Annotated in this window: 44 protein-coding genes and 1 pseudogene (1 of these 45 only partly in view); 21 read left to right on the plus strand and 24 right to left on the minus strand. The window is 63.9% G+C overall.

The features are described 5' to 3' along the window. From PAN31108_RS18270 to ybgC, 8 genes are all read right to left on the minus strand, one after another. Window positions 1-71, minus strand: partial view of a YeeE/YedE family protein gene (locus PAN31108_RS18270; RefSeq protein WP_150670237.1) — the 5' portion only. The gene continues 1,045 nt to the left of window position 1, outside the view; only the first 71 of its 1,116 coding nucleotides appear in the window; it begins with the start codon at window positions 69-71; its stop codon lies off the left edge, out of view. Window positions 72-392: 321 nt separating this feature from the next. Beyond that, a complete protein-coding gene (gene ybgF / locus PAN31108_RS18275) occupies window positions 393-1,136 on the minus strand; it encodes a tol-pal system protein YbgF (RefSeq protein ID WP_246184033.1) in 744 nt (247 codons plus the stop codon). A gap of 10 nt (window positions 1,137-1,146) precedes the next feature. Then, the gene (locus PAN31108_RS18280; protein WP_150670238.1) at window positions 1,147-1,647 is read right to left on the minus strand and encodes an OmpA family protein; all 501 of its coding nucleotides are present in this window, start codon (window positions 1,645-1,647) and stop codon (window positions 1,147-1,149) included. Window positions 1,648-1,677: 30 nt separating this feature from the next. Further along, window positions 1,678-2,970 carry a Tol-Pal system beta propeller repeat protein TolB gene (gene tolB, locus PAN31108_RS18285; protein WP_150670239.1) on the minus strand — a complete coding sequence of 431 codons (1,293 nt, stop codon included), beginning with the start codon at window positions 2,968-2,970 and terminating at the stop codon, window positions 1,678-1,680. A gap of 101 nt (window positions 2,971-3,071) precedes the next feature. Continuing rightward, on the minus strand, window positions 3,072-4,118 hold the full coding sequence (gene tolA, locus PAN31108_RS18290; protein WP_150670240.1) for a cell envelope integrity protein TolA: 1,047 nt from the start codon (window positions 4,116-4,118) through the stop codon (window positions 3,072-3,074). Next, complete coding sequence (gene tolR / locus PAN31108_RS18295) at window positions 4,115-4,549, minus strand: protein TolR (RefSeq protein WP_046291400.1); 435 nt, start codon at window positions 4,547-4,549, stop codon at window positions 4,115-4,117. Before tolR ends, tolA begins: the two co-directional genes overlap by 4 nt. A gap of 21 nt (window positions 4,550-4,570) precedes the next feature. Further along, on the minus strand, window positions 4,571-5,245 hold the full coding sequence (tolQ, locus tag PAN31108_RS18300) for a protein TolQ (protein ID WP_044455157.1): 675 nt from the start codon (window positions 5,243-5,245) through the stop codon (window positions 4,571-4,573). Between the two features lie 39 nt (window positions 5,246-5,284). After that, window positions 5,285-5,767 (minus strand): tol-pal system-associated acyl-CoA thioesterase, encoded by a 483-nt coding sequence (gene ybgC, locus PAN31108_RS18305; protein ID WP_150670241.1) that lies wholly within the window; start codon window positions 5,765-5,767, stop codon window positions 5,285-5,287. 286 nt (window positions 5,768-6,053) lie between these two features. On the opposite strand from ybgC, the gene PAN31108_RS18310 reads away from it, so the two are divergent. Both PAN31108_RS18310 and PAN31108_RS18315 read left to right on the plus strand, forming a co-directional pair. Further along, the gene (locus tag PAN31108_RS18310; protein ID WP_150670242.1) at window positions 6,054-6,971 is read left to right on the plus strand and encodes an NAD(P)-dependent oxidoreductase; all 918 of its coding nucleotides are present in this window, start codon (window positions 6,054-6,056) and stop codon (window positions 6,969-6,971) included. Window positions 6,972-7,284: 313 nt separating this feature from the next. After that, window positions 7,285-8,043 carry an IclR family transcriptional regulator gene (locus tag PAN31108_RS18315; RefSeq protein ID WP_150670243.1) on the plus strand — a complete coding sequence of 253 codons (759 nt, stop codon included), beginning with the start codon at window positions 7,285-7,287 and terminating at the stop codon, window positions 8,041-8,043. 39 nt (window positions 8,044-8,082) lie between these two features. Here the strand turns inward: PAN31108_RS18315 and PAN31108_RS18320 are convergent, their stop codons facing one another. From PAN31108_RS18320 to PAN31108_RS18340, 5 genes are all read right to left on the minus strand, one after another. Further along, a complete protein-coding gene (locus PAN31108_RS18320) occupies window positions 8,083-8,754 on the minus strand; it encodes an SRPBCC family protein (RefSeq protein WP_150670244.1) in 672 nt (223 codons plus the stop codon). After that, window positions 8,723-9,253 (minus strand): glycine cleavage system transcriptional repressor, encoded by a 531-nt coding sequence (locus tag PAN31108_RS18325; protein WP_150670245.1) that lies wholly within the window; start codon window positions 9,251-9,253, stop codon window positions 8,723-8,725. The genes PAN31108_RS18320 and PAN31108_RS18325 overlap by 32 nt, the downstream gene beginning before the upstream one ends. A 286-nt stretch (window positions 9,254-9,539) precedes the next feature. After that, window positions 9,540-10,202, minus strand: a complete 663-nt coding sequence (locus PAN31108_RS18330) for a phosphoribosyltransferase (protein ID WP_150670246.1) — start codon at window positions 10,200-10,202, stop codon at window positions 9,540-9,542. A 302-nt stretch (window positions 10,203-10,504) separates the two neighbouring features. Beyond that, the gene (locus tag PAN31108_RS18335; RefSeq protein ID WP_150670247.1) at window positions 10,505-11,266 is read right to left on the minus strand and encodes a sulfite exporter TauE/SafE family protein; all 762 of its coding nucleotides are present in this window, start codon (window positions 11,264-11,266) and stop codon (window positions 10,505-10,507) included. 109 nt (window positions 11,267-11,375) lie between these two features. Further along, the gene (locus PAN31108_RS18340) at window positions 11,376-12,107 is read right to left on the minus strand and encodes a phosphatase PAP2 family protein (RefSeq protein ID WP_150670248.1); all 732 of its coding nucleotides are present in this window, start codon (window positions 12,105-12,107) and stop codon (window positions 11,376-11,378) included. Between the two features lie 388 nt (window positions 12,108-12,495). Between PAN31108_RS18340 and PAN31108_RS18345 the strand changes: the two genes are divergently transcribed. From PAN31108_RS18345 to PAN31108_RS18375, 9 genes are all read left to right on the plus strand, one after another. Beyond that, a complete protein-coding gene (locus PAN31108_RS18345; RefSeq protein WP_150670249.1) occupies window positions 12,496-14,139 on the plus strand; it encodes a restriction endonuclease in 1,644 nt (547 codons plus the stop codon). A gap of 79 nt (window positions 14,140-14,218) precedes the next feature. Continuing rightward, window positions 14,219-14,767, plus strand: coding sequence for a YjjA family protein (locus PAN31108_RS18350; protein ID WP_150670250.1), 549 nt, complete (start codon window positions 14,219-14,221; stop codon window positions 14,765-14,767). A gap of 215 nt (window positions 14,768-14,982) precedes the next feature. After that, on the plus strand, window positions 14,983-15,627 hold the full coding sequence (locus PAN31108_RS18355) for an FMN-binding negative transcriptional regulator (RefSeq protein ID WP_150670251.1): 645 nt from the start codon (window positions 14,983-14,985) through the stop codon (window positions 15,625-15,627). Window positions 15,628-15,845: 218 nt separating this feature from the next. Beyond that, complete coding sequence (locus tag PAN31108_RS26435) at window positions 15,846-16,004, plus strand: hypothetical protein (protein WP_174995043.1); 159 nt, start codon at window positions 15,846-15,848, stop codon at window positions 16,002-16,004. 51 nt (window positions 16,005-16,055) lie between these two features. Further along, window positions 16,056-17,015: a DNA/RNA non-specific endonuclease gene (locus PAN31108_RS18360; protein WP_246184034.1), complete on the plus strand. Its 960-nt coding sequence runs from the start codon at window positions 16,056-16,058 to the stop codon at window positions 17,013-17,015. 98 nt (window positions 17,016-17,113) lie between these two features. Beyond that, window positions 17,114-17,413 carry a hypothetical protein gene (locus PAN31108_RS18365; protein ID WP_174995044.1) on the plus strand — a complete coding sequence of 100 codons (300 nt, stop codon included), beginning with the start codon at window positions 17,114-17,116 and terminating at the stop codon, window positions 17,411-17,413. A 1,231-nt stretch (window positions 17,414-18,644) separates the two neighbouring features. Then, window positions 18,645-18,812 (plus strand): hypothetical protein, encoded by a 168-nt coding sequence (locus PAN31108_RS26440; protein ID WP_157112269.1) that lies wholly within the window; start codon window positions 18,645-18,647, stop codon window positions 18,810-18,812. After that, complete coding sequence (locus PAN31108_RS18370) at window positions 18,797-19,168, plus strand: hypothetical protein (protein WP_150670252.1); 372 nt, start codon at window positions 18,797-18,799, stop codon at window positions 19,166-19,168. The genes PAN31108_RS26440 and PAN31108_RS18370 overlap by 16 nt, the downstream gene beginning before the upstream one ends. Before the next feature lie 201 nt (window positions 19,169-19,369). Beyond that, window positions 19,370-20,830 (plus strand): M20 family metallopeptidase, encoded by a 1,461-nt coding sequence (locus PAN31108_RS18375; protein ID WP_150670253.1) that lies wholly within the window; start codon window positions 19,370-19,372, stop codon window positions 20,828-20,830. Window positions 20,831-20,974: 144 nt separating this feature from the next. Here PAN31108_RS18375 and PAN31108_RS18380 read toward each other — a convergent pair whose 3' ends face one another. From PAN31108_RS18380 to PAN31108_RS18405, 6 genes are all read right to left on the minus strand, one after another. After that, window positions 20,975-22,228, minus strand: coding sequence for a hydantoinase/carbamoylase family amidase (locus PAN31108_RS18380; RefSeq protein ID WP_150670254.1), 1,254 nt, complete (start codon window positions 22,226-22,228; stop codon window positions 20,975-20,977). Between the two features lie 154 nt (window positions 22,229-22,382). Continuing rightward, the gene (locus PAN31108_RS18385; RefSeq protein WP_150670255.1) at window positions 22,383-23,333 is read right to left on the minus strand and encodes a dihydroorotate dehydrogenase; all 951 of its coding nucleotides are present in this window, start codon (window positions 23,331-23,333) and stop codon (window positions 22,383-22,385) included. Continuing rightward, entirely contained in the window at window positions 23,326-24,276 is a 951-nt protein-coding gene (locus PAN31108_RS18390; RefSeq protein ID WP_150670256.1) for a dihydroorotate dehydrogenase electron transfer subunit, read from the minus strand. Before PAN31108_RS18390 ends, PAN31108_RS18385 begins: the two co-directional genes overlap by 8 nt. Window positions 24,277-24,317: 41 nt before the next feature. Beyond that, a complete protein-coding gene (locus tag PAN31108_RS18395; RefSeq protein WP_150670257.1) occupies window positions 24,318-25,586 on the minus strand; it encodes an MFS transporter in 1,269 nt (422 codons plus the stop codon). Between the two features lie 116 nt (window positions 25,587-25,702). Further along, on the minus strand, window positions 25,703-26,026 hold the full coding sequence (locus PAN31108_RS18400; RefSeq protein WP_150670258.1) for a hypothetical protein: 324 nt from the start codon (window positions 26,024-26,026) through the stop codon (window positions 25,703-25,705). Between the two features lie 203 nt (window positions 26,027-26,229). After that, entirely contained in the window at window positions 26,230-27,285 is a 1,056-nt protein-coding gene (locus PAN31108_RS18405; RefSeq protein ID WP_150670259.1) for a porin, read from the minus strand. A gap of 432 nt (window positions 27,286-27,717) precedes the next feature. Between PAN31108_RS18405 and PAN31108_RS18410 the strand changes: the two genes are divergently transcribed. The 5 genes from PAN31108_RS18410 to PAN31108_RS18430 all read left to right on the plus strand — a co-directional run bounded on the left by PAN31108_RS18410 (window position 27,718) and on the right by PAN31108_RS18430 (window position 34,792). Continuing rightward, entirely contained in the window at window positions 27,718-28,632 is a 915-nt protein-coding gene (locus PAN31108_RS18410) for a helix-turn-helix domain-containing protein (RefSeq protein ID WP_150670260.1), read from the plus strand. Window positions 28,633-28,813: 181 nt separating this feature from the next. After that, a complete protein-coding gene (locus tag PAN31108_RS18415) occupies window positions 28,814-30,328 on the plus strand; it encodes a hypothetical protein (RefSeq protein ID WP_150670261.1) in 1,515 nt (504 codons plus the stop codon). Between the two features lie 544 nt (window positions 30,329-30,872). Beyond that, complete coding sequence (locus PAN31108_RS18420) at window positions 30,873-31,595, plus strand: gluconate 2-dehydrogenase subunit 3 family protein (RefSeq protein ID WP_150670262.1); 723 nt, start codon at window positions 30,873-30,875, stop codon at window positions 31,593-31,595. A gap of 3 nt (window positions 31,596-31,598) precedes the next feature. Beyond that, window positions 31,599-33,374: a GMC family oxidoreductase gene (locus PAN31108_RS18425; protein ID WP_150670263.1), complete on the plus strand. Its 1,776-nt coding sequence runs from the start codon at window positions 31,599-31,601 to the stop codon at window positions 33,372-33,374. An 11-nt stretch (window positions 33,375-33,385) separates the two neighbouring features. Next, entirely contained in the window at window positions 33,386-34,792 is a 1,407-nt protein-coding gene (locus tag PAN31108_RS18430) for a cytochrome c (RefSeq protein ID WP_370819687.1), read from the plus strand. A 246-nt stretch (window positions 34,793-35,038) separates the two neighbouring features. On the opposite strand, the gene PAN31108_RS18435 is transcribed toward PAN31108_RS18430, so the two are convergent. Together PAN31108_RS18435 and PAN31108_RS18440 are read right to left on the minus strand one after the other, a co-directional pair. Then, window positions 35,039-36,346: an MFS transporter gene (locus PAN31108_RS18435; protein ID WP_150670264.1), complete on the minus strand. Its 1,308-nt coding sequence runs from the start codon at window positions 36,344-36,346 to the stop codon at window positions 35,039-35,041. Window positions 36,347-36,425: 79 nt separating this feature from the next. Then, complete coding sequence (locus tag PAN31108_RS18440; protein ID WP_150670265.1) at window positions 36,426-37,325, minus strand: LysR substrate-binding domain-containing protein; 900 nt, start codon at window positions 37,323-37,325, stop codon at window positions 36,426-36,428. Between the two features lie 359 nt (window positions 37,326-37,684). On the opposite strand from PAN31108_RS18440, the gene PAN31108_RS18445 reads away from it, so the two are divergent. Together PAN31108_RS18445 and PAN31108_RS18450 are read left to right on the plus strand one after the other, a co-directional pair. Further along, a complete protein-coding gene (locus tag PAN31108_RS18445) occupies window positions 37,685-38,284 on the plus strand; it encodes a LysE family translocator (RefSeq protein WP_217426332.1) in 600 nt (199 codons plus the stop codon). A 105-nt stretch (window positions 38,285-38,389) separates the two neighbouring features. Then, window positions 38,390-39,481 (plus strand): linear amide C-N hydrolase, encoded by a 1,092-nt coding sequence (locus tag PAN31108_RS18450; RefSeq protein WP_150670267.1) that lies wholly within the window; start codon window positions 38,390-38,392, stop codon window positions 39,479-39,481. Window positions 39,482-39,504: 23 nt separating this feature from the next. On the opposite strand, the gene PAN31108_RS18455 is transcribed toward PAN31108_RS18450, so the two are convergent. The 3 genes from PAN31108_RS18455 to PAN31108_RS18465 are packed head-to-tail and all read right to left on the minus strand — an operon-like array spanning window position 39,505 to window position 41,714. Further along, window positions 39,505-40,188 carry a Rossmann-fold NAD(P)-binding domain-containing protein gene (locus PAN31108_RS18455; protein ID WP_150670268.1) on the minus strand — a complete coding sequence of 228 codons (684 nt, stop codon included), beginning with the start codon at window positions 40,186-40,188 and terminating at the stop codon, window positions 39,505-39,507. A 60-nt stretch (window positions 40,189-40,248) separates the two neighbouring features. Next, the gene (locus tag PAN31108_RS18460; protein ID WP_150670269.1) at window positions 40,249-41,094 is read right to left on the minus strand and encodes an SDR family NAD(P)-dependent oxidoreductase; all 846 of its coding nucleotides are present in this window, start codon (window positions 41,092-41,094) and stop codon (window positions 40,249-40,251) included. 50 nt (window positions 41,095-41,144) lie between these two features. Then, the gene (locus tag PAN31108_RS18465; protein WP_150670270.1) at window positions 41,145-41,714 is read right to left on the minus strand and encodes a TetR/AcrR family transcriptional regulator; all 570 of its coding nucleotides are present in this window, start codon (window positions 41,712-41,714) and stop codon (window positions 41,145-41,147) included. 240 nt (window positions 41,715-41,954) lie between these two features. Here PAN31108_RS18465 and PAN31108_RS18470 point away from each other — a divergent pair. The 3 genes and pseudogenes from PAN31108_RS18470 to PAN31108_RS18480 form a co-directional block, all read left to right on the plus strand. Further along, a pseudogene (locus PAN31108_RS18470) lies at window positions 41,955-42,320 on the plus strand (YkvA family protein); the annotation flags it as partial. 190 nt (window positions 42,321-42,510) lie between these two features. Further along, window positions 42,511-42,960, plus strand: a complete 450-nt coding sequence (locus PAN31108_RS18475; protein ID WP_150670271.1) for a hypothetical protein — start codon at window positions 42,511-42,513, stop codon at window positions 42,958-42,960. Between the two features lie 84 nt (window positions 42,961-43,044). Next, the coding region (locus tag PAN31108_RS18480) for a transposase (RefSeq protein ID WP_150670272.1) at window positions 43,045-43,217 on the plus strand (173 nt) is incomplete at its 3' end.

Genomic DNA, 43,217 nt, shown 5'->3' on the forward strand with positions numbered 1-43,217 from the left:
AACACAAAGGCCAGGCCGAAGGTAAGCCACACGACAGTGTGGGAGAGGGCGGAGAGATCGACGTCGGTCATGAGGCGAGAAGACGATAGCGGCCTTGTCCGGCCGTTCGATGCATTGACGCCGGCCACGGGGCGCAGCCAGCTTTGTTGTTATCAGACGTGCCGCGCAGCCAGCGCACGATCACATCGCGGGTACGGTCGCCATGCCGTGCCGGCACCTGACGGCCCGCACGCATCCCCTGAGACGCCGCGCCTCGAACGTTTGGAAAGTCCGTATTCTACGCGAGGTCGCACCGGTGACCAGAAACGACAACGCCGCCCAAAGGCGGCGTTGTTCGTTTGACGAGTCACCTCATACGGAAGATCGGTTCGCACAACCTCCCGCAGGGCGTATTACTTCAGCTTGGCCGCGCGCTTCTTGGCCTCCGCTGCCGATTCGCTGTCCGGATACTTGGCCACCAAATCCAGCAACGTTTTCTTCGCTGCCGCAGTCTGCCCGGATTCCGCCTGGTTGCTGGCGATCGCCAACATGGCCTCGGCGGCCTTCGGGCTCGTCGGGTACTTCGTCACGATCCCTTGCAGCGTCGCGGTCGACCCCTTCAGATCCTTGTTGGCGTACTGCGCATTACCAAGCCAGAACTGCGCTTCGGGTTGATACGGGCTGGCGGGATACTTCGCCGTAAAGGTCCGGAAATCCGTTTGCGCACCTTTGTAGTCGCCGTTGCGGAATTTCGTCAGCGCGGCGTCAAAGACATCTTTTTCGCCCGGTTGGACGGTGCCTGTGACACCGCCGACGGTCATCTGCTGCGGTTCGAATTTCTTCAGACGGCCATCGAGGTCCGTGTAGAAATCCTTCTGACTCTGTTGCAGGTTCGCAAGCTGGTTTTTCAGATCTTCGTTCTGGCCGCGCTGGTCGGCCAGGTCACGTTGCAACTGCTGGATCTGGTTGTTCAAATCCAGCACGTTGCGCGTGAGCCCCTCGATCCGCAGCTTGTCCGAATCCAGACGGCTGCGGATGTCGAGGATCGCTTTGCGCGCCTCGTCGTCGTCGAACAATCCGGCATGCGCGAGCGGGCTAAGCACGGTAGTGCCGAGCGTCACCGCGCAGATCATGTTTTTAATCAAACGAGACGTCATGACGATTCAATCAATAAGCCAGGTCGACGCGACGGTCTTGGGCCCAGGTGGCTTCGTCGGTGCCCGTAGCCTTTTCCTTGCCCAGCGACACGGCTTCCATCTGGCTCGTGTTGGCGCCCAGAGCCGTCATGGTCTTCAGCACGGCTTCAGCGCGCTTCTGGCCCAGTGCCAGGTTGTACTCGCTCGTACCGCGCGGGTCGGTGTTGCCCTGGAGCAGCACGTGACGCTGCGAATACTTGCCCAGGAACTGCGCGTGCGCCTGGAGCAGCGGGTTGTATTGCTGATCGACGCTGTACGAGTCGAAGCCGAAATACACGCTGCGCTTGGCGAGCGGGCCGTTCGGGTTGTTCAGTTCGTCAGCCGAAGCGTCGACGGGGGCGACGGCGCGGGCGTCGGTCGTGGTCTGACCCTTGTTGGCGTTGGCCTGGTCGTCGAGCTTCACACCCGACGAGCAAGCGGCCAGAGCGGCCAGCGAGGAGATGGCGAGGATATTACGAAGCAGGGAACTCATGTGAGCCTCCGAGTGATGTTGCTGTTGATGTTATTGCATGAAAGGGCCCCAGGAGGGTTCGCGAACTTCCCCCCCTCGAACCTGAAGAATCTGCCGGGTTTGCCCGTCCACCGAGACTGCCGCGAGCACCTTTCGGCCCCCCGACTGCGTTGCATAAAGAATGTACTTGCCGTTTGCGGCAAAACTCGGTGACTCGTCGTGGCTGGTGTCGGTCAGAGCCGTAACATCGCCAGTACTCATATCCTGCACGCACAGCTTGAATCCGCCACCCTGACGCGCGATGAACGCGAGCAACTTGCCGTCGGGACTGATTCGCGGGCTGACGTTGTAACTCCCCTTGAAAGTGACGCGCTGTGCGCCGCCTTCACTCTCGCCACCGGCCGGCATTTTGTAGATCTGCGGACCACCGCCACGATCGCTCGTGAAGAAAATCCATTTGCCGTCCGGCGAATACTGCGGTTCGGTGTCGATCGCGCCACTGCGCGACAGACGCTTGAGGCCACCGCCATTGGCGCTGACCTGATAGATCTGGGTATTGCCGTCGCGCGAGAGCGCCACGGCCAGCTTGCTGCCGTCCGGCGACCACGCGGGCGCCGAGTTGTTGCCCTTCTCGTTGGCGAGCACCGCGCGGCGACCGCTCGGCAGGTCGTGGATGTACACGACCGGCTTGCGCTTTTCGAACGAGACGTACGCCACCTTGGTGCCGTCCGGCGACCAGGCTGGCGAGATGATCGGCTCGCGGCTGTTGAGCGCCACACGGGCGTCCTGACCGTCCGAATCCGAAATCTGCAACTGGTAGTTCGGGCCGTTATGCAGCACGTACGACAAACGCGTGGCGAACACGCCCCGGTCGCCCAGCAGCTTCTGATAAATGTAATCGGCGATCCGATGCGCCGTCAGGCGCAAATTCGCCTGCGACGAGGTGAGGGCCAGCCCACCCAGCGGTTGACCGTTCACGGCGTCGTAAAGACGGAAGCTGACCTGGAAGTTGCCGTTACCCTGCGGAACGATCGTGCCGGAGACGAACGCATTCGCACCCTTGGCGCGCCACGTGCCGAGATCGACCGAATCGTCCACGCCGACGGTGGCGCCGCCCGTATCGATCTGGTTGAAACGGCCGCTGTTGCTCAGGTCCGCCTTCACGACGGACACGACGTCCGTCGGCGCGGTGCCTTTGAAATTCGACACGGCGATCGGGTAGCGGTTGGAGCCGACACCCGTGATGTCGACGGTCAGCGGTGTCTGCGCATGGGCGATCGTGCAAGCCGCGGTGAGCCAGGTGGCCACCAGCGCACGCCATGCATATTGACTGGAGATTCGCATGCGTTCGATTGGTCAGTTACGCGGTGCAAGGGGCATTTTTACCACATTCGAATGAAAATGGACCTGCATCGCTCGGTTTTCGTTCCCGTTTGACAACACACTCAACCTTTCGGGCTGAAGCGCAGGTTGACGCTCGGGGGGGCTTTGCCGTTCGTGTCGCGCGGCAACGGATCGGATTTGGTGATGGCGGCCTGCACGGCGGCGTCCCAGGCGGGATTGCCGCTGGACTTGACCAACTGCATCGACAGTACGCTGCCATCCGGTGCCAGACGCACTGCAACGACGGCCGTGGGGTTGCCCTCCGTGTCGCCGCCATACGCGATATTCGGCTTGACCTTGGCGCGCACCCGGTCGGCGTAGCCCGCCGATGCCGTGCCGCCGGCGCCCGAGCCGGTACCGCCTGCCTGCGAGCCCAGACCGTTGCCGGTCGCGCCCGGAGTGCCACCTGCCATGCCGCGCAACGAGGCCAGACGGTCGGCGCGCGCCGCGTCCGCTGCCTTCTGCGCAGCCGCTTCCTTCGCGGCCTTGGCCTTGGCCGCCTTGTCTTCCGCAGCCTTCTTCTCGGCGTCTGCCTTCTTCTGCGCTTCCGCCAGTTGCTGCTGCTTGAGCTGTTCGGCCTTTTTGGCCTCTTCTTCCTTCTGACGCTTCTGTTCGTCAGCCTTCTTCTGATCGGCCAGCTTCTGCTGGCGGGCTGCCTCGTCCGCTGCCTTCTTGCGCGCCAGTTCGGCCGCTGCCTGCTGCTCGGCGAGCTGCTTTTGCTTGAGGGCTTCCTGTCGCGCCTTTTCCTGCTGCGCTTCGAGCAGACGTGCCTGCTCCGCCGCCTGTTGCTCCTGCTTGCGCTTCTTCTGCTGCAAGGCGATGTCGGCGTCCTCGGCCGGCGGCGTGGGCGCAGCCACGGCCGGCGGCGCCGGGGTGGGCGGCGGCGTCACGACCGGCGGGGTCGGCTCGGCCAACTCGGTAGGCGTCCACAGTTCCGCTTCGGAACCGGCGGGCGAACTGTTCTGCCAGCGCATGCCGTAAAAGAGCAGCGCGAACAGCAGCGCATGCATGAGCAGCGCGAGGAGGAAAGCCCGCCCCGTGCCGCGCTCGCTATTGCGGGGACCGATGGGGCGATCGGGACGGCCCTGACGGGCGACGGTGCGACTCATTTCTGCTTGACGAGCAGGCCCACGCGCTTCACGCCCTGAGCCTTGAGATCGGACATCACGTTCATGACGATTTCGTATCGCACCGATTTATCGGCGGCGATCACGACCGGCTGATCCGGATTCGCTGCCTGACGGCCTTGCAGGAAACCCGTCAGGTCGCCTGCGCTCATGCGCTGCTCGATGGTGTTTTCACCGTCCTTGTAGCGCACCAGCATGCGATTGTCCGCTTCGATATTGACGACCACCGGCGGCGTCTGCTGCTGCGGGCTCGCGTTGGCGACGCTCGGCAGATTGACGATCGACGGCGCGACCAGCGGGGCGGCCACCATGAAGATGACGAGCAGCACCAGCATCACGTCGATGTACGGTACGACGTTGATGTCCGCCATGGCGCGACGGCCGCGGCGAGCGTTGCGCATAGAACCTGCCATGTCTCGGCGCTCCCGGAATGCTTAGTGAATCTGCCGTTGCAGGATGTTGGAGAATTCTTCGATGAAGCTTTCGAAGCGGATCGACAGCCGGTCGATGTCGGTCGCGAAGCGGTTGTAGGCAACCACGGCAGGGATAGCGGCGAACAGACCGATGGCCGTGGCCACCAGCGCTTCCGCAATGCCCGGCGCCACATTGGCGAGCGTGGCTTGTTGCACGTTCGAGAGGCCGCGGAAAGCGTTCATGATACCCCACACCGTGCCGAACAGACCAATGTACGGGCTGACCGAGCCGACCGACGCGAGGAACGGCAGATTGGCTTCGAGCGCGTCCATTTCACGTTGATAGCAAGCGCGCATGGCGCGGCGTGCGCCATCCAGGATCGCGTGCGGATCGTTCAGACCTTTTTCGCTCGCCTTGATGTATTCGCGCATGCCCGACTCGAAGATGCGTTCGAGCGAGCCTGTCTGGTGACGATTGTTCAGCGCGCTCTGATACAACGCCTGAAGATCGCCGCCCGACCAGAAATCACGCTCGAAGCGCTCGGTCTGGGTGCGGGCGCGGCGGATCGCGAAGATCTTGCGGAAGATGTGCGTCCACGAAAGCAGCGAGAGCAGCAGCAGCAGGCCCATGACTGCCTGGGCGAGCACGCTGGCATGCATGACCAGCGAAATGATGGAAAGGTCTTGATCGGGCATGGTGTGGTTATTGACTGACCGGAATTTTTATCCCTGGCTTCAGGCGGCCGCCGCAGGGGCAGACGCTTGCGTCAGGGTTTTGGCTGCTGTTGCAGCCGATTGCATGGCGAGCCTGACGTGCGGCGGAATTTTGCCGGGGCGCAACGTATCGACAGCCACGCAGCCGATTTTGATGCTGCTGCGCGCCAACAGTTCGCTCGAACCGTCGGCTGCGTCGCGCCAGGCTTCCTGATGGAAGTCGATGGAGGCCCCGCCGATGCGCTCGATACGACTCTTGATCACGACAAGATCGTCGAGCCGGGCAGGGCTCAGGTAATCGAGTGCCGTGGCGCGCACAATAAACATCATTCCGGTATTGCGGGCCAGTTCGAGTTGCTCGATGCCAAGCGAACGGAGCCACTCGGTTCGGGCCCGTTCGAAGAATTTTATGTAGTTGGCGTAGAAGACGACGCCCCCGGCGTCCGTGTCCTCGTAGTAAACGCGAATTGACCAACTGGTATCAAAATCAGCCATGCCGCGCATTGTATCGGAACGGAGCGGTAACGCCAGTCACGGAAACACAATTTTTCAAACCGGCGGGGATATGGTTTGTTTACGGGCGATTATTGAAAACGGGTCGATGCACCAAGCTGGGGCCTGATGCCCGGAATCCCCCGTATGGCGGGGTTTGCGCTGGCGTGCGAAGGGGCCCCCTCTCTATAATGAGGGCTCGCAAGCCCCCTGTATTTCAGAAGAGACCGCCGAGTGCGTACGAGGTACCGCGTACCCTCCGGTCGCACACCATGCATCCACCTGCGAGGCCCCTGAATTGACTTCCCCCACAACGCAAACTCCCGCGCCTGCTCCCCTTCGCGTCGCCTTCCTCGGTCTCGGCGTGATGGGCTACCCGATGGCGGGGCACCTGCAACGCGCCGGTCACACGGTCACGGTTTATAACCGGACGGCCGCCAAGGCCCAGCAATGGGCCACGGAATATGGCGGTTCGGCGGCGGCTACGCCCTTTGACGCCGTGCGCGATGCCGACATCGTCGCCGCCTGCGTGGGCAACGACGACGACTTGCGCAGTGTCGTGCTCGGTGAGCAGGGCGCCTTTGCCGGCATGAAGCCCGACGCGGTTTTCGTCGACCACACCACTGCCTCGGCCGACGTGGCGCGAGAACTTTACGCCATCGCCCGCGAGACGGGCCTGCACTTTGTCGACGCCCCCGTCTCGGGCGGGGAAGCCGGCGCCAGGAACGGTGTGCTCACCATCATGTGCGGCGGCGACGCGCCGGCGTTCGAGCGCGTGGCCCCGACGCTGGGCGCCTATGGACGTGCCGTCACCCGGATCGGCGAGGCGGGCGCAGGCCAACTGGCCAAGATGGTCAACCAGATTTGCATCGCCGGTCTGGTGCAGGGGTTGTCGGAAGCGATCAATTTCGGCCAGCGCGCCGGACTCGACATGCCGCTGGTGCTCGACGTCATCAACAAGGGCGCAGCCGCAAGCTGGCAAATGGACAACCGGGGTCGGACCATGATCGACGGCAAGTTCGATTACGGGTTCGCCGTCGACTGGATGCGCAAGGATCTGGGGCTGTGTCTGGCCGAAGCGCAGCGCAATGGCGTTTCGCTGCCGGTCACGGCGCTCGTCGACCAGTTTTATGGCGACGTCCAGGCGCTGGGTGGTTCGCGTTGGGATACATCGAGTCTGATTCACCGTCTGCGGGTGCTGTCGGGCAAAGCATAAGACGGTATCGACTGGAAGTCTCGAAGACGGGCGCACGGAGGGCGGCGGCGAGCCGAATCCGTCCGCCCGTCCTCATTTGCGCGCAAGAGGTATCGAATATTCGGAATCTCTCCGGGTTTGTCTGCAATCGTCGGAATGGACGATTGGCACTAGAATGCGGAAAACGGGACGTCGCGGTGCAGTGGCGCGGCGGCACGGCGACGTGGCAGCTTGGGAGCGGGCTGGGGCGGTGGCGTGTCGAAGCAGGACTTTTGGGAGACCGCCGTGATTGATAACGATTCAAAACGCAACTCGAACCCGAGACCCAACCGACATGAGCAATCAGTCGAACGCCGCGGCCGTCCGCGCATTTCGCATTCTGGAAATTCTTAGCGCCTCAGGCGCGCCGATGACACTCGCGGAGATCGTCGCCGCGATCGGTCTGCCAAAGCAAACCGTGCATCGCATTCTCAAGCAGTTGGAAGCCGCGTGGCTCGTCACGCGAGAGGCCGGCAGTCGTCACTACGAGCCGTCGTCGCGAGTGAGGGCCATGGCCGTCAATGCCCTGATGCATGCGGGTCCCGCCGCTGCGCGTCACGCCATCCTCCAGCAACTGGTCGATAAGCTCGGTGAGACCTGCAACCTGTCGATGCTCTCGGGCGACGACCTCGTTTATCTCGACCGTGTGGAGACCGACTGGTCGCGGCAACTCAAACTGTCGCCCGGATCGCGCGTGCCGCTGCACTGCACGGCCAGCGGCAAGTTGCTGCTCGCGTTTTTGCCCAGAGCGCGACGCGAGAAGCTGATCGCCCACTTGCCGTTGCGTCCACGTGCGGAGAACACGATCACCGATCTGGAAGATTTGCGCGAGGAACTGGGCGAGACACGCAAGCGTCGCGTGGGGATGAATAACGAAGAGCACGTGCCGGGCATGATCGCCGTGGCCGTGCCGGTGATGCTCGACCGCAATCGCGCGTGTGCCGCCATTGCGGTGCAGGCGAGCGCGCAGCATTGCACGCTCGACACGCTCATGACTTTCCTGCCCGACCTTCGCGCCGCCGCCGAGACGATGGCAGCGACCTTCAACGAGTAACGGGCCCTGACGCAGATACGGAAAGGCTTGAGGCCGTAGTTACCGCGCCGGCGTTGCACTGGCTGAACCGCCGGGGCCGGCGGTCGCGTCCGCTGGAGGCATGGCCGGTGTCGGGGTTGCCGGGGGGATCGATGGTATGGCCGGCGCCAGCGTCTCGAAGATCTGTTCGAGCTGCTTCGCCCCTTGCGCGGACTCCGCGCGCACGCGCGGTCCGATGAAAATCGGATCGAGGATCAGGAACAGCAGATTCGGCGTGCGGTAAATGAAATCGCGCTCGAAGCGGGTGCCGGCGCCGTCCGGCGTCAGCTTGTAGCGCACCTCGCCCGACGCTCGCCGGTTCATCTCGGCTTCGATACGCCATTCGAACGGGGGCTTCGCCTCGACCACCTTCCAGTGAAGAATGCCGTGACGGCCCGCGAGCCGGAACTCTTCGGCCACTTCTTCCCCGAGCCGCAGCGGATGATCGGTCGTGCCTTGCACGGCCAGCGACGCCGGATGCCACTTCGGCCAGTTGGCCGGTGTGGTGGCGTAGTCGTAGACGGCCTGCGGCGGTGCGCGCAACGTGGCCACGCTCACAACGTGGGTCTTGCGCTCGAACGGCAGCGGCAGCAGCGAGAGCAGGGCGACGATCGCCACCGCGCCGAGCAGAATCAGGAAGGCTCGCTTCATCGGTGCGCGCTCACGCACCGGCAGGCGAATCGAGTTCGACATCGACCATCAGGTCGTCGGCAAGGCTTTCAAGAATTTCCCGCAGCGACTCGGTGCTCACGCTCGCCGGCACATGCAGCCGTGCCGTCGCGCGAAACAGCGTACCGCCCGACATCGATCCTTCGACGCATTCGGTCGCGAGTTCGTCGATGGAGATGCCGCGGGCGAAGAGGACGTGCGAGATTTCCTTCACGATGCCCGGATGGTCCTGTCCGACGAGATCGAGCTGAAGCGTGCGTGCCGCCGGATCGCTGGCGGCGCTTTGCGCGCGGGTGACGGAGATTTGCAGGCCGTGCGTTTCCAGTCCGTGCATGGCCTGGGTAAGCGCTTCGGCCCGATCGTCGGGGACTTGCAGATGGATGATGCCGGCGAACTGGCCGGCGAGGTTGGCAAGGCGGCTTTCGAGCCAGTTGGCGCCGGCGGCGGTTGCGCGATCGGCAATCGCATTGACCAGACCCGGGCGATCCGGGCCGATCACGTTGAGAATCAGGGACGTCGTCATCACAGGCTCCATCGAAACTGAGGGGGCAAGAGGCGGCGCAGGCTGCGCGTTCGTTCCTCGGTGCGGTCCGCTACGTGCAGCAGGCTCCAGTGTAGTGCAATCGCAGGGTGGGCCGCTACGGCGGGCAACGGCCGGTGTGTCTCGCGTGGTCTGCGCAATGTTGGGCGCCATCCAGGCGCAATGTCTTGGGGCGATGTTCGGCGTAATGACCGACGTAATAGCCTGTGCAGTGGCCTGTGCAGTAACCCGCGTAGTCACCAGCGCGCGCGAGCCCGTCGACCACGCCTCAGGGACGCGCCGCCGCCATTGCGAGCAGCGCGATGACGGTGGCGTCGTCCGTCTGGACGAAATCGTTGTACGCCACGCTCACCGCGTAAAACGGCTGGGGTGTCTCGAGGCAGACGACGGCGTCGGCGAGGGGGCTCAGGTGTGCGACGGCCTCGCGCGCGCCGACCGGCGCGCAGGCGACGAGCGGCGTTGCCCCCAGACGCCGCATCGCCCGCAACGCCGCTGTCATGGTCGCGCCGGTCGCGATGCCGTCGTCGACCACTACGACCGCTCGCCCCGCCACCTGCGGAGCGCCGCGCCCCGGTGTGTAGGCCTGACGCCGCTGCTGGATCAACGCTCGCTGCCGGGCGCTTTCATGCGAGAGATACGTACCGGTCGCGCCGAGTGACAGCGCGTGATCCGCAAGGAAGATGCCGCCGAACTCGTCGACTGCACCGACCGCGAGTTCGGCCTGATGCGGCGCGCGCAGCTTGTGCGCGAGCAGGACGTCGAGCGTGCCGTTCAACTGACGCGCGATCGGCAGGGCCACCGGCACACCGCCGCGCGGAATGGCGAGCACCAGGGGTGGGGCGCAGCGTGCGAGCACTTCATGCGTCGCGAGCACTTCCGCCAGCGCACTGCCTGCGGCGGCACGATCGAGAAACGAGGCAACGGCAGACATGGCGAGGGGGCGGGGGCAAACCCGGCGGGTGGGTTGGCGGGTGCGTCGGAGAAAGGCGCTGCAAAGCGCTCTGACGCAATTGCCATCCTAACGCCGCATCCTGATGCTCGTTTGCGTCGATTGCGTCGATTGTGTCGGTTCGGCCTGCGGCGCTTGCGTCACCGGGCCAACGACATCACCACGCCACCTGCGGCAACGGCGTCACCCGCGCCGTCGCGCCACCCTGATGGCGCGCCCGTGCCCGTCAACTTGCCCGCAACTTGCCCGCAACTCGACCGTTAACGCGCCGGTCAACGCACCCGTCAACGCGCGAGCAGTTCCGGCACGGTCCCGACGAGCAGCGTGACCCCGGAGCAGGCCAGCAGGGCGAGCACCATGCGGCGGAAGGCGTGATCGGAGAGGAACTGGTAGGCCCAGGCCCCTGCGAGTGTCGGCAGGACCATGGACGGCACGGCAATCGCGAACCCATGCAGTGTCTGCGTCGTGATCACGCCATGCACGGCATAGAGCGTGATGGTGAGCGTGTGCATCACGATGAAGAAGATCTGCATGACGGCGCGCTGCATGTCCTTGTCCCAGCCGCGCAGCGTGCACCACAGCGTGGGCACGACACCGACGAGGCCGCCGATGCCCCCCATCACGCCGCCGACGAACCCGACGACGCCGTCTGCCGCCGGTCCGCCATGCTGAATGCGCGGCAGCCGTGCGGCGAGCAACAGGATCGAGCAGTAGACGACAAGGATCGCGCCGATACCCGCGCGAAACCACACGGGGTCGAGGTAGCGCAGGATCCACACGCCGACGGGGACACCGAGCAGACCGCACAGCACGAACGGCGCGAGCCGGCCGAGCGGCACCGCACGACGCGCTGTCCGCAATCCCAGGAGCTGGCCGATGAGAGAGCAGAACGCCGCGAGCGGACCTGCCAGCGTGGGCGGTAGCGACCATGCCCAGAAGGACAGGGCCACCAGACTGAAAGCGAAACCCGAGAGGCCTTGCACGAAGCCGGCGACGCAGGCGCCGACAATCAGGGGGATGAGATGAAGCGAGGGATCGACGGTCATGGTTTTTTGTTTTCCGCCGACATTATGCGTCGATCCCGTTGCGAGATGAACGGGTCGCATTGTCGGCGGTGTCGATCGCGCCTGCCCGGCGCGCTGTGCTGTGGTGCGCTTATGCGTTGTGGCCGGACTGCCAGCACTGCCAGGCGGCCACGAACAGCGTGCCGACCGTGATGCCGAGGGCGGCCCCCGCCAGCGCGTCGCTCGTCCAGTGATAGGCGGAGGCGATCTGGCCGAACGCCGTGAGTGCAATAGCGATCGCGCAAGGCACGCGCAGCGCGCGATGACGCAATGCGAGCACGCTGGTGAACGCAAGCATCACGGTGAGGTGTCCCGACGGGAACGACGCGTAGGCGTAGTCGTTGGCGAAGAATTTGAACTCGAAAACGCCGTCGCGCAGGTACGACGGATTGTCGTTGATCCACGTGGCGGGCCAACTGCGCCCGAATACGTATTTCAGCGCCTGTTTGGCCAGACTGCTCACGCCGATGGCGCCGGCCGCGAGCCACAGCGAGACCGCCCACGAGGGCAGCTTGCGACGCCAGAACAGTACCGCACCGATAATCAGAAAGGCCGGCCACGCCAGCACGAACAGCGGCGCGGGCAGTTCCGCGAGGTGCTGAATCCAGGGCGTGCCTTGCGTGTGCGCGTGGGCAAAGTCCACGACCGGCCGGTCAATCCAGGGGATCGCCGCCAGGGCGAGCAGCAGGCAGCCCAGCGCGCTCCACAATGCGGTACGCAGACACGCGGGGGAGCTCGCGGCGCTCGGGGAGTCTGGGGATTTCGGGGAGTTCAGGGATTTCGGGGCGTTCGCCGGTACGGCGTTCTGATCGAGTTCAGTCATGACGCGATTGCAGGAAAAAAGAGAATCGACTTGCGATGATACGGCGTCATGGTAGTCGTCATTTGCGCTTGGCGGAGGCTCCTGTCCCAGCTTCGGGACATCCACGCGGCGTTGAGGGAGGTTCGACTGGCGAACTTATCGTGCCGCTTGCCGAACCCGGTCCCTCCCGCAACCCCGAGGCGCCCCCGGTTCCCCATCCAGCGGATCCTGCCCCACGCGCCATGGCGATTTGATGACGGTTGCAGACATGGCGTCGCGTGGCGTTGTCGCGTCGATATGCCCGGATGTCTTGAGAATCAAAGATTTTTTTGCGGCAAGGCGGGGCAACGTCCTACAATCGTCCCCTACGTATATAGCGGTTAGCAGTTCGCTGGAAAAAACAATATCAATGTTGCATGCGGGGGCAGTAGTGAACCGGGGATTCGAGAGCATCATCGATCGGCTGGCGCGCGAGTTCTGGCGCGCCGCGCACACGCGAGAGCAGCAGCATGCGCAGTCGCAGGCGCGTTCGCTGGCAGAGGTCCGGGCATTGGATCAGGCGCACCGCGCCTGGGAAGACGCCCCCGCCGGCGACGCGGCGGCGAGCGAGCGCCTGCATCTGGCGTGGCGTCAGGCCGAAGCCGCTGCGCAGGGCGCCCGCGCGAAGTTCGAAGTCGCGCGGCTGGAGCGTTTGCTGGCCGATGGCCTGGCTCGCGACCTGCGTATCCCGCCGGCGGATCTGCGCGCGCGCAACACGCCGCCGGTGCTCGATACACGGCATCTGCCGAAAATTCTGCCCAAACCCGAGTGGGAAACGTTTGCGCCGGAGAAGCCGGGACGTCTGGCGCTGGCGATGCCGGGGGCGTCGGGCCGTTACGAGCAGGCTGTCGCCAAGGCGCGTAGCGAGTTCGTGCATGCGGAGCGCGAGTACGAAGCGTCGAAGATTCGCCGCACGCAAGGGTCGATGATTCTTCAGATTGCGCAGCAAAAAGCGACGGAAGCCGCCCGGGCCGAGAGCGCACGTCATAACGCCGCCGTGGCCGACTTCGAGGGCGCGCTTTTGCGCGGCGAAGCGGCCGCCGTGACCGGCTATGCGCGTATCGTGCTCAGCCGCAGCCCGTATCCCGAAGCGTTCACGCAGACGCTCGCCGCACATTACGTCGAGCCTCACAAACTGTTGGCCATCGGTTACGACGTCCCGACGCTCGACGCCGCCGTGCCCGTCGCGTTCGACTATCACTACAACGCCGCAGAGGCCGTCATGCAGGGCGTGCCCGCGGGCGACGCGTTGCGCGCCCACGTCTATGCCAATGCGTTGCGTCAGATCGTGTTGCGCTCGTTGCACGAGTTGTTCGCGGCGGACCCGCTGCGTCACGTGAACGCTGTCGTCTTAAACGCGTATGCCAGTCATGGCGATGAGCGAATCTGCCTGGCCAGCGTGCACGTGACGCGCGCCGAGTTCGCGGCTCTCGTGCTGACGGAGGGGGAGGCGGCGACGCATCTGGCGGCGCTGGGCGCACGCGTGTCGGCGCGTCCGGAAGCGTTGCAGGCGGTGGTCCCGGTTGCCGGGGTCGATATGACGCAGGTCGTCACGGACGCCGACGTCGCCGTCGATCGCCGCTTCAATCTGATGACGCTCACCGACAAGGATTTCACGCAGGTGATGTTCCACCTGCTGCGCTCGCACGGCTTCGAAGGCCCGCCGCTGGTGGCGGGAGAGCAGGACGGCATGCTGACGTGCCGCGCATGGGACCCGCATCCGATTTTCGGTGGCGATGTCGTCGTCCACATCTTCCGGGTGATGGATCGCGCGGCACGGCTGGAAATCGCGGCAGCCCGCGCCATGCTCGCGGAGATGCAGCAGATCGGCGCAGCGCGCGGCATGCTGATTACGACCGGCGAGTTCGACGAGGGCGTCGAGGAGTTTGCGCGAGACCGTCGGATCGAGTTGCTTTCGGGGCACCATCTCGTCTTCCTGCTCAAGGAAAATGCGGGCGTCGACGCCAGCGTCGTCGTGCCGGACGCGATCGATACGGCTGCCGTCCTGTTTTGAGTCGCGCTGGGGGGTGTCATGTGCGGCCTGCTATAGTGGGCCGATCTGACCCCATGTCCCGCTCATCACGGAGGATCACATGTCCCGACGCCTGGCATGCACGGCACGCAACGCTCACTCGACCCGCAACGGTTTGCCGCTATGGGTCAGGACAAGCGCCAGACTCGGGACATTGAGTCTCGTGCTGATGGCGGCGCTCGGCGCGCCGTTGCAGGCGCACGCACAGCTCGATCTGCTCAGGAACGCCATCGGCGGGGGCAATGCCGGCGGCGGCAACAGCACAGGGGGATCTGGCGGAATCGGTGGCATCGGTGACCTTGCATCGGCAGGGTCGCTCACGTCGAGCAGCATCGGCAATGCCACCGGCGTGCTCCAGTTCTGCATCAAGAACAACTATCTGGGCGGTGCGAATCTCAACACCGCGACCGACGTGAAGGACAAGCTGCTCGGCAAGATCGGCACCCAGTCGGGGTCGGCGGCAGCCAGCCCCGGGTATCTCGACGGCGCCAAGGGGCTGTTGTCGTCGCCGGACGGCAAGACCGTCGACCTGAACGGCGGCGGCCTCAAGGAACAGCTCACGCGAAAGGTCTGCGACAAGGTGCTCGATCAGGCCAAGTCTTTTCTCTGACCTTTGCGCTGACCTTCGCTCCGAACGTTGCGCTGCCCCATCCCTTGATGCCGAGGGAGCGGGCCGTGAGTGCGGTCCGCCGCTCGGGTCGTCCGGCGGCGTGCGTTGCGCTCGTGGCATCAAAAAAATAACGCACTTTGGGTCTTTTCCCGGAGCCACGCGCGGGCGTACGCTACGCGGCATTTCTCACCTGCCGCCTTTGTCCGGAGTCATCGATGTACCAGCCCGCCGCCTTTACCGAAGATCGTCCCGAAGTCCTGCACGATCTCATTCGTACGCATCCGCTCGGGTTGCTCGTGAGCGCCGGCTCGCAGGGGCTGATCGCGGATTCGATCCCGTTCCTGATGTATGCGGACGAAGGGGAGTTCGGTACGCTGCGCGGTCATCTGGCGCGCGCGAACCCGCACGGAGCGGCGTTGCGCGACGCCGACGACTGCCTGATTGCATTCACTGGTGCGCAGGGTTACATCACGCCGTCGTGGTATGCGGCCAAGGCCGAGCACGGCAAGGTCGTGCCGACCTGGAACTACGCCGCCGTGCACGCCTGGGGCAAGCCGCGCGTGATCGACGATGCCGCCTGGCTGCGACGCCTCGTTGGCGATCTCACACAATCGCAGGAGCAGGGGCGTCAGGCCCCTTGGGCGGTGGAGGACGCGCCGGAAGACTACGTCAACAGCATGTTGCGCGCTATCGTCGGTGTGGAGATTCCGATTCGACGCATCGAAGGCAAGTTCAAGATGTCGCAGAACCGGCCGATGCCCGACCGGGTGGGGGTGGTGAACGGTTTGCGCGCCGAAGGCGCGGCAAGCGAAGCGTTGGCGGCCGTCGTTGCGCAACGCGGCGACGTGCCCGGCGTGTGAGGGTGTGAGGGCGTGAGGGGGGCGGGGCGCGGTCGCGTCGCCGTGTCCTGCCGTTCGCGGCGCCCGGTTTCGCTCCGATGCCAAACCGGCGGTCAATTTCCCCTCCTCCCCTTCCTTCCCTTCCATCCGGTAACGAAACGAAACAATTCCGTGTGACGGGGACCGGTTTCGCACCATGGTCCGCGCATACAATGCGGCAACCCAACTCGGATGCCGCAATGAAAACGCTGCTGCTCATGCTCGCGCTGATGCTCTGTCTGCTCTTTCTCGAGCAGGCATGGTTGCCGAGCGCGCAGGCGGACGAGTGCGACAACCTCGGCCCTGCCCAGACGCTGCAATGCGCGGCGTACGGAGCAAGTCACGTGGTCCCCGAATAGCCGTTCATCCGCTACAATCGCACCCCCTTACGTCTTCCCCTAAGCAGTGCGATGAAGCAGTCTCGATGGACGGTCACCGCAGTGCGCGCAAGCCGCTTGCGCGCGATGGCCGGGCAGTTGGCAACCTCCCTTTGCGCCTCTCTTTCTCTTTCCGCTTCCGTTCCGGCCGTGGTCGCCGTTGCCGCCGTGGTGGCATGGCCGCTCGACGCCGGGGCCGCCGCCTCGGCATGCGGCAACCACTACTGGTCGGGCACTGCGCCGGACGTCACCAATAGCACCATGACGCGCGCTGCGCGCGAGGTATGCTTCAGCGCGTTCGGCGTCATGCATTCGGGAGTGACGCGTACGCCGCTCTGGTCCGCCGAGCACCTCACGCGCGCTAATTTAAGCGATGCCCGTCAAATCTCGCGCGTCAATAGTTTCCACGCCGAGTCGCAGTTGCCGCCGGGCGAGCGCGCCGAGTTGCGGGATTACGTGCGCTCGGGCTATGACCGGGGGCATATGGCACCGTCGGCGGACATGCCGGATGCGCAAGCGCAATCCGAAAGTTTTTCGCTGTCGAACATGGTGCCGCAGAACAGCGAGAACAATCGCTACCTCTGGGCCGGCATCGAATCGAGCGTACGCAAGCTCGCTCAGGATCGCGGCGAGTTGTTCGTCATCACCGGACCACTCTTCAAAGGCAAGACGATCACGCAGGTCGGCGATCGGGTGATGGTGCCCACGCAACTGTTCAAGGTGGTCTACGATCCGAAGCGAAAGCAGGCGGGCGCGTATCTTGTCGCGAACGAAGCCACGGGCGACTGTTCGGTCGTGAGCGTGGCCGAACTCGAAAAATTGGCCGGCATCGATTTCTTTCCCGGCATGCCGGCGAGCGTCAAACAAACGGCGATGTCGCTGCCGGCGCCGAAAGCCGCAGGCGGTGGCGGCAAACGCAAGCGCGAGCAGGAGGTGCCGACGTATCGCGAGGTGCAGACGGTGCTCGACATCTTGCGTACGATCATTCGATGAGCCTGACGGCATCGTCCGGGACCGCTCCCGCAGACGTTGCCTGCAACCGGCCCCCGATCCTACCTTTCGACTGATTTCCCCCGACTCAGGAGCCTTCGATGTCGACCTCGTCTTCTGCTTCTTCGCATACCGGATTCGCACCGTTCGCCAATGATGCCGACGCCCTCACGCTCGGCGAACTGAACGTCGAGAACCATACCGATCACGTTGCTATCTTCGGCAACCTCGAACTGCGTCGCGATGCCGACGGGCTATGTCAGGCGCAGGCGCTCAAGGCGGTACTCGACACCATCGTGGCATCGCTGGTCCAGGCCGATCTGCCCGAGCACGGTGAGGCACCGGCTGGCGCGTCAGCCGGAACGACGGCGAAATCGGTCAAAAATCCGTTCGAGTCCTGAGCGTTGCGGGGGCAGGGTACGCCGTGCCCCCGGATTTACCCCAGATTTGTCGCTTATTTGAAAAATCGATGTTGCGCTGCACGAAACCCTTCCGGTGTCGTGCGCACGTCGGCATTTTTCCTCTCGCCTCCCTGCGCACCGCACAGGCGTTCCCTGCGACACGGCCCTGCGCGCCGCCCCCTGAAATGTCGTGCGTTCCACAATTCATGCGGGTTGCGCGACAACTTGTCGCACCTGCGACATTCTGTCGCATTGACATGCTCGGACAAAAATTCCGAATCGCGACATGGTGACGGTTTTCCTCGCCGCGCTTTCACGTCTCGAAAACCATACGAATCAAGCGTTTTGCTTATGGCGACGCAGCACGGATAGGGGGTTTACCGTTCGCAGACAAAGCGCATACTAGCCCTGCGTCTCGTCGATTCCGATCATAGGAATCGATGACCGGCAAGGCTACGAACACTAAACAACGCGAGGTAACTTATGCACATCCGTTGGAAAAAAGTGTATTCGAGTGGTTGGGGAACGATTCATCACGATGCACCCCGTTCCCATCGCAGCGCCAGCGAGCGCGAGCAACTCTTTCAACGCCTGTTGACAATCGCGATCGCCTGTAGCGTCGGCGGCTTCGTGCTGTTGTCAGTCGGTGCGGCCTTCCTGGGACGCTAAAGTCACACCTCTTCCTTTTCGTGCGCGGCGCCGCCTCCGGCGGATGGCCGCGCTACGTTGCGTCTTGCGAATCCAATGATTCGTCTCCAAGCCGTTACCCCGGTAGCGTCTGTTCCGAGGCCCGACACGGCATGCTTCGACTTACCCTTTCAATCACACGCTTCGAACGGCTGTCTGAATCGCATTTGAAACGTTTTGTTACAGATGCAATCGGCCGGCCTGAATAGGGTTCGGGCACAATTCCCCTAATTGCGCGCAATCCCCCGTTAAAAATTCAGGACGCTTTACGATAAAGCGCGCTTCACGCGTGGATAACCATCGTCGATAACGTGGTCTCTCGTGGTTTTGGCGTCGCATTCTGCGAGTTCACGCTATTGCAATTCCAGAAGAATAGTGCGATCTTGAAGCGACGGCGCGATGTCGGAATTTCAGGAATTTTTCGGGTATTTAATGCCACGGAAGTTGCCCGGATTTATCCGAATTGTCTTGCGTCTCAAAACTTTCGATAAAGAAGAAAATAACAAGCAGTGCGGGCCGGTTTGATTGATTTGTGAGGTGCGCCATGGAAATTCGCTGGGAAAAGCTGTACTCGGGCGGATTGGGTCGTTTTTACGACACTTCGGAATCCAGCCGCCGCCGGGCGCGGCGTGCACAGTTGGCATGGTTTGGCGTGGTCATCTCGATTGGCGTCGCCATCGGGGCCATCGCCATCGCATGGCGCTGGATTTGATGCGCGCGAACGCGAAGCGCCACTCGGGGATTGCCGGCCTGCTCATGCTCTTCGCCCTTGCGGCGAGCGGGGTGCTGCATGCTCAGACGCCGTCGATGCCGACGGAGCCGCTCGATAACGGGGCGCAGCCGTGCGGCGCGCTGCGTGCCTTGCCCGCCAATGTCACGGACTACCGATACGAAGTGTCGAACCGCTGCGAGCGGCCAGTGACGTTCTTCTGGCGGTGTAACGCTGCGGACACCGAGCACTCGATGGAAGTGCCCGGCAAAGGCACGCAGGCCGCAACGTGCGTCAAGGCGACCGGGGCTGCCGGCGAAATCGTGTTCCGCTTCGGGCCGCCGGGCACCGGTAACTGACCGACGAGGCTTTCTGCCGATCGATGCCGATCCCTGCCGAGCGCTGTGCGCCGGCACGGGGGCGTTCGCGTTCGCGCAGGCCGGCCGCTGGGCCGGCCGGTCGCCACGCCCTGCCGGAATGGCTATCATGGCGCCATATCGGCGCGCCGCCAGGCGCAGCCATTCAGACATCCCCAAGGACATTCCCCCCAGGACAACTCCATGAACGATATCGTCACCCCGACTCAGCCGTCGCTCGACACGGTGGCATTGCGTGAATTCGTCGAGCGCAAATGGAACGACGAAATCCTGCATGCACTGACCGACTACATTGCGGTGCCCGCGAAAAGTCCGGGCTTCGACGCCGACTGGGCACGTAACGGTTACATCGATCGCGTGGTGCGCGACGCCGCGCAGTGGGCCGAGCGTCAGCCGGTCAAAGGGCTGACGCTCGAAGTGATTCGCCTGGAAGGACGCACGCCGGTGATCTTCTTCGAAGCGCTGGCCACGCGCTCGGGCAGTACCGAGACGATCGTGCTTTACGGCCATCTGGACAAGCAGCCCGAGTTCGACGGTTGGCGCAAGGACCTCGGCCCGTGGACGCCCAAATTCGAAGACGGCAAGCTCTACGGTCGCGGTGGCGCCGACGACGGGTACGCCATCTATTCGAGCGTGACGGCGCTGGCCGCCCTCGACGCGCATGGCGTGGAGCGTCCGCGCTGTGTGGGGCTCATCGAGACCTGCGAAGAGTCGGGCAGCTACGATCTGCTGCCTTATGTCGACGCCCTGCGTGACCGGCTCGGCCGCGTCAGCCTCGTCGTCTGCCTCGATTCGGGGGCGGGCAATTACGACCAGTTGTGGCTGACGACTTCGCTGCGCGGCCTCATCTCGGGCAGTCTCGAAGTGCAAGTGCTCGACGAAGGCATTCACTCGGGCGGCTACGGCGGCATTGCGCCGTCGAGTTTCCGGATCATGCGCCAGTTGTTCGAGCGTCTGGAAGATGCGGGCAGCGGCACCGTGTTGCCCAAGGGCTTCCATAGCCCGATTCCGTTGCAACGTCTCAAGGAGGCCGAGGCCACCGCGAAAATTCTGGGCGACGATGTCTGGAAGAAGATGCCGTGGGCCTGTGGTCAGGACGGGCTGTCGGTCTTGCCGACGACGACCGATCCCAAGGAAGCGCTGCTCAATTCGACGTGGCGTCCGTCGCTGTCGGTGACGGGGGCGGCCGGGTTGCCGGCGCTGGCCGACGCGGGCAACGTACTGCGTCCGCGAACGGCGTTCAAGCTCTCGCTGCGTCTGCCGCCGCTCGTCGACGCCGCGCAGGCCGTGCAAGCGCTCAAGGCACTGCTCGAAGTCGATCCGCCTTACAACGCGAAAGTGACGTTCAAGTCGGACGCCGGCGCGGCCTCGGGCTGGAACGCGCCGGATGTCGCACCGTGGCTCACGTCGGCACTGAACACGGCGTCGCAGCGTCACTACGGGGCGGATGTGGCCTATATCGGGCAGGGCGGCACGATTCCGCTGATGAACACCCTGCAAGCCGGTTTCCCGACGGCGCAATTCATGGTGTGCGGCGTGCTCGGTCCGAAGTCGAACGCCCACGGGCCGAACGAATTCCTGCACGTGCCTTACGCGAAGAAGCTCACCGCAGCGGTGGCGGAAGTCATCGCACTGGCGCCGTAAATCGCGCGCTCCCCGCGCCCCAGGTTCAGGGCGGGCGTCTCATCGCGATTCCATCGCGACATCGCCACATCATGAAAGGGGCCGCATCGAAGCGGCCCCTTGTGCGTTTTTGCAAGGGGATGGCGCGACGCACCGGCGCGACGATCACAGCCGGTGCGTTGCGGCATGCATGACCTGCAGGCCGTGCATGAAGTCCTCCAGTTCCATGCTTTCTGCGGGGTTGTGCGAGCCGTTGGCGTTTCGCACGAACACCATTGCGCTCGGAATCCCGGCGTTGGCGAAGATCGCGGCGTCGTGCCCCGCGCCGCTCGGCACACGCTCGTGCGGCAGATCGAACGTGCGGCAAGCGTCCTCGAGCAGGGACGACACATGCTTGTCCATGATCGCCGGGGCAGACGACAGCCGCCGGTCGAAGACGAACGTCACGCCGCGATCGCGCTCGATGGCGCGACATTCGGTGCGCATCAACGCATAGAAGACGTCGAGCGTATCGGGACTCTGGCTGCGTACTTCCAGACTGAAATCGACCTTGCCTGGAATGCGCGAGATGGCATGCTCGGCGGGATCGGTGCCGACGATACCAGTTGTCACGACCATGTCGATGCCGCGCTCCAGCAGCGCTCGCCAGTGCTCGTCGAGCCGCGTGATGAGATCGGCCACTGCGAACATGGCGTCGTGACGCAGCCAGCGCGGCACCGCGCCCGAGTGTCCGGCTTCGCCCACGCATGACACACGGTTGTGACGCACGTTGCCACGAATGCCGGGCACGATCGCCACCGGCATCTTGCGCGCGATCATTACCGGCCCCTGCTCGATGTGAAGCTCCAGCCATGCCTTGGCGAGGCTCGCATCGAAAAGCGTTTCGCCCGCCCGGATCGCCTCGATGTCGGCCCCGGCCTGCGCCATGCACTCGCCCAGCGAGCGACCGTGCGAGCGATGGGGCATGGCCAGATCGGCGGGCGTGAGCTTGCCGAACAGCGCGCTCGATCCCATGTACGCCCGACCGAACCACGCGCTTTCCTCGCCGCGCAGCGCGAGCACGCGTACCGGCGTGGCCGTGCGCTGCCCGCTGCGGCGCTGTTCCACAAGGCATAGCAGGCCGGCGACGATGCCGGCGAGGCCGTCGTAGTTGCCGCCCTGCGGGACGGAATCGAGATGCGAGCCGATCCATGTCGCCGGGGCGTCGCGGGTATCTTCCGGGAGGGTGAAGACGAGGTTGGCGGCCCCGTCGCGGGTCACGACGAGGCCCTGCTGCCCTGCCCATTCCGTGAGGTACGACGCTGCGGCGTTCTCGCCGTCGCCGTAGCTGTCGCGGGTGATACCCACGCCGTCGTCGCCCAGGCGACGCAGGTCGGTGAAGAGTTGCTCGGCCAGCGCGGCCAGCGTGTTCAGTTCCATGAGAGTGCTTCTTTTCGCGTGATGCCGTGCTAGGGGGCGGGTAATGCATGGCCCGCATGGCCGTGACGTTCGGGTGACCGGCGTCACGAGGTAGCGTTGCAACGGTGCGGCGGCTCAGTGTCTCCGGGGCTCAGGGGATCAGTGGTTCAGGGGTTCAGCCGGACTGTTGCGCGAAGCGCAGCCAGCGGTCGGTCAGCTGCGGGTCGAGTGCAACGCCGCCGGTGAGCGACGAGAGCGTCGCCACCCCGTAGGTGTCGCAATACGCCGCGAGGCCGTCGACGATATGCCCCATCACGGCCGGATCGCGGAACGATGCCGTGCCGATCTGCACGGCGGCGGCGCCTGCGAGCATGAATTCGATGGCGTCGTCCGCCGTCTCGATGCCGCCGCAGCCAATGATCGGAATGCGCACTGCGCGGTGGCACTGATGCACGAGTCGTACCGCCAGCGGTTTGATCGCCGGTCCGGACAGGCCGCCCATTACATTGCCGAGTTTCGGCTTGCGCGTACGCACGTCGATGGCCATGCCGAGTACGGTGTTGCCCATGACGATGGCGTCGGCCCCGGCGTCTTCCGCAGCCCGCGCGATCAGCGCGATCTGCCCGGCGTTGGGCGTGAGCTTCACCCACAGCGGATGCGACGTGCGACGCCGGATCGCGCTCACGGCCTTGTATGTGCTCTCGGCCTGCATAGCGAAGGCCATGCCGTCCGCCTCCAGATTCGGGCACGAGATGTTCGCTTCGATGGCGGCGACTTCCGGCAGCGAGAGCATCTCGCAGGCTTCGCCGAAAGACTCCGCCGTATCGGCCGAGACGGATACGACGACTGGGGTGTCGAAGCGCGTGTATGCGGGCAACACGTCGCGGCGATAGGCGTCGAGTCCTTTGCTCGGAATGCCGATGGAGTTGAGCATGCCGCTGGCGGTCTCGGCCACGCGCGGCGTTGGATTGCCGGCCCGCGAATTGGGGGAAACGCTCTTGATGACGAGCGCGCCGAGCCGGTTCAGGTCGAGCGCTTCGGCGTACTCGACAGCGAAGCAGCCCGATGCGGGCATCACGGGGTTGCGCAGCGTGAGCGAACCGATGCGAACGGAAAGATCAGCCAAAGTCCACCTCGCCGACGACCTCACGAATCGGGAACACGGGGCCTTCACGGCACACGCGCAGGAATTGCTTGTCGCCGTCGCAATCGAACAGACGCACGCACGATAAGCACACGCCCATGCCGCATGCCATGCGTTGCTCCATCGCGACTTCGGCGCTCATGTGCGGATACGCGTCGACCACGCGCTGGAGCAACATCAGCAGACGATGCGAGCCGCAGGTGTAGACGGCGTCGTGCGGTTTGGCGTCGAGCAGGGCGCGCACGCGCGGCGCCAGTCGCTCGACGGCCGACGAGCCGTCGCTGTCGAACACGCAATGCACATCGGCCTGCGCGCGCGCCTCGGGGGAGCGCAGGAACGCGTCGCGCATCAGATCGACCTCGCTGCGCGCCGACATCACCACCGTCAACTGCAACCCGGCGGCGGCGGCGCGTTGCACCAGCGGCGCCATCGTCGCGAGTCCAACGCCGCGCGCGACGAACATCACACGCTTCCAGTCGGTGTTGAACGTGAACGTATTGCCCAGCGGGCCGACGATATCGAGCGTCGCCCCTTCGGCGAGCGTGGCTAGCGCACGAGTGCCGACGCCCGTCACGTTGTAGAGAAACTCGATGGTGTCCGGCTCGGGACCCACGCCGTAGACGCTCATCGGACGCAGCAGGAACGGCGTTTCACTGTCCGTGACCGGGCACTTCAATTGATAGAACTGCCCGGGGTGCGTTGTCCGTGCGATGTTCGCGTCGGCTTGCAGACGCAGATAACGATACCGTGCGTTCACGGCGTGACGACGGAGCACACGGCAGCGATGCGTGGCGACGCTCGGTGGGGTCGCCGCGCCGCACGTCGCGTCGGCGGTGCGATGCGTATCGCGTGCATGGCCTGGGGGCGGCGGCGCTGGTGCGACCGCACGAGGGACGTTGGGGAACGTCAGAGAAACGACAGACATGGCGTCTCCGAATAGTGGGGGGGCGGGCAATGCCGGCGGTGTTATTCGAGTTCCGCGCCCTTGAGCTCGGGAATCAGGAAGCGCGTGGCGATCATGTCGAGCACGTAGAGGCCGGCGAGCAGCGCAATGGCGATCTGGAACGAGTAGCGCGTGGCGAGTGCGCCGACGACGAGCGGGCCGAGCCCGCCGATGGCGCGTCCGATGTTCCACAGCACGTTCTGTGCAGTCGCGCGCGCCGCCGTGGGATAAGCCTCCGACATGAGCGTGCCGTACCCGCCGACCATGCCGTTCACGAACATTCCCATGAACGCGCCCGCGAACAGCATCACGGTCGGGTCGGTCAGTTGCGAGTACAGGATCACCATGACGACCGCGCCCGCCTGATACAGCAGGAACGTGGGACGACGGCCGATGCGGTCGGCCAGTTGGCCGAAGGCCCAGACACCGAACATCATGCCGATCACCGTGGCGGCGGTCCAAAGCCCGGACTTCGTCAGCGAGAAGCCGAGCTTCTGCGACAGGAACGTCGGCAGCCAGATCATGATGCCGTAGTAGCCGAAGTTCTGTACCGAACACAGGATGACGATGCCCAGACTCACCCGTGTGGTGCGGGCGTCCTTCACCAGCAGACGGAACGCGTTGGCGCTGACGGGTTGCGGCGTCGTGTCCGTGCGCCGCACGAACACTTCCGGTTCGTGCAGCTTGTTGCGCAGCACCCATGCGACGAGCGCCGGCAGCACGCCCACGACGAACATGCCGCGCCAGCCGATGTACATGAGCAGCAGGGGCGTGAGCAGTGCGGCGGCGAGGACGCCCGTCTGCCAGCCGAGCGCGACGTAGGACGATACGCGTGCCCGCTTCGATGCCGGCCAGGCTTCTGCCGCGAGCGCCATGCCGATACCGAATTCGCCCCCCAGGCCGACGCCGGCGATCGTGCGATAGACCAGCAAATCCCAGAAACCCTGCGCCAGCGCGCACAGGCCCGTGAAGACTGCAAACAGCAAAATCGTCCACGTCAGCATGCGCACGCGGCCGTAGCGGTCCGATAGTGCACCGAACAGAACGCCGCCGGCCACCGCACCGATCAGCGTCCACGTCACCAGTGCGCCGGCTTGCCCCGCCGTGAGGTGCAGGCCGATCGTGATCGCCGGCAGCATGAAGCCGAGAATCAGGAGATCGAAGCCGTCCATCGCATAGCCGATGGCGGAGCCTGCGAGCGCCTTCCACGCGTACGGGGTGACGGTGTCGTCACCTCCTTTGGACGAGGCGCCCGCGTGGTGCGCACTCGACGTGTTCAGGTTAGCTTCCATGATCGGTTCCCGTGGGAGACGCTTGCCCGCGCGATGCCTCGCGCATCGGCAATCGTTAAATTGTCGATATCAGTTGTCTATATTTTTAGACAATCGAAAGAAAAAAATGCGTGGCGTTACGCGTCGACCTCGGTCGTCGACTGCGCGGCGACATGGTTGAGCGTGGCGAGGAAACTGGCGTCCGATTCGGCAGCCGCCTCGCGTAGCATGCGCGCGTACGTTTTGGTGCGTGCGAGGAAGGCGTGAAACGTGTCGCCGCTGATGGCAATGCCGGACTGTCGCTCTGCTAATGTCTGCGCTGCCTGAGCGAGCAGCAGCAAGGCGGCGGATTCGCGCGTGGCGGTGCGCGACGCATGCAGACAGCGCGCGGCGAAATCCTCGATGTCGGACAGACCGACGGTGTCGCGCTGTAACCAGGCGCATGCAAGTTGCAGATCCATCGTGTGCTCCATCTGTCTAAATATTTAGACTAACTGAACCCAAAAAACGGGCAAGGTGAAAATATTCCGGGCTAACCCTGATGTGGCGGGCTGCGAGGGCCGTGCAAAACCGCAGAAATCGCGCGGGCCGTCGGGGGAGGCGATGGCGGCGCAAGACACCGGCGGGCGACGTCTGCCCGCCGTGCGCGTGGCGATGCGCGGTGTCAGAAGCGCACGCGCAAACCGGCGCCGTAGGTCTGTCCCGTCGACATATCGCTCATATGGTCGTATTTGTAAGCGACGTAGACGTCCGTGCGCTTGGACAGCAGGTAGTCGTAACCGAGCGCCCATGTGGTGCGACGCTGGTTGTCGCCCGATCCGTTCGCGCCGGTGTAGGCGACCGAGGCGAGCACGTTGCCCGGACCGACCGGCACCGATGCGCCGAGTTGCCCCGTGTTCGCATGGAAGTTACCGCTGACCGCCTGGCTGGCGACGAGCATGTACTGCGCGAAGAGCTTCACGACGGACAAATCGTACGAGAGGCCGAGTTGCACCGTGTTCTGGTTCGTCAGACCGGTCACGCCCGGCAGTTGCGCGCCGAAGTCGCCGGGGGTGGCGCTGAAGTTCACGTATTGATAGTTGAGGGCCGCTGCGAAGGGACCGTTGGCGTATGTCAATGCAGCCGCCCACTTCTTGGCGCTGTGATCCGACGCGCTGTTGCCCGTGGCGTAGAGCAGCGTACCGGTGAGACCGGCGTAGCTCGGCGTGGTGTACGCCACCGCGTTGTTCCAAGCCGAATCGCCCACCACGCCTTGCGTCCCCAGCCCCTTGTAGGTGTGGAAGACCATCGGCGAGAACGTGTACGAGTTGTTGAACGGATTGAACTGGATCGTCGCGAGGTACATCGGCGTAGTGATCCGGCCCAGGCGTAAGGTCCCCAGCGTGGTGTTGGACAGCCCCACGTAGGCGTTGCGCGAGAAGAAGCTGTCGCCCGAGAAACGGCCGTACGTGCCGTTGTTCGGCTGGAAGTAGCTCTCCAGCACGAACAGCGCGCTGTTGCCGCCGCCGAGGTCTTCCGTGCCCGCCATGCCCCAGTACGAGGTCGTCATACCGCCGCCTTGCTGCACGGCAGCGGCATGGCCCCCGGGCGCCTTCACCGAGCCGACGTAGGCGTCTGCCAAACCGTAGAAGCTCACGCTCGATTGCGCATGTGCGGTGCCCGCGAGTGCGACCGCGCCCAATGCGGCGGCGCCAGCCACCTTGTGCCAGGTTTTCATCATTCCCTCTTTGTTCGTATAAATTTCTGGACGGCGCGCAGACTATGACCTCTGACACGTCGGGGCATCCCTCACCGGAGCGCGAGGCCGCGTGCGAGTCGCGGCTGTCTCACGAGGCGGGGTTCCGTGTCTGGCATCGTGCGGATATCTAAAAAATTAGACAATCGGAAAAATATTCCGCTCATGGAAGTGTGGCGTGCGTGGCACGGCGAGGTATCGGTACCGACGTGCCACGCGTTGCCGCTCGGGCAGGGCGGGTGACCGGTATAATCCCGGCACCGCAATCTAGTGCCCGATGCCGTCCACGGCCATCCGGGACGATCTGTGACGACTGACGACGCCTGGCGACCATCGCCGGCATCGCGCACCGATGGGCACGGATGTGCACGGATGCGCACGGATGCGGTATCCACGAGGTATTCGACAGGGGGCGATTTGACTCGAGTTGCAACGACATCCCGGGCGCCGCGAGGCGCGCGCTTCAATTTCCGAGCCATTGGCGAGCGCCTGCGCGCCTATCGTCTGGCAGCGGAGTTACGCAGTGAGGATGTTGCCGAGCAGCTCGATATCTCGCGTGCGGCGATTTACAAGCTCGAGCGCGGCGAGATCGTCAAGATCGATACGCTGGAGCGACTCGCGGCGCTGCTGGGCGTGTCGCTGGCCAACCTGCTCGGCGTGGAAGTCGAATATCACGATTCGGCAGTGAGCTACTTCGAGCGCATGCGCCAGTTGGAGAGTCGTTCGGAGCGCATCGTGGCGCATTTCGACCCGATCTCGTTTCTGCTCACGTCCGACGATTACGACGGGTGGCTGCGTCATATGCTCGCGGAGAGCATTCCGCCAACGCTCGCCGACCGGCATTGGGAAAACACGATCAATCGCGTGCTGGGCATCTTGCAGGAGCGCAAGTCGAGTTTCTCGCGTCATCGTCTGGCGGTCACGAGTCTGATCGGACTGCGCCAGATCGAGCAATTCCTGCATCACGGATTGGTCGGACGGTTGGGCCTGCCCCCGGGGGTGCAGCTCGAACGGAAGATGGCCGCACGTCGCGAAGTGGCGCGCATCGTCGAATTTCTCGAAGCCGACACGACCGGTGTGCAGATCGGCATCGTCAGCGACAACATGCCCAACGAGACGTTTCAGATTCTCGAGGCGCAAGGTGAAGCGTACGTGGCCGTCTCGCCGTTCCGTCTGGGTGAGTTGCCGAACCTGCGCACCGGTATCGCGACGATCACCACGTCGCCCGACGGCGTGGGCATGTATCGCGCCATGATCGATCGTCTGTGGGCCGACTCCGCCAAGGGAAAAGAGGGCGCCGCCTTGCTCGGTCAGTTGCTCGCGCGTTTCTGATGTTTCTGATGTTTCCGCTCGCGCACGATGTGCCGCGCCGAGGCGCGCCGTCGCTCGCGTAGATGAGTCACCTGAGTCGGTGCCACAAAACGAAGCCATCCCCCACAATCGAAATCCGCTTGCCCCGATCCTGACTAGTCTCCGTGCCCGAAGGTCATCCGGCCTTGTTCACAGGAGATGAATGATGGGAACACAATTCGGAGGAATATCGGGCGCGTCTTCGGCGCCTGTCCTCATCAGCGGCCAACGGCTGTCTGGCGAATGCGATCCGAGCTTCGGGTCCGACTTCGCGAGACTCGGTGCCGTGCCCGCGAAGGTCGCCGGGGTGTCCGGCAAGCCGTGGCAATCGTATCCGGAGCGCCGACGTACGATGCAGGATTGCGACGGCCTGTCGTTCGCACGCTGGCAGGCGTGCCGCGATGCCGAGCGACTGATGGCCGACGATCTGATGGGGCGGCCACTGGTCCCCCAGCCCGTGGGCGAGCGTCTCGAGCGCTGGCATACCTTGTTTCAGCAGGGTATCGAGCGCGACGTCCTGTTCGAAGACCGGCGTACCGAAGCCATGCGCCAGGCGCGTTACGGTGTTCCGCCGACACCGCTGCCGTTCATCCGTCAATTCGATCCGGTGCCGGTCGTCGATCAACTCGTCGAGATCGCGCACGTGAACGAGGAGATCGATCGTATGGGGACGATCGTCGGGCGCGTGCCCAAGGGGGAGGCGAGGGCGATGGCGCACCACAGCCTGCGCGAGATCAAGAAGATGCGCGACACCATGCTCGTGCTCACGACGACGCAGCACGAACGAACGTTCAACAAACTCCGAGTCGAGCGCAATCTGCTGATCGCGCTCAACGACATGGCTCGCGAAGCCCATCGCGAAATGTCCAACGGTGGCGCCGACATACCCCTGCGGCTGAAGGTGCGGGGCGATAAAGTGATCCTCAAGCCGGCAACGTCGAAATCCCGTTTTCAGAAAAACCATATCCGTGCGCGCAACGACGCCGCGCGTCTGGCGTTACTGCTCGGCTATCCCGCAGGCAGGCCGGTAACGTTGTCCGATATCCGGGAGCGGGGCTTCGGTCTGTACGAGTATTCGACAGTGTTGCACAGCGCGAAGACCGTATCGCCCGAGCGTACGTCGTCCTGGCTGGGCATGCGGGCGCTGGAAATCGACAACTGGAAGCACGTCGCTCGCGGGTTGCAAAACGATCTCAGAGAGACCAATGGCGGCCGTATGTTGGGGGTGTTGCCCGCGCCGTCCCCCGCAGTGCACGACGATAGTCGTTTCGAGGAGACCGACAATGCGCCCCGCATGACTGGCGCTTCGAGCGTATCCGAGGAGGACATGACCGATGCGGTGCCGACGCAGACGCTGCCGAAGCAGGTCGACCCCCACGGGGCTGCGGCACCGGCGGTGGTCCCGGCCACGTCGTCGGCCGCGCGAGCGCGGCAGGTCGGGCAGGTCGGGCAGGTCGGGCAGGTCGGGCAAAGCGGGCAAAGCGTGCAAGCGGCGCGCCGCCAGCAGTTCATCGAAGCGTTCCTCGGGTCGCATCCCGGCAGGAGCGGACGTCTGAGCACGATTCTCGAACGGCCCTCGTTCGCCGAGCAACGCGAGCAGATGGCGTCGCTGCGCCGGGCATCGACGTCATCCGCGCCCGGTCAGGCGGTGCTGCTGCCGGCAGGTGCGTCCGAATAGTCCGAATCGTCCGAAGCGCCAGAGTCGCCCGATGCGATGGCGCTGCGAACGGGGGCCAGACCCAAGACGTATCGCCCCGTGGCGCCGCCTTCGGACACGCCGCCACCGCTGCCGCTGACGCCGCCACCTGACGAAACGTAAGTTGTCCTCTGCGTCGGACCCGTGCGGATCGTCGGACGCCCGGCCCGCCGACACAGGCCGCCTCGATCTCGTGGCGGCCTTTTTTCATGGTGCGTCACGGCGCGCATTCCGCGGATTTCGAGTGGTCTCGCCGCCCGCTCACGACGCCGCGTATTTTGTTGGGCAAAACCTTTCGCGCACGCGTAATAGTAAATATTTTAATTATCTGCAAGCCTTTTCAATCAATAAGTTGCGTGTTTAACGCAACAGACTCTTTCTTTGCTATGTAGGGAACTTGTCAGTAGAATGGCCGCGTCGTTAATTGCGCTACGCGAGGTGAATAGCCTGTCAGGTTTTCTTCACGCATGGCGAGCCACCGCTTGACTGTCATGCGTGATTCGTCCCCCACAAAACGGAGAACTCCATGTCACAGGACAAGGAACCGCGCCGGCGCTTTTTGCGTCAGGTGCTGGCGATCGTGCCTGCCACCACGCTCGCCACCGGTGCGACGCTTACGCAGTCCGCTTGCAGCAGCGAATCCGCTGCGCCCGCTGCCGCCGCGGGCAAATCCTACGAGCCCAAATACTTCACGGCCGACGAATGGCGTTTCGTGAACGCTGCCGTCGACCGACTGATTCCCGCCGACGACCTCGGTCCCGGCGCACTACAAGCCGATGTGCCTCAGTTCATCGATCGTCAGATGGAAACGCCGTTCGGTCACGGCAAGCTCTGGTACATGCAGGGGCCGTTTCACCCCGACCAGCCGCCCGAGATGGGCTACCAACTGAGTCTTGTGCCGCGCGACATCTATCGTCACGGCATTGCGGCTTGCGACGCCTACTGCAAGAAGCGCTACGACAAGGTGTTCGCCGATCTCGACCACGCCACGCAGGAAGCTGTGCTCGGCGATCTCGAACACGCGAAGATCGAGTTCGACAGCGTGCCTGCGCGCACCTTTTTCTCCTATCTGCTCGCCAATACCAAGGAAGGTTTCCTCTCGGATCCGATCCACGGCGGCAACAAGGACATGGTCGGCTGGAAACTCGTCGGCTTCCCCGGCGCGCGTGCCGACTTCATGGACTGGGCCGACCAGCCCAACGTCAAGTATCCGTACGGGCCCGTGTCGATCTCGGGAAAGCGGGGCTAATTCATGGCAATCAAAAAAGACAAGGTCGATGCCGTCATCGTGGGCTTCGGCTGGACCGGGGCCATTCTCGGTCAGGAACTCACGGACGCAGGCCTGAACGTGGTAGCGCTCGAACGTGGCGCGATGCGCGACACGCCAACCGATGCGCAGTACCCCAAAGTCATCGACGAACTCGAATACTCGGTGCGCGGCAAACTCTTCCAGGAACTGGCGCGCGAGACTGTCACGATTCGTCACACGCCGGACGATCTCGCGGTGCCCTATCGCCAGAATGGCTCATTCCTGCTGGGTAACGGTGTGGGCGGCGCCGGGTTTCACTGGAACGGCATGCACTACCGGATCCTGCCCGAAGAGCTCAAGCTGCGCAGTCATTACGAAGAACGCTACGGCAAGAAATTCATTCCCGAAGGCATGACGATTCAGGACTTCGGCGTGAGCTACGAAGAACTGGAGCCGCACTTCGACTTCGCGGAGAAGGTCTTTGGCACGTCGGGCAAAGCCGGCAATCTGAACGGCAAGATCGTGCCGGGCGGCAACCCGCGTGAAGGCGCGCGCTCCAGCGAGTTTCCGACGCCGCCGCTGCAAAACACCTATGGCGCGCAACTCTTCGAGAAGGCCGCCCGCGAGGTCGGCTTCAACCCGTATCCCGCGCCGGCGGCGAATACGTCACAGCCTTACACCAATCCGTACGGCGTGCGCCTCGGGCCGTGCAATTTCTGCGGCTTCTGTGAAAACTACGGTTGCTACATGTATTCGAAGGCATCGCCGCAGACCACCATTTTGCCGGTGTTGCTCAAGAAGCCGAATTTCGAATTGCGCACGCATTCGTACGTCGTCAAGGTCAATCTCGACAGTGACGGCAAAAAGGCGACCGGTGTGACGTACATCGACGCACAAGGCCGCGAGGTCGAACAACCCGCCGATCTCGTCATCATGGCCGCGTACCAGATGCACAACGTGCGTCTGCTGCTGCTCTCCGGGATCGGCAAGCCGTACGATCCGAAGACGGGCGAGGGCGTCGTCGGCAAGAACTACGCGTATCAGATGAACGGCGCCGTGAACGTGTTGCTGCCCAAGGGCACGCAACTCAACCCGTTCGTCGGCACGGGCGCGGGCGGCGTCTCGATGGACGACCTGAACGGCGACCAGTTCGACCACGGCCCGCTGGGCTTCGTTGGCGGGGCGAGCATCCGGCACATCCGCTACGGCGGCCGTCCGATCAAAATGACACCGACCGTGCCGGGCACGCCGGCCTGGGGCAGCAAGTGGAAGGCCGGGATCGCAGACGCGTATCAGCGTTACATGACCATCGGCATTTCCGGCTCCGTCATGTCGTATCGCGACGCCTATCTGGATCTCGACCCGACCTATAAGGACGCTTACGGCGTGCCGCTGCTGCGCATGACGTTCGACTGGCACGACAACGAGTACAACATGCTCGGCTATATGGGCGACCGGATGGAAGAGGTCGGCCGGGCGATGAATCCGGAAAAAGTGTTCCGTGCCATTCGCAAGAAAGGCACGCATTACGACACGCGGATCTATCAGAGCACGCACACGACGGGCGGCGCCATCATGGGCACGAATCCGTCGAACAGCGTGGTCAACAAGTATCTGCAAAGCTGGGACGTGTCGAACGTGTTCGTGATGGGCGCTTCGGCGTTTCCGCAGAACATGGGTTACAACCCCACGGGCGTGGTGGCGGCGCTGGCGTATTGGTCCGCGAAGGCGATTCGCGAGCAGTACCTCAAGCACGCCGGCCCGCTGGTGCAAGCCTGAGGAGCGCAACCATGATCCGCAAAACGATGATGACGCGCTCCGCCGGCATGCTCGCCGTGGGTGCTTTCGCGCTCGCGGCGGCCGCAGTATGGGCTCAGAACGCAACAGCGCCTTCGGGGGCGACCGTCTCGCCGGTGCCCACGCCCAGCGTGCCTGCCGTTACGATGGACGCCGGTGCGCCGCCTCAGACGCCCGCCGCCAACGATCCGCAGGCGCAACTCGTGCGTCAGGGCGAGTATCTGGCGCGCGCCGCCGATTGCGCGGCGTGTCATACGGCGCCGAAGGGCAAGCCCTTCGCGGGCGGCCTGCCGATCGCGTCGCCCATCGGCACGATCTACTCGACGAACATCACGCCGGACAAGGACACCGGTATCGGCAGCTACAGCCTCGAAGACTTCGACCGCGCGGTGCGGCACGGTATCGCGAAGAATGGCTCGACGTTGTATCCGGCCATGCCTTATACCTCGTACGCCAAGGTGCGTCCGGCCGATGTGAAGGCGCTTTACGCCTACTTCATGAACGGCGTGCAACCGGTGGCCCAGGCCAACAAGGCGACGGACATTCCGTGGCCGATGTCGATGCGCTGGCCGTTATCGATCTGGCGCAAGATGTTCGCGCCGGCGGTGGTCGCTGACACGGCATCGACCGATAACGATCCGATCTCGCGTGGCCGTTATCTCGTCGAAGGGCTCGGTCATTGCAGCGCATGCCACACGCCGCGCGGCGTCGCGTTGCAGGAGAAGGCGTTGACGGACGACAGCACGGCGTTCCTGTCGGGCGGCGTGGTCGACAACTTCCTCGCGAAGAACCTGCGTGGCGACGTTACCGACGGCCTGGGCAACTGGAGCGAAGGCGATATCACGGCGTTCCTCAAAGGCGGGCGCAACGACCACTCCGCGGCGTTCGGCGGCATGTCGGACGTGGTGCAGCACAGCACCCAGTACATGAGCGACGACGATCTGACGGCGATTGCGAAGTACCTGAAGACGCTGAAGGCGGTCGATCCGAACGCGAAGGCGCTCGCCTACGACGACACCGTCGCCAAGGCCTTGCGCGCGGGTTCCGACAAGAGCAACGGGGCGCTCACGTTCCTCGACAACTGTGCGGCGTGTCACCGCAGCACCGGCAAGGGGTACACGCAGACCTTCCCGACGCTGGCGCTCAGTTCGACGGTGAACTCGGCCGATCCGACCTCGCTCATCCATATCGTGCTGCGCGGCGCGGAAATGCCGTGGACGAAGTCGGCGCCGACGCATTACGCGATGCCGGGCTTCGACGACCGCCTGACCGATCAGGATGTGGCCGATGTGCTGACGTTCGTGCGGTCGAGCTGGGGTAACAAAGCGCCCGCCGTGACGGCGTCGCAAGTCGCCAAGGTTCGTAAGGACGTTGGCGCTGCACCGCAGCTGCAACGGTAATCGCGTGGCGGACGACGGTCGTTTCGACACAGGCGTCCGCGATATGCGGTGAGCGCTCGCAGGCGCGCGCCTTGCGCCCCATGCATCCTGCGCGCTTGCGATGACATGAAGCGCCGCTGGTCGTCTCGACCGGCGGCGCTTTTTTCGTTGGCGGGTGTCGGGGGAGGGAGGGGAGGGAGACCTACCCGGTGTGGTCGAATGTGGCGTCGTCCGTGACGTTGCTCGTGACGTCGTGCATCTCGACGATTACGCGTTCGCCGGGATGGGGCGACGTATCGGCGGCACGACGCTCTCGTCGTCGATGGGGAAGTGAAGGGCTGCCGCCACTGCCCCGAGGATTGCGGTCGCTGCCCAGATCAGGTTGTAGGAGCCGGTGACATCGAGCACGAACCCGCCGAGCCACGCGCCGAGGAACGAGCCGACCTGATGGCTCATGAAGCACACGCCGAACAGCGTGCCCAGATGCCGCGTGCCGAAGACTTTCGCGACCAGACCGCTGGTGAGCGGCACCGTCCCGAGCCAGGTCAGGCCCATCACCGCAGCGAAAACGACAACGCTCGTATCGGACTTCGGTAGCACGAAGAAAAGCGCGATGGCCGCACCGCGAATCAGATATAGCCAGCCGAGCACATGGTGCTGGCGATAACGTCCGCCGAGCCAGCCGCACGCCCAACTGCCGACCATGTTGAACAGTCCGATCAGCGCGAGTGCAGTGGCGCCCAGCCCGACAGGCATGTGGCACATCAGCAGGTAGCCGGGCAGGTGAGTCGCAATGAAGGCGAGCTGAAAGCCGCAGGTGAAGAAGCCCAGCGTCAGCAGTCGATAGCCGCGATGGGCGCGCGCCTGACGGAGTACGTCGCGAAGACGGACGTGTTCGCCGTCGTCGGGTGTTGCAGGCGTGGCCGGCGTGGACGGCGTGATCGGCATTGGGCCGGTTGCCGCGTTCGCCGCCTTGCTGCGGCGATGCATCGTCATGAACAGGCCAAGCGGTGCGGCGCAGCACAACACCAGAGCCAGCACGAAGAGCGACGTGGACACGCCATACGTCTGACGCAGTCCTTGAGCGACGGGCACCAGCGCGACCTGTCCGAGTGAGCCGCCTGCGCTCACGAGCCCCATTGCCATCGTGCGTTTGTCCGCCGTAACAGCACGGCTCACGGCAGGCAGGACGACACCGAAGGTCGTGCAACTGATACCGAGGCCCACGAGCACACCCAGGCCGATGACGAGCCAGACGCCCGACGGTGCGAGGGCGGCCATGCCCAGCCCGGCGGCAAAGGCGAGCGCACCGAATGCGACGACGGGCGCGGGGCCGTAACGGTCGGCCATCGCGCCGGCGAACGGCTGCGCGAACCCCCACACGAGGTTATGCAGCGCGATCGCGAAGGCGACGAGCGTGACGGGCACGCCACGATCGTATGAGAACGGATTGATGAACAGCCCGAACGTCTGACGGGTGCCCATCGCGGCGCTGAGCACCAGGGCGCCGGCGAGAATGATCAGGACGACGCGGCCCTGTAGCGACGGCGATGCGGAAAGCGGGTTTTGCGACATGATGATGAGTCCTCCTCACCGTAGTCTCGCAACGAAACCTATGTCTGGCAAAGGAGTTGTACGTTATCTCGGGTGAATTTTATTCACCTTGATGCATGCCGGCCTGATCGATGACCCAGTCGCGGAACGCCACGCACTCCGGGTGCGGTTCGATGTCCGGGGCGCTGATCAGCCAGTAAGCCCCTTGCGATTGGGTGGTGACGTCGTGTGCGGGCACCAGCACGCCGTTGGCTAAGTATTCGTCGACCAGTGGGCGGCGGCCGATCACGACACCAAGACCTGTCATTGCGGCGTCGAAGGCCATCTGGATGTTGTCGAAGCTCAGACCGCCACGGGTGTCGAAGTCGTCGATGCCCGCGCCTTCCACCCACATCTGCCAGTCTTCGCTGGCGCTGCTCACGTGAATGCGGGTCGCGGCGCGCAGGTCGATGTTGCCGTCTTCGTCGGCGTGCATCGCATGATACGCGCGGCTGCACACCGGCACGAACCGTTCCCCGAACAGCCGATGCCACGTGTCGCTCGCCACGGGGGCGCGCGAGAGCCGGATAGCGAAGTCGAAGCCGTCGGTCGGGAAGCCGACCTGACGGCGCGATGTATCGACGGTGATGTCGACGCCGGGCATGCGTCGCATGAACATGTCCAGACGCGGCAGCAGCCAGCGCGAGGCGAGCGTCGGGGCGCAGGTGATGGCGATGGCGCGCGAGGCATCCGGGGTGGGCAGGCGGCGGGTGCCGGTGAGCAGCAGCGAAAACGCCTCGGTGACATACGCGAGGTAGTCCACGCCTTCCGGCGTGAGCGTGAGCCCTTGCGGCGAGCGTGAGAAGAGCGCGACGCCCAGCGTCTGCTCCAGTCCGACGATGCCGTGGCTGACGGCGCTCGGGGTGAGATGCAGTTCGGCGGCGGCGCGTTTGAAGCTCTGGTGGCGTCCTGCGGCTTCGAACAGGCGCAGGGCGGAAAGCGGAGGCAGACGAGGCGGCATCGGGTGAGTATCGAGCGGTCGTTTAGCGCCTGTCGCGCGATGGGTGATGGGCGATGGGTGATCGGTGAGGCGTTCGCCATGCCCCATGCGGTCGGCACTTCGTTCGGATGGCGTCGATTTTCGCACGACCGTGGGGCGCGTGGGGGATGGCGAATCGGATCGACGTGCTCCACCGCCGGCGCGACAGGGCGCGGCACGTGTGAGCGCAACTGTCATGGTCGGCGACCGGTACAGGCCCGCACGGATTTGGCCAACTGTACCGGGCGTCGGGAGATACACATGCCTATGCTGTGGCTCCGCGTCTTTCCGGTGCGCTCGCAGGTCGCGGCGCAGCGCAGGCGTTTTTCAGACCGATGATCATGACGACCGAACAATTGCTGGCCTTTTGCGCCTTTGCTGTCATCACACTGGTGACGCCGGGGCCGAACAACATGATGATTCTTACCTCCGGGCTCAATTACGGCTTCGTCCGGACGCTGCCGCATCTGGCCGGGATTGCGTTCGGTTTCGCGCTGATGGTGTTTCTCACCGGCGCCGGGTTGCACACGGTCTTTGTCCGCTTTCCGGTGCTCCACACCGTACTGAAGTACGTCGGCGCGGCCTATTTGCTCTGGCTGGCGTGGCATCTGGCGCGCTCCGGTCCGATGGACGGCGAGCGCCGGGGGCGAGAGCGTCCGATGGGGTTCCTGGGAGCGGCCGCGTTCCAGTGGGTCAACCCGAAGGCGTGGGTGATGGCCGTGGGAGCGATCAGCACCTATCTGCCCAATGCGTCGCATTTGCCGGACGTCGCGCTGCTTGCCGTGGTGTACGGTATGCTCGGCGCGCCCTGCATCGGCCTGTGGGCGGGGTTCGGCGTCGCAATGCGGCGGGTGCTGACGGACGCCCGTTCGGTACGCGTCTTCAATGGCGTGGCGGCGGCGTTGCTCGTGGCATCGCTGTATCCGATACTGGTCGAGTGATACTGGTTGAGTGATGTGGGCGCGCGAGGGATGGCGGGGAATGCGATTTACATCGTTATACTGACGGTTATTGCGAATCCTTCCCCCCTAACGTGAGGTATCGCCATGCCTGTCACGCTTGCCAAGCCCGTTGGAACGTTCCCCCGCCTGATCGCCGCCTTTACGGCAGCCGCCCTCGTTTTGTCCCCGATATCGACACTCGCCTGCACCCGCGTCGTCTATCTGGGGGCGAACGACGACGTCATCACCGCGCGCTCGATGGACTGGAAACTCGATGTCGCGACCAATCTCTATGTGTTGCCGCGTGGCATCGCGCGTACCGGCGAGGCCGGCCCCAACTCCGTGCGTTGGACGGCCAAGTACGGCAGTGTCGTGGCCACCGGCTATGACGTCTCGACGACCGACGGGGTCAATGAAAAGGGGCTCTCCGCGCAGTTGCTGTGGCTCGTGGAGTCGCAGTATCCGAAGTTCGACAAGGACGCGAAGCCCGGTCTGACGATCGCCGCATGGGCGCAGTACGTGCTCGATAACTTTGCGACGGTGGCCGAGGCCGTGACGGCGCTGGAGAAGGAGCCGTTCACGATCGTCACGGATAACGTGCCTGGCGAGAATCGTCTCACGACGCTGCATCTGTCGATGTCGGACAAATCGGGCGACAGCGCGATCGTCGAATACATCAACGGCCGGCAGGTGATTCATCACGGCAAGCAGTATCAGGTGATGACGAATTCGCCGACGTTCGACGAGCAACTCGCGCTCAATGCGTATTGGAAGCAAATCGGCGGCACGACGTTCCTGCCGGGAACGAATCGCGCGTCCGACCGCTTCGCGCGCGCGTCGTTCTACATCAATGCGATTCCGAAGAGCGAGGATCCGGTGCAGGCGCTCGCGAGTGTGTTCAGTGTGATTCGTAATGCGTCGGTGCCATATGGGATCACCACACCGGATCAGCCGAACATTTCTTCGACGCGCTGGCGCACGGTGGTCGATCACAAGCGCATGCTCTATTTCTTCGAATCGGCGCTGACCCCCAATACGTTCTGGGTCGACCTCAAGAAAGTGGACTTCGCTGCGGGTGCTCCCGTGAAGCGGCTCGATCTCGGCAAGGATCAGCGCAATACGTTCAGTGGCGAGGTGTCTGCCGACTTCAAGGTCGCGCCGCCGTTCCCGTTCCTTGGCCTGAAGCGCGGGGCGTAAGCGGCCGGGGCGGATTGCGCGGCCTACGCCGTGTTGGCGTTGCCGAGTCGATGAATGTCGGCAGGCGTGAGAATGGCGTGCGGCACGCCGTGTCTCACGACGTTGAGCATGGCGTCGCCGATGATGCGGGTCGTCAGCACGCTCGTCGGCGACAGCCATCGCGCCAGCCGCAGTAGCGGCCCGAGCACGACATACAGACGGCGATACACCGCCGTGCGCGACTCGACGCCATCTTCCGTGAGGATCGCGCCCGGCCGGAAAATAGCGACGCGCCCGAACGGCAGACGCCGCAACGCGTTCTCCGTCTGCCCGCGCACGCGCGCCCACATGCTGCGGCCGTGCTCGGTGCTGTCCGCACCTGCGCCGGAGACGTACACCATCGCCATGCCAGGGCTCGCGTGAAGCAGGGTTTGTGCGACCGCGAGCGTGAGGTCGTATGTCACCGCACGATAGGCCGCTTCCGCCATGCCGAAGGACGACACGCCCGCACAGAAGAAGCAGGCGTCGACGTGACGGAATGCCGGGTCGTCCACTGTAAATGCGGCAAGATCCGGCACGGTCACGACCTTGAGTCGCGGGTCGTCGTAGCCCGCTGGCAGCGGACGTCGCCCGAGCACCAGAATTTCGGTGACATCGCTTGCAGCCAGACAGGCACGCAACACGCCTTGTCCGACCATTCCGGTCGCGCCGATCAGTACGATGCGCATGATTTCACTCCCTTCGTCATTTCAAAGTTCGCGGTGAAGGGCGACGTCGCGCCCTGGTGCTTACTGCTGATGGAAACCGACACGGCCTTCGATGGAGACCGAGGTGGCGAGGTTCTTTTGTGCTTTGAGCTCGGCAAGGCTGCGCGCATACGTGCTTTCCAGCACCTCGTAGGCATCGGCACCCAGCACCGTGCGCAGTGGCGGTTCGGCCATCTGGCTGACGGCGTAGATGGCGTCTGCCATTCTGGCGGGATCCCCCGAGGCGACTTCGTCTCCACGGGTTTTGACCAAATTGCGCAAATTGGCGACGGCGCCGGTTCGATAGTCGTCGATTTCCGTCGTCCATTGGATATTGGCCACGAAATTCGTGCGGATCGAGCCCGGTTCGATGAGGATCGTCTTGATGCCGAATTCGGCCGTTTCCTGACTGACCGCTTCGGCAAAGCCTTCGAGTCCGAATTTTGCAGCGTGGTAAAGCGCGCAGCAGGGGAAGGTGGCACGACCGCCCACACTCGTGATGTGGATGAAGGTGCCATGGCGCCGTGCACGCATCGTGCCCAGGAAGGCGCGCGTGACGTGGATGGGTGCCAGCAGATTGAGCGTAATTTGCTGCGCGATTTGCGCTTCCGTCATTTCCTCCATCGCGCCGATCACGGCGCCACCCGCGTTGTTCACCACGATGTCCACGCCCGGATATCGCGCCGCAACGTCGCGCACGCGATCCGGGTCGGTCACGTCCACCGATTCCACCTGAAGTTGATCGGGCCATGCCTGCTGGAGCGCCTGGAGGGATTCGACGCGTCGGACAGCCGCAATGACATGATGCCCTTCGGACAACACCTTTTCGGCGAGCGTCAAACCGAGACCGCCGGCGGCGCCGGTGATGAACCACGTTGGCTTCGTCATGATGCAATTCCTTAAATGAATGAGCACTCACGCAATTAATGCGCAAAAAATTACGACGTAATGGCGCGCCACGCCGCTGTGAAGCCGATCTGCCGGTAATCCGCAGCGTCGGCGGGTGACTTTTCGATGGATTCGATGGTGGTGTCTGCAATGCGCTCCATGATCGCGTAGAGGAAGGCGAGGGGAGCGTTCAGCAGGACACCGCTTCGTACGGCGTCTTCCATCATTTGCGCGATGTCCAGAAACCACGTGGCGCCTTGCGCGCGGGTTTCGTCCGTCAATCGGCCCGATGCCAGCAGACGTAAGACGGCGAGGCGCCCGGATGGGTTATCCAGACCCCAGCCGACGTAGTGTTGAAAAACGTGTTCGACGCGGGACCGGACATCGGCATGATGCGGATACGCGGGCATCATGGCATTGGCCATCGCTTGCTTGAGGTGCAGATATAGTTCCTGAAAGAGGACTTCCTTGCTCTCGAAGTAAGTGAACAAGGTACCCTCGGCAACGCCCGCCCGTTTGGCGATATTCGCCGTAGTGGCCAGCACGCCCAACTCGGCGACGGCCAGCATGGCGGCTTGCAGAAGCGCATCGCGTTTTTCCGGACTGAGGGGGCGGGCCATCGAAGCTTCTGGACGATAAATGAGTAATTGCTCAATTATAAGGGGGCGCCTCGTTCGGTGGCAAGTGAGGGCGTCCAAGGGCTCGTCGGCCGAGAAATTCGGGGCGGTATTCGGCGGGTAAGGAGGCAGAAATGCCGATGACATCGATGGAAACCGACGACACTGAGGACACCGACGACACTGAGGACACCGACGACACTGAGGACACCGATGGACAAACGTACGCTGATGGGAACGCTGAAGGCATGGGCACGCACGATCAAACGTGATGCTCACGTGTTGTATCTGGCGGCGCGGGATCCGCGCGTTCCCTGGTACGTGAAGGCGTTGGCGTTGTTCGTCGCCGGATATGCGCTTTCGCCCATCGACCTGATCCCGGATTTCATTCCCGCGATCGGGTTGCTGGACGATGCCGTTTTGGTGCCGGTGGGCATCCTGATCGTCATCAGGCTAATTCCGCCGCAAGTTGTGGCGGAGCATCGGGCTACGGCTGCCGCGGCTGCGCAGAGACCGGTGAGCCGACTCGCTGCGGTGGTCGTGGCGATCGTGTGGGGACTGGGGGTTGCCGCCTGCGCGTGGTTTGCCTACCGGCATGTCGCCGGGTGAGGGATCGTCGACGGTCAGAATAGTGGTGGAGCCGGCGCACTCACACGAGGCCAGCGCCTGTTCTTCAAACTCAATCACTGGTCAATGGGGGGACGGAGAAGATGCGCGCCGCCGCAGCGATGGGTATGTCGCATCACATGCACTTCAGACTGGTCATGCGTGGGAGGCGTTGAGCCCCGAGTATCGGCGTGTGCTTGGCCTCTACGATATCGACGAGCCGAAGTGGGATGTAATCCGGCAGTCCGCGCTTAAGCAGGTAGATGGACGCAGTTACATCGCGCCGGATACGATATCTCGTGTGAGCGATGACGCAGTGCGCGCGTACCTCGAAGGTGCCGGAAAACGCGCAGGACCAAAGGATTCTCAAGCTGCACGCACCGATCTTGCCGACAAAGTGCAGACCCATCTCAACGACCGCACATCGTTCTTTCAACTTGAGCCCAACGCGAAGACTCGTGCAATGCTGTTGCAGGGTACTCAGCCAGCAGCGTGGTCTGGCGAGTTTGCGCGCTTCCTCGTGCAATTCAAGTCGCTCACCGGTGCTGACATGCAGAAGATCATGGGGCGAGAACTCCACGGACGAGGCTTCGAAGGCACCAACCCATTTCAAGCGCTTGTTGCGGGAAATGGTGAGGCATGAGGTTGATCTGCATTGAGAAATCCGGACCACCTAGAGTGTTAGTTTTTCGGCAAACTTTACCCATGGAAAAAGGAGGGGTTTGCCATGAAACGCAAGCGCTTTTCAGTCGAACAGATTGTTGCAGTACTGAAGCAAGCGGAGTTGGGCATGCCGGTGGCCGATCTGATCCGGCATGTCGGTATTTCTGAACAGACGTTCTACCGATGGAAAAAGCAGTATGCCGGTATGCAGTCGGATCAGGTGCGCGAACTCAAGCA

The sequence above is a fragment of the Pandoraea anhela genome, from assembly GCF_902459655.1.
GTDB classification, from domain to species: Bacteria; Pseudomonadota; Gammaproteobacteria; order Burkholderiales; family Burkholderiaceae; genus Pandoraea; species Pandoraea anhela.

Excerpts from the sequence above, each read along its gene's own strand:
- ybgF (WP_246184033.1), bottom strand. The coding sequence starts at position 1,136 with ATGACGTCTCGTTTGATTAAAAACATGATCTGCGCGGTGACGCTCGGC.
- PAN31108_RS18280 (WP_150670238.1), bottom strand. The coding sequence starts at position 1,647 with ATGAGTTCCCTGCTTCGTAATATCCTCGCCATCTCCTCGCTGGCCGCT.
- tolB (WP_150670239.1), bottom strand. The coding sequence starts at position 2,970 with ATGCGAATCTCCAGTCAATATGCATGGCGTGCGCTGGTGGCCACCTGG.
- tolA (WP_150670240.1), bottom strand. The coding sequence starts at position 4,118 with ATGAGTCGCACCGTCGCCCGTCAGGGCCGTCCCGATCGCCCCATCGGT.
- tolR (WP_046291400.1), bottom strand. The coding sequence starts at position 4,549 with ATGGCAGGTTCTATGCGCAACGCTCGCCGCGGCCGTCGCGCCATGGCG.
- tolQ (WP_044455157.1), bottom strand. The coding sequence starts at position 5,245 with ATGCCCGATCAAGACCTTTCCATCATTTCGCTGGTCATGCATGCCAGC.
- ybgC (WP_150670241.1), bottom strand. The coding sequence starts at position 5,767 with ATGCGCGGCATGGCTGATTTTGATACCAGTTGGTCAATTCGCGTTTAC.
- PAN31108_RS18315 (WP_150670243.1), top strand. The coding sequence starts at position 7,285 with ATGAGCAATCAGTCGAACGCCGCGGCCGTCCGCGCATTTCGCATTCTG.
- PAN31108_RS18320 (WP_150670244.1), bottom strand. The coding sequence starts at position 8,754 with ATGTCGAACTCGATTCGCCTGCCGGTGCGTGAGCGCGCACCGATGAAG.
- PAN31108_RS18325 (WP_150670245.1), bottom strand. The coding sequence starts at position 9,253 with ATGACGACGTCCCTGATTCTCAACGTGATCGGCCCGGATCGCCCGGGT.
- PAN31108_RS18330 (WP_150670246.1), bottom strand. The coding sequence starts at position 10,202 with ATGTCTGCCGTTGCCTCGTTTCTCGATCGTGCCGCCGCAGGCAGTGCG.
- PAN31108_RS18335 (WP_150670247.1), bottom strand. The coding sequence starts at position 11,266 with ATGACCGTCGATCCCTCGCTTCATCTCATCCCCCTGATTGTCGGCGCC.
- PAN31108_RS18340 (WP_150670248.1), bottom strand. The coding sequence starts at position 12,107 with ATGACTGAACTCGATCAGAACGCCGTACCGGCGAACGCCCCGAAATCC.
- PAN31108_RS18345 (WP_150670249.1), top strand. The coding sequence starts at position 12,496 with ATGTTGCATGCGGGGGCAGTAGTGAACCGGGGATTCGAGAGCATCATC.
- PAN31108_RS18350 (WP_150670250.1), top strand. The coding sequence starts at position 14,219 with ATGTCCCGACGCCTGGCATGCACGGCACGCAACGCTCACTCGACCCGC.
- PAN31108_RS18355 (WP_150670251.1), top strand. The coding sequence starts at position 14,983 with ATGTACCAGCCCGCCGCCTTTACCGAAGATCGTCCCGAAGTCCTGCAC.
- PAN31108_RS26435 (WP_174995043.1), top strand. The coding sequence starts at position 15,846 with ATGAAAACGCTGCTGCTCATGCTCGCGCTGATGCTCTGTCTGCTCTTT.
- PAN31108_RS18360 (WP_246184034.1), top strand. The coding sequence starts at position 16,056 with ATGAAGCAGTCTCGATGGACGGTCACCGCAGTGCGCGCAAGCCGCTTG.
- PAN31108_RS18365 (WP_174995044.1), top strand. The coding sequence starts at position 17,114 with ATGTCGACCTCGTCTTCTGCTTCTTCGCATACCGGATTCGCACCGTTC.
- PAN31108_RS26440 (WP_157112269.1), top strand. The coding sequence starts at position 18,645 with ATGGAAATTCGCTGGGAAAAGCTGTACTCGGGCGGATTGGGTCGTTTT.
- PAN31108_RS18370 (WP_150670252.1), top strand. The coding sequence starts at position 18,797 with ATGGCGCTGGATTTGATGCGCGCGAACGCGAAGCGCCACTCGGGGATT.
- PAN31108_RS18375 (WP_150670253.1), top strand. The coding sequence starts at position 19,370 with ATGAACGATATCGTCACCCCGACTCAGCCGTCGCTCGACACGGTGGCA.
- PAN31108_RS18380 (WP_150670254.1), bottom strand. The coding sequence starts at position 22,228 with ATGGAACTGAACACGCTGGCCGCGCTGGCCGAGCAACTCTTCACCGAC.
- PAN31108_RS18390 (WP_150670256.1), bottom strand. The coding sequence starts at position 24,276 with ATGTCTGTCGTTTCTCTGACGTTCCCCAACGTCCCTCGTGCGGTCGCA.
- PAN31108_RS18395 (WP_150670257.1), bottom strand. The coding sequence starts at position 25,586 with ATGGAAGCTAACCTGAACACGTCGAGTGCGCACCACGCGGGCGCCTCG.
- PAN31108_RS18400 (WP_150670258.1), bottom strand. The coding sequence starts at position 26,026 with ATGGATCTGCAACTTGCATGCGCCTGGTTACAGCGCGACACCGTCGGT.
- PAN31108_RS18405 (WP_150670259.1), bottom strand. The coding sequence starts at position 27,285 with ATGATGAAAACCTGGCACAAGGTGGCTGGCGCCGCCGCATTGGGCGCG.
- PAN31108_RS18415 (WP_150670261.1), top strand. The coding sequence starts at position 28,814 with ATGATGGGAACACAATTCGGAGGAATATCGGGCGCGTCTTCGGCGCCT.
- PAN31108_RS18420 (WP_150670262.1), top strand. The coding sequence starts at position 30,873 with ATGTCACAGGACAAGGAACCGCGCCGGCGCTTTTTGCGTCAGGTGCTG.
- PAN31108_RS18425 (WP_150670263.1), top strand. The coding sequence starts at position 31,599 with ATGGCAATCAAAAAAGACAAGGTCGATGCCGTCATCGTGGGCTTCGGC.
- PAN31108_RS18430 (WP_370819687.1), top strand. The coding sequence starts at position 33,386 with ATGATCCGCAAAACGATGATGACGCGCTCCGCCGGCATGCTCGCCGTG.
- PAN31108_RS18435 (WP_150670264.1), bottom strand. The coding sequence starts at position 36,346 with ATGTCGCAAAACCCGCTTTCCGCATCGCCGTCGCTACAGGGCCGCGTC.
- PAN31108_RS18440 (WP_150670265.1), bottom strand. The coding sequence starts at position 37,325 with ATGCCGCCTCGTCTGCCTCCGCTTTCCGCCCTGCGCCTGTTCGAAGCC.
- PAN31108_RS18445 (WP_217426332.1), top strand. The coding sequence starts at position 37,685 with ATGACGACCGAACAATTGCTGGCCTTTTGCGCCTTTGCTGTCATCACA.
- PAN31108_RS18450 (WP_150670267.1), top strand. The coding sequence starts at position 38,390 with ATGCCTGTCACGCTTGCCAAGCCCGTTGGAACGTTCCCCCGCCTGATC.
- PAN31108_RS18455 (WP_150670268.1), bottom strand. The coding sequence starts at position 40,188 with ATGCGCATCGTACTGATCGGCGCGACCGGAATGGTCGGACAAGGCGTG.
- PAN31108_RS18460 (WP_150670269.1), bottom strand. The coding sequence starts at position 41,094 with ATGACGAAGCCAACGTGGTTCATCACCGGCGCCGCCGGCGGTCTCGGT.
- PAN31108_RS18465 (WP_150670270.1), bottom strand. The coding sequence starts at position 41,714 with ATGGCCCGCCCCCTCAGTCCGGAAAAACGCGATGCGCTTCTGCAAGCC.